Source organism: Streptomyces sp. NPDC031418 (assembly GCF_055581605.1).
The window spans coordinates 1-55,083 of the sequence record NZ_JBVIJC010000036.1 but is presented as its reverse complement, the minus strand read 5'-3'; the positions used below and the strand labels follow the sequence as shown (position 1 = coordinate 55,083).

Below are 55,083 nucleotides of genomic sequence, written 5' to 3'. Positions count from 1 at the left end.
CCGACGGCTCCCACTGGGCGGGCCGGCAGACGGTGTCCTTCCGCAACGCCTCCAGCCGGCCCCTGCGTGAGGTGTACATACGCCTGTGGGGCAATGGCGAGGACGGCTGCGGGACATCCGGAAGGCCGTCCCCCGTCCGCGTCTCCCACGTGCGCGGCGGCACTCCGGGCCGCCCCGGCGTGAAGTGCACGGCGCTGCGCATCGCTCTGCCGAGGCCGCTCGCCCGCGGTGAGCGGACGGCCGTCTCCTTCGACGTGGCTCTCACGGTGCCCGCACGCAACAACCGCTTCGGCCGCGAAGGCGCGTTCCGCTTCCTGGGCAACGCGCTGCCGGTCCTCGCCGTGCACGACGCAAGGGGGTGGCACCTCGATCCGTATGTGTCGTACGGCGAGAGCTTCTACACCCTGGCGAGCGACTTCCGGGTGCGCCTCGACCACCCGTCCGCCCTCAAGGTCCCGGCGACCGGCAGCACATGGACCCGCCGCGGCGGTACCGGGCGTACGGTCACCTACAGCGTCGCCAAGCGGGTGCGGGACTTCGCATGGGCGGCGGGCCCGTTCCGCACCGCGACCCAGACCTCGCCCGACGGCGTGCGCGTGAAGTCGTACTGGTCGCCGAACACGCCCGCCGCCGGTGTCCGCCTCAACCGCAAGGACGCCGTCGCCGCCATCGACCGGTTCGGCAGGGAGTTCGGCCGCTATCCGTACGGCGAGATAGACCTCGTGATGACCCCCGGGTTCGCCGGCGGCATGGAATACCCCGGCCTGGTCATCCTCGGCACCAAGGAGGAGGGCGGCGCCACCGTCCATGAGATCGCCCACCAGTGGTGGTACGGCGTCGTGGGCAACGACGAGTACAACTCACCCTGGCTGGACGAGAGTTTCGCTCAGTACGCCAACGCGCGCTACTACCGCTGGGACGGGTTCGAGTGCTCGCCGGACGACTCCTGGCCGAGCGCCACCGCCGCGCTCACCAACTCGATGGCCTACTGGTCTACACACCGTAGCGAGTACTTCCAGGTCGTGTACGGGATCGGCCCCTGCGTCCTGGCCGAGCTGGAGCACGTCCTCGGGGCCGGCACCATGGCGCGCCTCATCAAGAAGTACGCCCACGACCACTGGTACGGCGTCTCCACCACCGCCGACTTCAAGAAGGCCGCACAGTCGATGACGCACAGGGACCTCGGCCCCTTCTGGCGCAAGCACCGCATCCGCTGAAGTCGCACTCCACTCGCGGGTGACGGCCGTACCCCGTCGGCGCCACGACGACGGAGACCGACGGGATACGCGGGCAGGACGGCGTCATTCCAGCGGTGCATCCCGGTTGATGGGGCTTCAGGAACTGAGGCACGACTGGAGGGTGGCCAGCGGGGGCTGACGCGCAGGCAGGCACAACTTCCGGTGATCACGAAGCGTCGGCAACGCCACGTTCGGCAACAGCTACACGAACGTGGGGAGCCGCGCAGGCGCGCGGTGCGACGGCAGTGTCCGCCGGAACAGTCGGGGAAAAGCTGGCGCAGCTCCCGCTGGACCTGCCACGTAACAACTGCAGAAACTGCGGCATCGTCTGCGATGACGCCTGACCGAGCCGGACCACGTGCGGGAACAGCTGGCCGCACCGGAAGGGACAGCCGACACCCTGCACCCCTTCAACCTGGCCCTCGCCCTAGCCTGCGAGAGCGCGGTGGAGGACCTGCACCGTCTCGCGGCGACCGCTGAAGGCGATGAGCGCGCGGCGCTCCGCGAGGTGGTGGCGCCTGTGGTGCGGGCCCTGGCGTGCGTGTGCGCCGGGGCGCCCGGGCAGGCGGCGGCGTTACTGGAACCGCTCGCCAACGTTCTGGAGGGGCTGGGAGGGGTGCGGTGGGAACGGGACCGCAGATGTGGAACATGGGATACAGCAGGGGGTGTGCCGGCCAATGGCCCCTGCTCTCCCCCGCCCCCTGACCCAAGCCGCCATCACTCCCCCGGCACCTCGCATCCGTGCCCGACGGTACGCGCCGGCGGGTGCCGTCCGACCCTGCGTGTGTGCGGGGACTCATCGGCTGGCCTGGGTGACGCCGCTCGCCAGCTGCCCCAGGAGGTCGGGAGCCACCCCCGCGGGCGCGGGGACGACTGCCTGCCGCTCCGCGAGGTGCGACAGCCGCTCGAGCTACCCCCGCGGGCGCAGGGACGACACGACCACACCCGCCACCACGCGGCCCCCCGCGTTCTCGCCTTCGCCAAGCTCGACGAGGCCGCGCCCACGCCCGGCTCAACGACGCCCGCGCCGCCGGCGCCGCGCTCGCCGCTTCCGAACGGCTCCTGGAACGCGCTGACACCGCCCTCGGCGGCGAACCCTCGTGGATCAGCTCCTACACGCCGGCCCGCACGGCCGCCGACGCCATCGAGATCCACCGGGACCTGAACCTGCCCGATGCCGCGCTGCGCTGGAACCGGCGCACCGCCCCGATGCCCGCCCATCAGCGGATCGTTGGTCCGATATGCCGCTAACTGACGTGCAGTGGGCGCGTGTCGAGCCTTTGCTTCCCGACCGGACGCCGAAGCCAGGTGGCCGATGGCGGGACCACCATGAGGTGATCGACGCGATCGCCTTCAAGTTCCAGACCGGAACGCAGTGGGTCCACCTGCCGGAAAAGTACGGCAACTGGCGGGGCGTCTATAACCGGTTGCGAATGTGGGCCGCCGACGACACCTCGGAGCGCGTGTTCATCGCGCTAATGGCTCAAGCCGACGCCGAGGAGGACCTGGCCTGGGCTGTGTCGGTGGACTCCACGATCGTGCGAGCTCATCAGCACGCGGCCGGGGCCCGCAAAAAGGGCCCTGGCCGGCGAACCGGCCGACCATGCCATCGTCCGGTCCCGCGGCGGGTTAACCGCAAAGATCCACATCGCATCCGACGGGCGCTGTCGACCCCTCGCGTTCACTCTCACCGCCGACCAGGCCAGCGACGCCACCGCCTTCACTGAAATCATGGCCCGTCTGCGCGTTCCCCGCCGCCGAGGACGGCCCCGCACCAGGCCCGACAAGGCGTACTCCTCCCGCGCGATCCGAGACCATCTGCGCAAACGTGGCATCCGCGCGGTGATCCCTGTTCCGGCAGACCAACAACGTCACCGACTGCGTCGAGGAAGTCAGGGCGGCAGGCCACCGGTCTTCGACCGCCAGACCTACAAGCAGCGCAACACCGTCGAGCGGTGCATCAACCGCCTCAAACAGTGGCGTGGCATCGCGACCCGCTATGAGAAGACCGCGACCATCTACCTTGCCGGCTCCACATTGCCGGCATCTTTCTCTGGTCCGCACGCTGACCATCGTCTACTCGACTTGAACCGCCAGCCGTTCAGCAACGACGAGCAGATGGCCGCTCATGCCATGAATGGACGGATCGCTGGCAGTCCTATAGGCGACGTTGAGCAGTCGCTGGTAGGCGTCGGGGTCTCGTTGTGCAAGAGCAGCGACTTGCGGCTGCGCCCAAGCCAGGATGCCCTGGGAAGCGAGCAGGCGCAGCACACGGAACCCATGGTCCTCGAAGAGCGCCGCGACGTCGTCAGGGCGGGTGAGGTATCCACCGGTGAAGCGTCCGGGCCGCGGGTCGTCGTAACGGCCTTCGTCCAGGATGAGGTCGACCGTACCTGTGGTGAAGGCGGCGGACCCTTGCTCAAGTACGGTGGACACCAATCGCATGTAGCGAGGCATCACGGTTGCAATCAGCAGCCCACCTGGCCGCAGGACTCGATGAGCTTCCCGTACGGCCTGATGGCGGTCGGTGCTGGAGGTCAGGTGGTAGAGGGGCCCCAGACATAGTTGGGCGTCAAAAGAAGCGTCCGGGAAGGCGCTCAGATCACGTGCGTCAGCTTCCGTGATGGCCTCCACGTTCGCGGCGTACTGCCGGGGTGCCAGCGTGACGCGATCTCGGGCAACGTCCAACAACGCGGGCGACAGATCGGTGAGCGTCACCCGGTAGCCGCGGTGCGCGAGCCACAGGGTCCATGGGCCCGGACCCCCACCATTGTCCAGAATCCGCGAGGGTGCAGGAGGCAAGTACTCCTCAAGCGCCCGCCCGTGCAACGCCCACTCAACGGCGCCGTCCGCGGGCCTGCTCAGCCGCTCGGCCTCGCGTTCTGCTGACTGCTCGTAGTAGTCCCGCACAGCGGCTACCGGATCGGGCTCAGTCGCTCTCGTCACAGACCTCATGATCGAGCCCCGGCAAGGCGGACGTCCCAGTTGCCGGAAAGGCTTCATGGCACGGACACATTAGCCTCTTGATCCAAACGAAGCGGCCTAGTAGTACTTCGTTAGGTTCTGGCTCTGGTTCTGCTTGTGGTTAGTGGTCGGCCGCAGGTGGTGCATGTGCCGGTCCAGCACCTCAGCAGGTCCTGGAGTGTGTCGAGGACCTGGTAGAGGGTGAGACCGGCATGTGTGCTTTTGGGTCGAGCCGCCGCAGGGTGAGGAAGGCCTGGGCGGCGGTGACGAGGGTGACGTGGTGGTGCCAGCCGCGCCAGGTGCGGCCTTCGAAGTGGTCCAGGCCCAGGCCGTGCTTGAGTTCGCGGTAGTCGTGCTCGATCCGCCAGCGCATCTTCGCCCATCGCACCAGGTCGGCGATCGGGGTGGTGGCGGGCAGGTTGGTCATCCAGTAGCCGGTCGGTTCGGCCGCTTCTGCGGGCTGCTCGATGAGCAGGGTCCGCAGGGGCAGCACACCGTTCCAGCGGCTGCGTCCGCCAGCCGCTTCCTGGGCGGTGCGGGTGGCCTCCTTGCCCGAGGGCCGCACCTGGAGCACGGAGAAGCACGAGGTCATCGCGCCTTTGCTGCCCTGCCGCCAGGTGACCTTCTCGAACACGGTGGTGTCGTCAACGAGGCCGAGCAGCGAACGGGGCCTGTCTCGGTAGCGGGGCAGCGTCGGTGGTCCGAGTCCGCCATAGGCGGGGTGATACGGCTCGGCACCGGCAGGTCGTGCGATCTCTTTGGGGTCGACCGCCATGACGTAGGACCAGCCGCGTTCCTCCAGCGCGAGGCGGAAGGAGACGCTACGGCCATAGCCGGCGTCCGCCACGATCACCGGCACCACCAGCCCCTGCTCGGCCAGCCGGTCCAGCAGCCCCAGCGCCAGACGCATCTTGGACACGTGCCCGATCTCCTCGGGCACCCCGGCCCGACGCCGCCGCAGCTGGTCGTCCGCCCATTCCTCGGGCAGGAACAGCTCCCACTCCAGCGGGCACGAGGCTGTGTCGGTGGCCGCGTGCACGCTGACCGCAACCTGGCAGTTCGCCCGCTTGCCCAACACCCCGCAGTACTGCCGGGCCACCCCCACCGACGCCGTGCCGCACTTGGGAAACGACACATCGTCGACCACCCACACCTCAGGACGGATCGCCTCGCACAACCGCTCAGCGATCCGCCGCCGCACCGGCAGCGGATCCCACGGCGACTGATTCACGAACTGCTGCAAGGCCTGCATGTTCCCGTCCGGCAGCCGCTCGGCCATCGGCTGGATCGACTTCCGGCGCCCGTCCAGCATCAGACCCCGCAGATAGCACTCACCCCACCGGCGCTGATCCCGCCGCGGCACCGAAGCGAACACATCGGCAACGAACTCCGCTAACTCACCCCGGAGCCGTTCCACTTCCCTCAACCTCATGCAGGAAAGCTGCCCACCACCAGGCGAGAACACCCGACGTAACGAAGCACTACTAGCGCGTGTTTTGAAAGTCGGCTCCGTTCCTCGTCCCGTGCCGTGATGATCTCGATGTGGGGCGAGGGGATCTTTCTGATGAACAGTGGGCGCTGCTGGAGCCGTTGCTGCCGGTCGCGGTGTCGGGCCGGCCGTCGCTGGGGCGGCGGAAGCTGATAGACGGGATCCGGTGGCGGGTGCGGACTGGTGCTCCGTGGCGGGATCTGCCGTCGGAATACGGGCCGTGGCAGACGGTCTACGGACTCTTCCGCCGCTGGCAACGTGACGGCACCTGGCCTGTGCTGCTGACCGGACTGCAGGCCCGGGCGGATGCGGCAGGGTTGATCACGTGGGAGGTCAACGTCGACTCCACGATCTGCCGGGCCCATCAGCATGCCGCAGGCGCCCGCCGCGACGGGCAGGCCCAGAAAGAACCGCCGGGCGGCACCCGCACGGAGCCCGACGACCACGGTCTGGGCCGTTCCCGAGGAGGCTTCACCACCAAGATCCATCTGGCCTGCGAACAAGGCCAACGGCCGCTGTCTTTGCTGGTCACCGCAGGTCAGCGTGGTGATAGTCCTCAGTTCGCCGCCATCCTGGAAGGCATCCGAGTTCCCCGCACCGGACCCGGCCGTCCCCGTGTCCGCCCACTGCGAGTGCGAGGCGACAAGGCGTACTCCTCCCGCGCCAACCGGGCCTACCTGCGCAAGCGGAGAATCCGCTGCACGATCCCAGAGCCCGCCGACCAGGCAGCCAACCGCAAACGGCGCGGGAAGGCCGGCGGGCGGCCTCCGGCGTTCGACCGCGAGGACTACAAGGCCCGGCACGCGGTCGAATGCGGGATCAACCGGCTCAAGCGCAACCGGGCGGTCGCCACCCGGTTCGACAAACTCGCCGTCCGCTTCGAAGCCACCGTTCTGATCGCCGCGATCGCCGAAAGCACAGGCAGCCTTTGGCGCAGTGTCCGCACAGCATGCATGCGTCCGCGACGCGCGCCAGTTGCTCGACATCGACACCGATCCGCATGCCGTGCGCGACGGCGACGGCCACCCTCCCGCCGGCGTGCGCGACGGAGACATCCAGTTCGGCAGAGTCGAGCGGCCGCGGCCGGGCGCGGTGGCCGAAACAGTCCGGGCACCGGCGTTCGACACGGACGTCGCCGGGTGCGGTGCCCGCGTGCCGTCCCAGCGCGACGCGCAGCACGGCGGCGGCGGTGACGAATTCGGCAGCTAGCACATCGCTTCGATACTGTGTAAGGCGATTTTTTTCTTCGGATGAAAGAATTCGGAAGAATCCGCTCAGATCTCCCAATACCGACGCCCACCAGACGACGACATGCCCGCCGGTAAGAGGGTAGGTGGGTGACGAAATCACCGTTCGACCATAGGAATCCGGCCATCGAAACGCCATGTGGCGCGGATCACTTGTGGCGCGATAATCTCACTGTAAGATTAGGACCACAGGCGATGTGGGCTGGCCAGCCACACCGACAGACCTTTGGGACCTTTTTACCTCACGCCTTGACTGACCATCAATGACGCATTACGCCCTCCGACTCCGGCGAGGATGTGACGGGGAGATAGTGCCTTGAGTGTATCTGTGTCCGACATGCCGCAATACGCGGTTGTCGTGAATGAGGAAGAACAGTTCTCCATCTGGAGGTCGGGACGGGAAGTCCCGTCCGGCTGGCGGCAGACCGGCTTCTTCGGGAGCAAGCAGGAGTGTCTGGCACCTATCACCGAAGTGTGGGTCGACATGCGTCCGGCCTCCCTTCGCGAGGACGTCTGATGATCGCGGTCGGAGACTTGCGGACGCCCCGGCGGGCGTCGCGCACGGTATTTCGTCGCATGATCTAGGGGGAAGTAGTGTTAGGCGGTCCCGCTGTTTCAGGGATGACTATCGAAGAACGCCGTGAGCTGGAGCGGAAACTCCTGCTCGCAGCCGCGCGAAAGCGGTCGGCGACATCAGTTCGGCCTGTGCCCGAAGCGAAGGGGCCAGTGCCCGTCTCCCTCGCCCAACGCCGGCTGTGGTTCTTCTACAAGCTCCGCCTGCACAGCTCGCTCTACCACAGCTCGGCCTGTTTCGAGCTGCTGGGCCCCTGCGACGTCGAGGCCTTGGCCAGAGCGGTCAACGGACTGCTGGTCCGCCATGGCATCTTGCGGACACGCCTGGTGGAGGGTGCGGACGGGGTGCCGCTGCAACACGTGGACACCCTCGGCGCCGACAGCCGCCTCTCCCTTGTGCCGCGCCCTGATGGGTTGACCGACCAGGCCTGGGAGTCCGAGGCCCGTCGACAGCTGACCGCATTCGTCAATCGGCCCTTCGCGCTCGAACGGGAATGGCCGGTCCGGTTATCCTGGTGGGCACTGGGCGAGCGGCGCAGCGTCATCGCCGTCAGCCTCCACCACATCGCCTCAGACGGGCAGTCGATCGACGTTCTTCTGCGTGACCTCCAGCGTATGTACGCGCGCGCGACAGAAACGTTGGATACACCAATCTTTCCGCTTCCCGTGCAATACGCACATTTCTCTCGCTGGCAAGAGGAGCGGCTGGGGAGCGAGGACTGGAAAAGTCAGATCGCCTATTGGAAGGACCGGATCTCAGGGCTTCCTCATGCGCTGGATATTCCCACGGACAGACCTCGCAGTGCGTGTCAGTCCTTTCGCGGTAACGCGGTGGAGATCACCCTGCCCGAGGACATTAGCCAACGCGTCCGGCGTTTCAGCGCACAGCAGAAGAGCACGGTCTTCACCACACTGATGGCCGCTTTCCACGTCCTCCTGCACCGGTATAGCGGCGAGGATTCCCTGGCGGTCGGCACACCGGTGTCCGGACGTCGCCGCCCCGAGTACCAGGATCTCGTCGACTTCTTCGTCAACACGCTCGCGATCCGCGCCGATTTCGGCCCGGAGACGACCTTTGTCGAACTAGTCCGGCAGGTCAGGGACGAACTGCTCGAAGGGCTCGACCGGCAGGACGGGCCGTTCGACCTCGTGGTGAATCACCTCGGCCTCGGGCGTCAGCTCTCGCACAATCCCGTCTTCCAGCACACGTTCCAGTACAACGCCGGGGGCCCCGCGGAACTCTCGCTGCAGGGCCTGGAATGCCGGCGGGTGTGGCCCGAGCCCCAGGCCAGCGACTTCGACCTATCGATGTACATCAACGAAACGGCCGACGGCTTGACCGGCTGGCTGTCGTACAGCACCGGCCTCTTCACCGAGCACACCGCCCAGCGGGTGGTGAGGCACTTCGTCACCCTCGTGGACGAGCTGCTCAGGCACCCGGGACTCCCCGTACGCAACGCGCGGTTCCTCGCCGCGGACGAGGTCCGGGAGCTTCTCGGCGAACTGGCCGGCGGGCCGCGGGCCGAGGTGCCACGCCGGTCCCTGCACGACTGCGTCGCCGAACAGGCACGCCGCCGTCCCCACGCACCCGCCGTCATGTACGGGGACGAGACACTCGGCTACGCCGATCTGTGGGAACGTGCCGGCCGCCTGGCTGCGGAACTACGCAGCCGCGGAGTGGGACCCGGTGACGTGGTGGCCCTGTTGCTGCCACCCTCGCCCGCCGTGAGCGTGGCCGTGGTCGGGGTCCTGCGGGCCGGCGCCGCATACCTCGGCGTCGATCCCCGCTTCACTGGCGCCTGGGTGGACCACGCCCTGGCCGACTCCGGGGCCCGCATCGTGGTTACCACACAGGAACTGCGCTCGCGTGGCGGCGGCCTGCCGACGCTGCTCCTGGACCCGCGCCGAGGCGTTTCCCTGAGCGAGCCCGCCGGGGCGCCCGATCCGGTCCACGCGGTGGAGGCGACCCCCCGGCGGCACGACCTGGCCTACGTCGTCTACACCGGCGGTTCCACCGGACGCCCCAAGGGCGTCATGATCGAGCACGGATGCCTGGAGTCCTTCATCCAGCACGGCATCGCGCCCCTGGCGATGACAGCCGACGACCGGGTGCTCCAGTTCAGCTCACCCAGCTTCGATGCCTCCGTCGAGGAACTCGTGGCGGCCTTCTCGACAGGTGCCACGCTGATCGTCCAGGACGAGAGGTTCGACCTGTCGCCCGTCCGCTTCACCGAGTCGTGCCGGCAGCGCCGCGTCACGGTGCTCGACCTGCCCACCGCGTACTGGCACGAACTCGTCGACGCCGGGACGAGCGCCGCCCTCGCCGTCTGCCCGGACCTGCGTCTGGTCTGCATCGGCGGCGAGGCCGCGGCCCCCGACCGGGTGCGTCGCTGGCAGACCGAGGCGGGCTCACGGGTCCGCCTGTTCAACGGGTACGGCCCCTCCGAGTGCACCATCACCGCCACCTGGACGGACCTGACGGAGACGCAGCTCGGCGACACCGTGCCGGTCGGCCGCCCGGTGGCCCGTGGGGTGGGCGCCACACCGCCGCCTCCGCTGCGCGTGCAGCCGGTGCGGTACGAACGGGACCTCCCCCGCGTCAAACACGTCGGCCTCTTCGGCGCGCTCCACGCCCGGCGCCGGGCCCAGCTCGCCGGAGCCGACGACGCGCTCTTCCACGATGCCGTCGGGCTCGTCTCCGAGGGTCCGACCTGGAACGTGGGCTTTATCCTCGACGGTCAGCTCGTCTGGCCCGACGCGGAAGTCCTGCCCGGCGTCACCATGGCCCTCCTGCGCCAGAGCGGCCACGACCACGTCACCGCCCCAGTCACCGTGGAGCAGGCCCTCACGGCGGAGGCTGCCTTCGCCGCCAACACCGCCGTGGGCGTCCGCGCCATCGCGGGCATCGCGGGCATCGCGGGCATCGGTCTGGCCACCGACCATCCGCTGCTCAAGGAACTCCAGCGGAAGTTACCTGTCCGCGGAAGGCGACGTTCTGTGAAGCGCGGTTTCGACCCGGCGCGTCACGGCCGTTGCTCCGGTCCTGCGTCGCTCCACAGTCCGTCCAGGCGGTCTCTCACCCACATCGCCGCCGCATCATCCGGGTTGCTCGCCATGCGCGATCTGCGCGGTCAGAGTCGGAACCTGCTCACCGGAACGAGGACGGAGCGACAACGGGCACCTCGACAACTGCATGGGCTCTCGGAACATCCCGATCATGCCCGCCGATCACGCCAGCGCACTGGGAAACTTCAGGATCCCCGACAGAGTCAAGCTGAGAATTGGAAGGCGGCATGACTGTACACGTGCCAGTGCTTCAGGTGTGCGTGCACTCGAGTCGCTGTGCCGTTGCCGCGGTGATCTCCTCGGCCGTGAAGGCGCGCATCAGCCCTGACAGCACCACGCCCGGCCGGCGCCTGAGTGTCGCCGCCGCGCGGGGCTGAAGCCGCCGCAGGACAGGGGCGCCGAGACACGTACGACCTCAGAGCCTGTGTCACATCCCGGGCGAACTCCGACGCTTTCCGACTACTCAGATTCATTCCGACTTCGTGGAGAGAGGGACTATGACCAACCGACGGCTCGACGTCTGCCTGATCGGTGCCGGGCCCCGGGGACTTTCGGTCCTGGAACGGCTGTGTGCGAACGCGGTGTCGGCCCCCGGCGACGTGGCGATCACCGTACATGTGATCGACCCGTTTCCGCCGGGGGCGGGCCAGGTGTGGCGCACCGACCAGCCCGTGCACCTGTTGATGAACACGGTGGCCTCGCAGGTCACGATGTTCACCGACGAGAGCGTGACGATCGACGGGCCCTTGGTGCCAGGGCCCAGCCTGTACGAGTGGGCGCGCTTCCTCACCCTGATCGGGCCGCTGGACGATCGTCCCTACGACGAGGCGGTGCTCGCCGAGGCCAGAGCGCTAGGCCCGGACTCCTATCCGTCGCGTTCCTTCTACGGCCGCTATCTGGAGTGGGTCTTCCAGCGGGTCGTCAGGACCGCGCCGGGCGCGCTGACCGTCGTCGAGCACCGGGCCCGCGCGGTGGCGCTCGACGACGAGCCCGGCGGTACGCAGTGCGTCCTGCTCGACGACGACACGCTGCTCGCCGGTCTGCACGCCGTGGTCCTCGCGCAGGGCCACCTTCCGGTGCGGCCGTCGGCACGCCAGCAGGAACGGGCACGGTTCGCACGGGCCCACGGCCTGGGCTACGTCCTGCCCGCCAACCCCGCGGACGTGGACCTGTCGGCGGTGCGGCCCGGGGAGACGGTGGGACTGCTCGGACTCGGCCTCAACTTCTTCGACTACATGGCACTGCTGACGCTCGGCCGCGGCGGGCGGTTCGAGGAGCACGAGGGGCGGCTGCGCTATCTGGCGTCCGGGCGCGAACCGCGGCTGGTCGCGGGCTCGCGGCGCGGACTGCCGTTCCACTCGCGGGGCGAGAACCAGAAGGGGGCGCACGGCCGGCACGAGCCCGCCGTGCTGACCGCCGAGGTGATCCGCGACCTTCGGCGGCGCGCCCGACGGCACGGCGGGATCGACTTCCGCGCCGCCGTGTGGCCGCTCGTGGCCAAGGAAGTGGAGACCGTGTATTACACGGCGCTGCTGACGGCCGAGGGCCGGCCGTCGGACGCCCGGCAACTGCGCGCCCGCTACCTCGCGGCCCCGCCCGGGAGCGCTCAGGAGAGGCTCCTGCCGGGCGAGTTCGGCATCGGCGCGGACCGGCGCTGGGACTGGGACCGCATCGCCCGGCCGTACGCGGGCCGGGACTTCGCCTCGCCCGAGGACTTCCAGGGCTGGCTCCTGGACCACCTGCGCGCGGACCTGCGCGCCGCGCGGGAGGGCAACGTGGCGGGCCCGCTGAAGTCGGCACTCGACGTGTTGCGCGACCTGCGCAACGAGGTGCGTCTCGTGGTCGATCACGGCGGCCTCACCGGCGACTCCTACCGGCGCGATCTCGACGCCTGGTACACCCCGCTCAACGCGTTCTTATCGATCGGGCCGCCCGCGCGGCGGATCGAGGAGGCCATCGCCCTCATCGAGGCCGGGGTGTTGCGGGTGCTCGGTCCCTGCGTCCGGGCCGATGCAGACGGGGCGCAGGGCGTGTTCATCCTCGAATCGGGAGCGGTGCCCGGCTCGCTGACCCGGGTCACCACGCTGATCGAGGCGCGACTCCCGCAGACGGATGTGCGGGTGACCGCGGATCCGTTGCTGCGGCACCTGTTGAGCAGCGGACGCTGCCGCAGCTACGAGATCCCGGGCCCCGGCGAGGAGTCGTACGAGACCGGAGGCCTCGCCGTCACCCAGACGCCCTGCCGGCTGATCGACTCCGCAGGAGACGTGCACCCGGGCCTCTTCGCCTTCGGCGTGCCCACCGAGTCCGTGCACTGGGCGACGGCGGCCGGTATCCGCCCGGGGGTCGACTCGGTGACCCTGCAGGACTCGGACGCCATCGCCCGGGCCGTGCTCGCCCTCGCCGACCCAAGTACGCGGCACCACCGCCCGATGATCGGAGAACTGACGCGATGAACGTCATCGATGCCGGGCTGCTCAGCCCGGTACGGTCCGGCACCCCCGCCGAGGCCGCGACGTCCGACGAGGCCTGGCTGCAGGCGATGCTCGACGCCGAGGCGGCGCTGGTGCGCGCCCAGGCCGCCCTCGGCAACGTACCGGAACAGGCCGCGCGGGCCATCACGCAATGGGCCCGCGCCGACCACTTCGACCTGCCCGAACTGGCCCGGCGCAGCAGGGGCGCGGCCAACCCAGTGGTGGCCCTGGTCCAGCAGTTCACCGAGCTGCTCACCGCCAAGGCGCCCGAAGCCGCCGACTACGTACATCGAGGCTCCACCAGCCAGGACATCTTCGACACCGCGCTGATGCTGGTGTCGGCCCGCACCCTGGACCTCGTACTGGCCGACCTGGACGGCATCGTCCACTCCCTGCACAGGCTTGCCGCCGAGCACACCGGCACTCTCATGCCGGGCCGTACGCTGGCGATGCACGCGGTACCGACGACGTTCGGGCTCAAAGCGGCCGGCTGGCTGGTCTCGGTGCGCACCGCCGCGGCCCGCCTGCACCGGCTGCGCTCCCAAGATCTCGTCGTCCAGCTCGGCGGCGCCGCTGGCACCTTGGCCGGATACGTCGCCTACGAGCAGCTCCACCGCCAGGAGCGGGGGGAGCCGCCGACGGAGGGCTATGCGCGACAGCTGACCGAGCGGTTCGCCGCGGAGACGGGACTCGTGGCCCCCGAACTGCCCTGGCACAGCCACCGTATGCCCGTCGCCGCCCTGGCCGGCGAACTCGCCCTGGTGGCGGGCGTGCTCGGGAAGATGGCGGTGGATGTGCTCTCCCTGGCCCGGACCGAGGTCGCCGAGGTCGCCGAGCCGGGCGCGGAGGGCCGTGGAGTGTCCTCGGCCATGCCGCAGAAGCGGAATCCGGCCCTGGCCACCCTGATCCGCTCCGCCGCTCTGCAAGTACCCGCTCAGGCCAGCATTCTGACCCAGTGCCTGCTCAGTGAGGACGAGCGCTCGGCCGGAGCCTGGCACGCCGAATGGCAGCCGCTGCGCGAGTGCCTGCGGCTCACGGGCGGCGCCGCCCACACCGCCCGCGAACTGGTGGCAGGCCTCGAGGTGTTCCCCGAGCGCATGCGGTCCAACGTCGACCTGACTGGAGGGCTCATCGTCTCCGAGCGCCTGGCCGCGGCGCTGGCACCGGCCCTCGGCAAGGCAGCCGCCAAGGCCGCCGTCGGCCGGGCCGCCGCGGAGGCGGCCGACAGCGGCGGATCGCTCGTGTCGGCCCTCGCTGCGCAAGACGCGACGCACGGGCCGCTGGACCTCGCGCGCCTCGCGGACCTGCTCGACCCCGCCGCCTACACAGGCGCGGCCGACGAGCTGGTGCGCGGCGCCCTGCGCGAGGCGGACGCATGAGCCGCAGTGAGAGCCGCCGTACAGTGAACTCTTCTCGGTAACGTCTCGTGACGCTTTGTGATCTTCGTTCAGGCGGTGCGGCCGTGTTCGAGCTAGTGCCGCATCAAGCAACGTTCGCCCGTTCCCTGCAGATGGAAATCGAGCTGCTGAGGCTGGGATTGACGCATAGCCTGCACGCTGTGGAAACGCAGTGCTCGGCAGCTTCGGCTGATTGGCGAGACGGTGGAGATCGCGCAGGCTCTCGGTGTGGAGGTATGGCTCCGCGGCGGTTGGGCCATGGACTTCTTCATCGGAGAGGTCACGCGTGACCATGTGGACCTCGACTGGTTCGTCTGGGCGAAGGACGCCTCCGCTCTGACCGACAGCCTGCTGCGCTCCGGCTATGAGCCTTTGTCCGGGCCGCCTGCCGATCAACAGCTCGATTTCCGCAAGGAAGGTGTGGAGAGCAGCTTCGCGCTCTTGGGTAAGAACCGGTGCGGGCAGGTTGTGGTCGCCGGAGGCCCTTGGGCTGGGGAAGCGTGGCCGGAGGGCATGCTCGATGCTCCTGTTGGCCGCATCGGGGCACTGCGGTGCCGGACTATCAGTCCTCGCGCTCAGATCGAGATCAAGCAGATGATGCCGGCCTGGGTTCCGGGCCGGCCGCGCCGCGCAAAGGACGCCGAAGACATCGCCCGGCTGGAGGCGGCCCTTCGAGAGCAGGGCGCCCGCCCGGCGTGAGGGCTTGAAGACGTGCACAGCCGCTACCGTCTGGGCGTGGCAGAACGGGTGCGCTTACGCGAGATCGATGACGATGAAGGCCAGCGGTTGCTGAGGATCGTTCGCCGCGGCTCCGGCTCGGTGGTGACCTGGCGACGGGCCCAGATGGTGCTGCTGTCGGCCAGGGCATGTCTGTGGTGAAGATCGCCGAGGTCACGTTCCCCAGTGCGGACCGGGTCCGGGATGTGATCCACAACTTCAACGCTGCCCGGTTCGAGGCGCTCTACCCGAAGTACAAGGGTAGACGACCGAGAACCTTCACTCTGCCCGAGCGGCGCGAGATCAAGAAGATCGCCAAATCGAAGCCGGCCGAGCACGGCCTGCCGTTCTCGACCTGGAGCTTGGCCAAGCTGGCCGACTTCCTGGTCGCCGAGGGGGTGGTCGACGCCATCAGCCACGAGGGCCCTCGGGTCCTACTCCGCGAGGAGGGCGTGTCGTTTCAACGCATAAAGACCTGGAAGACCTCCCGCGATCCCGACTACGCCGCCAAGAAGGCCCGTGTCGAGCACCTCTACGCGATCGCGGACGGCGAGGTCATACCTGAGGATGGTGAGCCCGAAGTCGTCTTCCGCATGGACGAGTTCGGCCCGCTCAACCTGCAGCCCCACCCGGGGCGGCAGTGGGCCGAGCGCGGTGGCCGGCACAAGGACCCCGATCGGGAGCCCAGGCCCCGCCGGCGGGCGACCTACACGCGCCCGCACGGGGTCCGGCACCTGCTCGCCGCCTACGACTTGACCAAGGACAAGCTCTACGGCCACATCAAACCGAAGAAGAACCGCACCAGGTTTCTGGAGCTCTGCCGCTACCTGCGCAGCCTCTACCCGCTGAAGATCCGGATCGCGATCGTGCTCGACAACTTCTCCCCGCATCTGACCACAAAGAAGGACACCCGAGTCGGCGACTGGGCGGCGGCCAACAATGTTGAGTTCGCCTACACCCCGACCAACAGCTCGTGGCTGAACCGCATCGAGGCCCAGTTCACCGCCCTACGCTACTTCGCTCTCGACGGCGCCGACCACGCCAGCCATAAGGAGCAGGGCAGCATGATCCGCCGCTACATCATCTGGCGGAACAAGCACGCCGCCGATGAACGCCTTCGCGAAGTGGTGAACAGGGCGAACGTTGCTTGATGCGGCACTACACGGCGTGATCGGCCTGATGGGCATGCTGTTCGCACCAGTCCGGCAGGCTCTCGGCCATGGCATCAACGTTCAGGCCATCGCGCGGCGGCGCGGCATCGGCAGCATCGACCGGTACATGGTCTTCGGCGTCCCCGACGACGACCTTCCCGAGCACACCTTCGACACCGCCCTGCAGCAACTGGCCGACGACACAGCGGGCACCGAAGCGGACGAACTGCTCCTACGCCTGCGCGACGACACTCAGCGCATCACCCGCCGCATCGGCTACAAACGCGCCGCCGGCGCTCCCCTACCGGCGGCCGCACTCCTCAAAGCCGCAGCCCTGCACTACGGCCGCCTCACCGCCGCTCCTCAGGGGCCCTCGGCCTGTTCACTGCGGACCGCGCCATGGACTTCCTCGCGAAAGACCTCCTGGCCGACCTTGCCGAGCCCGACCGGCCCTCGATCCTCAAGATCATGGCCGAGACCCCTGACGGAACCGTCCTGGCTGCTCGCACCCTCCAACGCGTCCCCAGCCGTGACGACTCCGACACCCCGGACCGCTCACAGGCAGCAGCCACCCTCGACTGGATAGGTGAGGCCCGCTCACTGATCAGCCACGAGATCGCACGGCACCTCACCCCTGCCGCGAGCCGGCCCGTACACGAACTGACCGAGCTGGAGATCACCATCATCTGGGCGTGGCGCCATACCGAGTCCGAGGTCTGCCGGATTTGGATCAACCAACGTTTCGACCAGGGGTGGAACCCTCTTGATCTCCTCGCCACGCTCCTACCGCCCGACCGGGCCCCCGCTCCCGGTCATCGACGAGGCCACCCTGCAAAGCCTCGACGCACTCATCGGCCTCGAAGCGCTGTACAGCCGACTCGGGCCGCTCCTCGACGCCGCGGCAACAGCCCCTGCTGACCCCCGTGAAGAACACCAGCAAGGCATCCTCCAAGCGCTTCGCGTCCGCCGCGGCAACACCCCGGGCAGCAGCTGACCACCCGACCCACGCCTCCAGACAAGACGGAGCAGCAAGCCGTGACAGACAATCCGTTCGCCCTCGCACCCGAGCAATGGCAACGCCTCGCCTCCGCCCGCCAGGCCTACACCGACATCGTCAGTCCGTACTACGACGAGACGCTGCAACACGTGGCTCAACGCGCGGGCGTCAGCGGGCACATCGGCAAAGCCGACATCGGAGCACTACTGATGGGGAAGCGCCTCAGAAGCTGTTGTCGTACCGATCTTGTCGGACGCCGGTTCGAGTGTGACGAAGACCGGTAGATGGTCTCGCAACGTTCAGTAGCCGGTGGTCAGCAGCTTGCGTAGAAGGGGTATTGGCCCCGATGGCGGACGACAGGTGGCCCCGAAGGGCATCGGCTGGTCCTGCTATGGGGGCCGGCCACAGCCCGACTGCCGACAAGGCCATGCGGCCACGGTTACCGGTCAGAACGCTCAAGGCCGGCGCACCCACTGATCTGCTCTGTGGCTGGCGTTCGGACGAAGCGGCCCGGAACAGGGTTGAGTCCTGACTACGGTCTGGCTGTGCCGGTGGAGTTTGCGGAGGGACAGGTGACGGCCCAGGCCGCCTCGATCATCTGAAAGATCTCGCCCACCGCGGCCTGCGGATCGGTCGCCTCACGGGCCAGTGAATAGGCGTCGATCACGAACCTCGCGATCGCCCGGCAGGCCGTTGGGGTCACTGACAGGTCGGGATCGGCGGCGATGGCCGTTGCCAGCGACTCCGCGTGGCGCAGCCTCATCGACTCTTCGTACTTCCGCAGGGCGGGTGATGCGTCGATCATGCGCCAGATCGGGGCGGCGCTGTCCGCTGTGCAGTGTCGCACCAGGGACTGGATCTCGCGGCGCAGCGCGGGGATGAGCGGCTCGTGCTGCGCCCGGCCGGTGACCGCCCGCGTGAGGCGCTGCTCGAAGTCTTCGTCCTGTTCGAAGACCAGGGCCTCTTTCGAGGCGAAGTGGGAGAAGAGCGTGGTGACGGCCACGTCGGCCTCGGCGGCCACGTCACGGATGCCCACTGCGTCGTACCCGTGCTCCAGGAAGAGCCGCAGGGCGGCGTCGGCGATCTTCTGGCGGGTCGCGGCCTTCTTGCGCTCACGGCGTCCGGTCGGCACGGTCATGACCTCACACTATCAGGTGCAAATCCATAACAGGTTCAAAACCATAACAGTTAGCGCTACGGTGGCAGCATGAAGAAGGTGAGCTTCGCCGAGTTCGGCGGTCCGGACGTACTGCAACTCATAGATGCCGAGGATCCCCATGCGGGCCCCGGCCAGATCCGCATCGCCGTACGGGCGGCAGGTGTGAACCCCGTCGACTGGAGGCTCCGTGAAGGCCAGGTCCTGGGGGCCCATCCGATCGAGTTGCCCGCCGGAGTCGGGCAGGACGCCGCCGGGGTGGTGGACGAGGTCGGTGAAGGCGTCGAAGGGGTCGAGGTCGGCGACCGCGTGTTCGGCGAAGGCGCAAGCACGTATGCCGAGTTCGCCGTGCTGTCGGCCTGGGCCCGTATGCCCGAGGGCCTGACGTTCGAAGAGGCGGCCGGCTACCCCTCCGTGGTGGAGACCGCGCTGCGCATCATCCGCGAGGTCGGTGTGCGCTCCGGGCAGACGCTGCTGGTCAGCGGCGCGTCCGGGGGAGTCGGATCAGCGGTGCTGCAGATCGCCCGCGACCGCGGCATCACGACGATCGGGACCGCTGGGGCAGCCAACCAGGACTATCTGCGCAGCCTGGGCGCCCTCGCCACGACATACGGCGAGGGCTGGGTCGAGCGGGTGCGGCAGCTCGGCCATGTCGACACAGCCCTCGACCTGGCCGGCTCGGGCGTGATCCGCGAGCTCGTCGAACTCACCGGGGACCCGCAGAAGGTGGTCTCCATCGCCGATCTCGGTGCGCCGGAGCTCGGTGTCCGATTCTCCGGCGTCGCCGGGAACATGCCAGAAGCGCTCGCCGAAGCCGTCGACCTCATCTCGCGGGGAAAGCTCCACATCCCGGTCGAGAAGTCGTACACGCTTGCCGAGGCCGCGGCGGCGCACATCGACAGCCAGGCCGGTCACACACGCGGGCGACGGGTCCTGGTTATCTGAAAACCAGCTGCGCGTCGTCCTCAAGCAGAAATTGAGGACGACGCCGGCCTGGAGCCCGCTACTTGATCGCAGAGACAGCGGGCCCAAGTCGCAGCGGGGCCAACAACCGATCGGAAGGGTCAACTACCGGTCAACGTCACATCGAGTGTGGTGACTCGGTCGCGTGATCTTCGGCTCCGGCATGCATGAAGGCGGGGCCTCCTGCCCAGCTCGGGATTGTCGAAGTCCGAACGAGCTGGCCGGGAAGCCCCGTGTCGCAGTCTTGCGATGCCCTGCTTGTGGCGCCCAACTCGCTTGCCCGGTCGTGTGAATGCCTCGCCTCACCGGTTCGGGAATGCGGGTACCCATCCGGACCGCGAGCCGCGGTATCCCTCGGACATGTCGGATGCGGAGTGGGCGGTCGTGCGGGAGGCGATGCCGGTCCCGGCGTGGATGAACGGCAAAGGCGGCCAGCCGGAGGGCTACTGCCACCGCCAGATGTTGGACGCCGTGCGCTATGGCCGCGGGCGGCATCACGTGGCGGGCGATGCCGGGCGAGTTCCCCCTGCGGGACCGTGTCTACGCGTTCGCGCGACGCTGGGGTGCGCAGGGGCTGCTGGCCGAGCTGCACGACCGGCAGCGCGGCCTGGTGCGTGAGGACGCCGGCCGCGATCCGGAGCCGACCGCCGCCATCGTCGACTCGCAGTCGGTGCGGGCCGCCGCCACGGCCCCCGCGTCCTCGCGCGGTTACGACGCGGGCAAGAAAGTGCAAGCACATAGCAACACTCAACGAGCCTGATCACCACGCAGCGGAAGCCCCCGTTCCCTCCATCACCGAGCCGTAGCAACCCGGCCTGAACCGCTACCACCACCAGGCACCAAACTGATCAGCCCAGACCAACCCCATCACCCACTGATCAGAAAGACCGCTCCTGGACAGGGACGCACTACGGGAGCCGGGCATGGACTGGGCGTAGTGCTGGCTGAGTCTCCGAGGTCCTTCCGCCCGCCCGCGCCCCCACGCCGTCCAGAAGGACTGGCCTGGGCGCGGGCGTTCTATTGCGAGCCGCTCACGCGTGCCCGGAAGCCGGCTCCCGCAAGGGTCGGGCGAGCCCGGTCCCGTCGCAGTGGAAGCACCGGCCGCCTCCCGGCGTGCTGCGGGCACCGATGGTGCCGACGGCGTGGCGGAAGAGTCGGGTGAGGCCGGCGACGTGCGCCGCGTGTATCGGGAGCTCCTGCCGTCTGCCGAGCGTGACCTCCAGTGCGACGCCGGGGCCGGTGAAGTGGGCGTGCACGCCTCCGGTGATCGAGCGGAGCGTCTCGTTGAGTTCGTGCATCGTCTCCGCGCCGGACAACTGCACCCGGGCCGCGAGGACGGTGTCGGTGGCCGCGGCGAAGGACAGCAGTCCAACCGGGCGGGCGAGCGGACCGACGCGGCCCACGGGGTCGGGATCGGTGTGCTGGAGCCGGGACAGGGCGTGCCACAGGTCGCCCGGCAGATTCGGGGGTGCGATTTCTTCTCGGCTGCGTCTCATACGGCCTGTCTAGGGCCTGCGGTGTGCTGTCGACGTCGGATGGGCCCGCCGTCCCGCCCGGCGGGGCGGTGACTTCGGGACCGGTCCCCCTGTGCGGCCTGGCGGCTGCCGACCGCACAGCGGGCTTGCGCGGTCAGTTCCGCCGACGGAACCAGCCGCGGCCCCGGCCCGGCTCGGCGCACGATCAGCCGTGCCGTGACCCGCCCTGCTTTCCTCCGGCCGGCGAAGGCCGTATGGGCGGATATCTCGGCGACTTCGGCATCCGAGATGAGCTCGCCGGTCTCGGGGTCGGGCACCGCACTGGGGTAGGTGGTCTGCCGCCACACGGTGTCGGGGATGGCAGCGACGGCCCGTTTGATGGACAGGTTCATGCCGCAGGAGACGGAGAAGCGGGCATCAGCCCGGCGACAGGCGGCGATCACACCGGCGTTGTAGAACTGCGAGTCCGCGCGCAGGATGCGCATGCCGGTGCATCCGGCCTCGCGGGCGGTGGCCAGGGCCTCGCTGACAAGCTTCGGGGGCCCACGGGAGTCGTCTGCCTTGCCGCGCCGCATCCGCACGGTGGCGATCACCGGACGCGAGAGGGGCGTGCAGATCGTGGCGAGCAGGGGATGCAGGGTGCGGACGCCCGCGAACCGGCCGTACTCGCCTCCCTGCTTGGTACGGCCTTAGACGCGTTTGTGGGTGGAGTCGACATCGATGAACGCTTTCTCGCCCGAGCCGGGCAGCAGCGGGGTGTGCGCGGCCAGTGCAGCCAGGAACTTCTGCTGCGCGGCGTGGAGTTGGAGGACGTTTCCATGGGTGAACGCACGCAGGAACGTGCCGAGCGCGGAGGGGGCACGGATCCCACCGAACAGGGCCGGCATCGCACCGTGCCGCAGGACGTCCAGGTCGTCGATGCTGTCCGCGCCTGCGGCCATGCCGGCCACGATGCTGGTGACCTTGGCGTCCGCTGTGGCACCGCCGCTGTTCTTCGCCCCGCTCAGCTTCACCTTCTGGGCCGTCAGGCGGGCGAGCCCGCACCGCTCGGCCAGGCGCATCACCGGGACCAGCCCGGCATGCGCGATCAGGTTCGTGTCATCGAACGCAGCGGAGACCGTTGCCGACGTGTGGGAGAGTTGCATCTCGCGGGTGTTCTCGTGCTCTGTGGATGTGGAACCGTAGGAAGTCCCGTCGTCCCAGTTCAGAGGGCATCCGCGTCTTGACGTCCAAGCCCTGGGACGCGCTGCTGACCGGCGGATCAGTCCAGGAAGAGGCTCATGTACAGGGCCGTCTCCCCATCGGACTTGGTACCGCTGTAAAGAGAAGTGTCGAGGCCGCAGAAGGTGAAACCCATCCGCTGGTAGACGCGGATGGCCGGAGCGTTGATGTTCGTCACTTCCAGCCAGACATGCCCGGCACCGCGTTCCCGGGCCCAGTCGATGGCGTGGCTCATCAGCGTGCGTCCGATTCCCCGGCCCTGGTACGGCCCCGCCACCTCGATATCGGCAATGATCAGGCGACGGTTCCAGGGCTCGTACTCCGTGTCGACATAGCCGCACACGCGATCACGATCCAGCGCTACAAACCGGCGATTGCCCTCCGACACCTCATCGCGCTCGGGCTCGTCGTCGGGGAAGACCTTGTGAACCGGCGGGTCCAGCTTGACGGGCCGAAAGGTGAACCCGCTCCCGGAGCCGACCACTTCGAAGACGGTGTCCGAGACGAACTCGCCCTTGATGACGGCGGACTTGTCCCTCTCGCTCTCTGCCACGCGATAGGTGAATCCGTCCACAGCCCCAAGGTCCCCTGATGTAGTGTCAGACAGCATCACGTCCACAGGCTACCGGTCCCGTGCATGACGCAGCAGGGCGACAGCGGGACGCCACAGGGCTCCGGGACAGTTCCGCCTCAGCGGTCAGATTCACTTCACCGAACCGGGAAGTGAGCGCCGGAGTGGCACGAGATGCTTTCACCCACGAGATGCCTCGCCGATCGTGCGTGAAGAAATCTTCGACAAGCCTGTCATCACAGGTCACGAGGCATCTCATACGCTTCCGCAGCACATCTCCCAGCTCTCTCACCGGGTGGTCTACGACAGGAACGTGGAGGTGGCCCGGCATGAGCCGCTGATCGCCAAAGGCAGCTGTCGGCTGGAGCTGGACCACTACCTGGAGGCCCTGATCCGCAAGCCGGGCGCCTTTCCTGGCGCGACCGCGCTCGACCAAGCCCGCTCCGCTGGGAAGTTCACCCCGGTCCACGACGCCTGGTGGGCAGTGGCGGTCCGGGCTCACGGCGACCCCGAGGGCACCCGGGCTCTGATCGAGGTGTTGCTGCTGGGCCGCCCCCTCCCGCACGAGCACATCGTCGCCGGCCTGGCCACCGCCCTTCGGGCCGGGGTCCTGACCGCGGACGCGGTGGCGCTGGAGGCCCGCAAAGCCGCTCAGGCCGAGGACGAACCCGCTGCCGCCGAGGTCGCGGCGCCGCGGCCGACCGCTGGGCCGGGAGAGGCGAGCGTGACCTTCCTACACGAGTGGAAGCTGAACCATCTTCCGCCGGACACCAGGCCGCTGCCCTCGGTGACCCCCTACGACCCGTTGCTCCGACACCGCCGCGCCGGCGGCGGTGAGCTGCGAGAGGGAGAAGAGCCATGACCCTGCCCCGCCAGCGGAACCAGGCCCCGGCCGAACTGTCCGCGCTGCCACGGTGAGGGCGGCTGGTGGACCGGCGGCGCCTTCCCCGAGATGGAGGGTTCGGTTACTGGTTGAACCGGCGCGAGCTGCGCGTCCGACTCCTGCCCGTCCCGGCTTGGCCGGACGAACGCCGTGCTGAACGACCCCGCCCCGGCCACACCGGCCGGGGCCGGGACCGCCGGGTGGCCGCGCATTGGCGAATGGCCAGCCACCCGCATGCCACCGGCCGTGCTGCAACGGCTGCTCGGTATCAGCCCGGCGGCCGAACGATGGTCTGCTGGCGCGGTCAGAATGGCCTACGCAGCCGAAGTGGCCCGTCGATCGTGAGCTGCACGTCTCGGCCGCTATCAGGCTATGCGAAGCCACGTGTCGCCAGCGCGAAGCCATAGAAGACCGTCCCGACCCTGACCGCAGCGCATGACCACCCCTCCGGGCACTCGAATCTTGCGCCGCTCGGTCACGCTCCAGGTATCACTGTCCAACTCGGCGCGCATCACTTCGGTTGACCTCTGGTTATGAACGCGCTTGGTCAGGACCGCTCGATGGCCGCGCACGGCGAACCCGTCCGGGGCACGTACGGGGCTGGGCCAACTGGTCACCTCACCGGTCGACGGGGTGATCCGCGTCAAGAACGTGCCTCCCCGCCGACTGCCGGAATACCAGACCAGCCAAACCTGCTCCCCCTCGGTGGCAGCGGTGCATCCCTCCAAAGGCACGTCAGGAAGGCGACCTCCCGGAGCCCAGGTTGCCCGACCGTCGGCACTCCAGCCGGCAAGACCAGCTGCAGACTCCGGATGCCCTCCATAGATGCCTTCGTCTCCGTAAGCCGTCCAGATCGATCCCTTGCGATCGGTCACCAGAGCAGGGATGTCGTCGCCGAGGCAGAAGGTGGCTTCTGGGTCACCACTTTCCAGAGAGAACACCACGGCGTTCGGGCTCCATGCTCCCGACTCCTCCTTGCCCGCTCGACCGCTTGCAATGAGAAGCCGGGCCTCGGGGAGAAGAGCGATGTGGCTCGGCCTGACCGGGACGTCTTTGATCGGTCGACGTTGAAGCGACCCGTCAGCCTGGCGAATCACGAGCACCGCATCGAATGGGACCTGCGGGCCCCATCCCACCCACCCCTTCACGTAGCGGCTTCGGCGTAGGCACTGCCGATGGACGAGAAGAACAGCCAGCTCCCCCGCCGGGCCAACGGTCCACCACAGAGGGCGTCGTCCCGCCCAGAGGTCCGTTACGGACGGCTTCCAGACCCTCTGCACGTCGATCGTCGACCCCCTGCCCGCGGGCAAGCAGTGCGACGAATACCCGTTCGCCTCCACCTGGCAGGGCGCCTCCACCGGCGGCGGCAACAATGCTGAGCCGCCCGCGGTTATCTCTCCCCCGACTCCGGGGCGGGTTCGACCCCGGTGGGGCACGACGAGCCCGGTTCGTCTCGAACCAGGGCTGGTCAACTCCGGCAACGACGTCACCCTGGCCGGGCCAGACGGTCCAATCCAGCAGCCGGACGGTGAAGTTGCTGTACGCATAGGCGTTAAGTTGCTGGGGATCCGTCGGGTCGAGGATCGGGTCCACTGACAGGAATCGGCCGGTGGATGCGTCGTAGTCGCGGGCCCCAAGGTGCACGAATCCGGTCGTGTCGTCCTTGGTTCCTCCGACGAAGCTCATCTCGCCCGGCCAGTTCTTCGGCGTAGTCCCTCTCCCCGCGCCGAAGGGTGTCGAGCGGCGCTGCTGGATGGTCAGGTCCGCTGCGCTGACGGCGAGTTGGGAGGTGCCGTTGGTGTCGGCGATGAGGAAGGACAGTTTGTTGTCGTCGGTGCGGACGGCTTGGTTTCCGCTGCCGAGGTCGTAGTAGCGGGTGGCCTTGGGTGTGGTGCTGCCCTTTGGCAGAGTGATCTCGGTGTTGCCGAGGTAGAGGGTGGTGTCTGTGTCGGTGTGGGTGATCAGGCGGTTGCCGTCGGCGTCGTAGAGGTAGGTCGTGGTCTTGGTGCCCCCGTTGCCGTCGGGCTGGGTGACCTTGGTCAGATGCCCCTCGGGGTCCCAGACGAGGGTCTGTTTGTCACCGTCGATGGTGCGTGTGTCTGTGTTGCCGGCGTCGTCTCGGACGCTGCATTGATGCGGAAGACGGCCTTGCAGCTGTAAACACCGGTCCGGGTCGTCGACTCAGTGCAGGCAGGATCGTCGTCGGTACCCAGGCAACCGGTGATCGTGCCGGCACTGGAACTGTCAGTGCCTTGCCAGAGGACTGGCCGGGGATCCGGGCATCGGCAAGAGTGCTCTGGTGTGGACGGTCGCGGCCGAGGCGCGAGCCGCTGGGATCCACGGTCAGCGATCGCCTTCGGGATACAGCGCAGGACGCGCTCCTGGTGTGACTGAGCACCGTAGATGGCGCCGCAGGACAACTTCGATGCTCACAACGGGAGGCCGCTCACCCCACGACCGCCACCTGCGCGGGGCGCTGGCGAAAGCCGCACCGCCGAGCTCGCCGCGCACAACGCCCGAACGGGGGCACTCACTCCCCACCACAAGACCAGGTGGACACCAGCCACGAAATCTGGCCGGTCAGCAGCTTCGTCGTGCCATGAAACCGAGGGATCGTGAACCTCATATCGGAAGCTGGCAGGGGCTCTCCCCATCTCACCAGCTCGCTTCACGGAGGACACATGCCACAGGACGTCGAATTCCACCTGCCCTTCCCGAGCTCGGTCAGCCCAGATCTGGAAAGCGCGCGGCAGCGCAATCTGGCATGGGTGCAACGCATGGGGCTGGTCGGCGAGGGCCGCTCGTTGGAGTGGTACGCCTCGTGGGACATGCCCCACCTCGCCGCCTGCGGCTTCCCCTATGCGCACGGTCCAGCTCTGGACGTGTGCGCGGACGCGATGGCGTTCTTCTTCGTCTTTGACGACCAGTTCGACGGCCCCCTCGGCCTTGACCCTGCCCGTGCGGCGGCCGTGTGTCGGCAACTGATCGACATCGTCCACGGCACCGCCCCCGGCCCGGAGGCGGACGCGTGCTCGGTGGCGTTCGCCGATCTCTGGAGACGCGCCACGCACGGAACCGACCCGGGCTGGGTGGCCCGTACCGCGCACGAGTGGGAGTACTACTTCGCCACCCAGGCCCACGAGGCGGTCGGCCGGCTGCGCGGGACTCCCGCCGAAATGGAGACGTACTTGGAGGTCCGGCGGGGCATAGCCGGCACCGACCTGCCGCTGTCCCTGGGCGAGCGGGCCGCCGGCATCATCCTCCCGGCAGCCGCCTTCCACAGCCCGCAGCTGCGCATCATGCGCCGGGCCGCGATCGACGTCACGTTCATGTGCAACGACGTGTACTCGCTGGAGAAGGAGGAGGCCCGCGGCGACATGGACAACCTCGTCCTGGTCATCGAGCACACCCGGCAGTGCAGCCGCGAGGAGGCCATCGCGGCAGCACGCCGGGAAGTCGACAGGCGCGTCCAGCGGTTCCAGGAACTGGCCCTCGAAGTCCCGGGCATGTGCGGGGACCTCAACCTGCCCGGACCGGAGCGAGCCGCCGTGGCCGCCTATGTCGATATCATGGGGACCTGGATGAGCGGCTATCACACCTGGCAGACCAAGACCCTCCGCTACACCGGCGCCCCTCGCACGGTCCCCGCCACAGGCCCCGGCTACTTCGACGAAGTCCTCGGTGCGTAGCCCCAGATGGCCGTAGGGCGGCGAGGGTCAGCGAGTAGTTTTCGATGACCGTCGGCCGACCGCCATGGGTTGCCCGTGACCGCAGCGACCTGCTTCCTCGGCATCGTCAGCCCGAATCGAATGACGTCAATCGCCAAAGCCGTCCTCGCTCTGGAGCGGCAACACCGAAACATCTCGGCAACGCCCATGCAGATCGTCGGCCGGTACGTCCGCGGCAGCCGTTGAGCGCGGAAGCTCACTCCCGGTCTGTGCTTGCAAACCGTCGCAGGCACAGACCGGCGTTCGTGTCGATCCCTGCCGGGAGGGACGGTGGTTTGGGCCGAGCTGTTCCGAGGGTGCCGGCCACGTCTCTCGGTCCCGCAAGGGCTACGGAACACCAAACATCGATTTAACGCCTCATTTGCTTATAGAACAGAAATTCATCTCTTTGTCTGCTTCTTCTGCCGCCCATGATGGCAGTGACGACAGCAGCAACGAAGGGGGTCCCATGGCTGATTGGGTGAAGGTCGCGGGCGGCCTCGCAGCGATCTCGGCAGGGTCCAGGACGACGATGTGGGGGGTGAACGCAGCGAGCGCCGTCTACCGGTACACCAACTTTGACGGCAATCCCTGGATCAACATCCCCGGGGGCCTGAGCGACATCGGTGCCGCGGCGGACGGCACAGTGTGGGGGGTCAACAGCAGCAACCAGATCTACCGGTACCACGGGGACCAGGACGGCGTGAACCCGTGGAAGGGCATCCCCGGCAGCCTGGTCCGCATCGACGCGGGCTCCCGCACCAGCGTGTGGGGGGTCGACTCCGCCGGTGCCATCTACCGGTACACCAACTTCGACGCCAACCCCTGGGTGAAGGTCCCCGGCGCCCTGACTGACATCGGCGCCGGCGCGGACGGCACCGTCTGGGGCGTCAACAGCGGCAACCAGGTCTACCGGTACACCGGGGACCAGGACGCCTCGAACCCCTGGGTGGGCGTCCCCGGCAGCCTCAAGCGCATCGCCGTGGGCTCCCGGACGAACGTATGGGGCGTCGACCCCGCCGGCAGCATCTACCGGTACACCAACAACGACGCCAGCGGCACCAACCCGTGGATCAAGATCCCCGGCACCGCCACCGACATCGCCGCCGGCGCCGACGGCAACGCATGGCACGTCAACAGCGCCGGCGACATCTACCGCTACACCGGCGACCAGCCCAGCTGATCCCCACCCCGTCGGGCCGTGCGGGCTCCCTGCCGAAATGGCAGGGGGCCCGCACCGACATCCGGGCCATCCCCCGCCGACCGGCGTCCGCAACACCCCAGCCAGCGATCGCACCACAGCCGTTGCGCCAGTTAGTGTTCAAGCACCAGTGGCTGAGCTGCACAAACTCGAGGTGCACACCACTACTACAGCCCTCCCCCCAGAGAAGTCGGGGAAGGCGTACGCCGTCGCCACGGCCCCAACAGTAGTTCAACCCGGAGGCCGCGCCACCCGTACGACGCGGCGCACTATGCGCCTGGCTCAGGGCTGGTCGGACGGGGCGTCCTGCAAGTACCAGCCGTGGATGGCCGTGCACTCCTTCGTCCACTCCATCCAGGTTGCCCCGGCAGCGTGCACACTGCGGCAGCCGGTCGGAGAACTCCAGCTCGGCGCCGACGAGCCCGGCCTGCCCGGCCCGTTCGGCACCTGGAGCGATCAGGACGGCGAGGAAGCCGAACACGACCCGCCGTGGATGCTTCCACCGAACCACACTGCTGATTCGCCGAGATCCTTTTCTGGCGGGACAGGCCAGGTGACCTGGAGCAGGCGCAGGCATCGGCCACCCGCGCCCTGACCGTCTGCGGCGACACGCCGACCGCGTGGGCGGTCACCGTGCACTGCTTCCACGCCGAGCTCGAGCTGCGCACCGGCGACCCCGCGCGGGCCCGGTGGCTTCTGCTGGATGCCGCCGGCGGCGCCGAGTTGCCCCATCTCACCGCCTGGCGCAAGCCCCGCTGGTGCGACACCCTGGCTCAGGCGTCACTCGCCGCGTGCGACCCCGAGGCGGTCGCACACTGGGCAGAGCTCGCCGAGCGATCCGTCGAACAGCTCCCCTCCCCCGGCCGGAAGGGCTTCGCCCTGCGCGCCCGTATGCGCGCCCACGCCGCACACGGCCAGATCGAAGCCGCCCTGCACAAGGCGGTGGAAGGCGACGCCGTGGCGGGTGCGGTCGGCCAGAGCGTACTCCTAGCCGAATGTCTCGGCCAGGAACTCGGTGAGGGCCGCTGCCTCGGGCCGGACACCCAACCGCTTGGCCATGGCGCGCGCGGCGTTCCTGGCGATGACTTTGCTGGCGACGACCATCAGCACGCTGCCAGCGCGGGTCAGGGCAGCGGCGCCGGCGGCGAACACCTCGTAGTCGTCCTCCGCCCGCAGCGCGGTCAGGTACTGCTTGTTGAGCATCACGAAGGTGGCGATGCCCACCCTGTTGGCCTCCGCGAGGCTGTGGCTCTTTGAAGCGGTGGCCGATCTTCGCGTCCAGGTCGCGGTAGCGGGCGGGCAGCGGCAAGCCGAGGGCCCAGCACAGGCGGGCGGCGCGCACGAGGACGTCGAAGGGGGCCAGGACGCAGAACACACAGGACAGGCTTTTCCGGACTAACAGGGACCCGCCCCGTGCACGATGCACTGGCCGCGGCGGCGAACCGTGCCCCTCTGTGGGCATCTCCGTCGGCCAGGGCCGTTGCCATTGGCGGCGGCTAGCCTGCGGGCATGATCGAGACGACCGGCGACGACCGCCGCTTCCCGCCCGCCCTGGTCGCCGTCGCCCAGGTGGAGTTTGACTACGACGACGGCGAGGGCGTGGACTTCGAGCCCTACGACGCCTTCGACTCCGCCGAGGAGACCACCGACTGGATCCGCAACCGGACCGGCAACCATGAACTGGACGGCGGCGCCTACCGGGTCTTCGGACAGGACGGCACCGGCGGCCTCGTCGCCCTGTGGCGTGTGCGCCTGGGCCGGCCCCTCGCCGAACAGCCCGTGGTGTTCCTGGGCTCGGAGGGCGAGCGTGGCGTCGTGGCCGGAAACCTGTCCGACTTCCTGTGGCTGCTGGCCGACGGCCTCGGCCCAATGGAGGTCGTCGAGTACGAGCAGCGCGGAGCGCGACCGAACCCGGCACTGACCGAGCTCGCCGAGCGCCACGCCACCACGGCGCGCCGACCCGCCCGGGACATCATCACCGAGGCACAGGCCGAGTTCCCGTCCTTTTCGGAGGACCTGGACAAGCTCTGCCGCTGACGCAGTCCGCTCTCGCGCTCAGCGCCACTCGACGGCAAACACCTGGCCGTCCGGAGCGTCCGGGCACGTGAACGGACCCCCGAAAGATCACTCGGTGGATTCGGGCTCAGTTGCCGGTGAAGGTGATCGACGTCAGAATCGCCCCGTTAATCTGGTTATTGCACCTGTTCCGATAGAAGTTGTACGTGAATCCGTTAACGTCCGTCACCCAGCCCGTGTAGCTATCCGAGCACACCTGATAGACACCCACGATGTACATCCCGCCCACGTAGCCGGTGGCCTTGTTGCCGTCCCAGACGTAGCAGTCCTGGCCGGCGTTGATATTGACGACGCTCGACAGGTTGCACGTGGAGTTCACGACCGTGGCATTCGCCGGGGTTGCGTCGACGAAGCCGGTGGCGGCGATGCCGGCCGCCATCACTCCTGTTACCAGCTTGCGGACGAGTTGCATATGGACTCCCAAGCTCTGATACCCGCCCCCAGCGGGTAGACCTCGAAGAGCCAACCATCTCCCTGTGCATGCCAACAAGACCGCAGCAAGGACACCCACGGCCCACCCATTTCCGAATTAGGTGATTAAATGACACGAAGTCTCTTTGGCGGTGCCTTCGCGGATGTGGCGGAGGACGTGGACAGCCGACGCGTTCCCGGAGCTGTCGGAACCGTGGGACGGCCCCCCGACCGGGGCCTCCCAGATCCTCGATCTCCAGGACACCACCGGCGCCCCCTGGTCCAGCTCGTCACCGACAGCACCCCGACAAGGACCAGCAGGGAGAGAGAGGGCAAGCCACCGGGCTGTGGAACCCGGCGCACCCCGCAGTGTCACGCGACGGACCAGCTGGTCGTCCGCCCCTTTGTCCAGGAGTTGCTCGGCGCGCAGCCGCTGGTCGTCCGCAGCCGTACCGTAAGCGCCGGTACTGCCGCCGGCATCCTCCGTCATTCGCCGGTCACGGCTACGCTCCCGTAGGCAGTTCGCTGCTGTCGACATAGACGACCAGCGTCTGTTCCGGCTGTTCGGCCAGGTGAAAGGCGGTGTACGCATAATCGGTCGCTCCCCGTTGCGGGTGTCGTAGCCGTTTGCGACCGCTGTGCCGGGCCTGCACCTCGTACTGCGGCCACCAGTCCCGCACCTCCGGGCTGCCCTCGTTCAGGTCCTCGATCAGTCGGGTGTACCGCGGGTCGCCGCAATGGCGTGCCGCTAGCGTCCGAAGTCGGCCGAGCAGGCCGCGTGCTTCGGGTTCCCAGTCGACCAGAACGTCCCGGGCCACCGGTTCGAGGAACACCCAGCGGGCGAAGTTGGCGGGCCGGTCCGCCTCGGTGATGAGCCTCGGGAACAACTCGTGGGCTGCCTGGTTGTGACTGAGGACGTCATAGTTGCCACCGATGATGTATGCCGGGTTCGGCTGGAGCAGCAGGGGGACGGCACCCGCCTCGGCGGTTAGCGGCTCGCGTTCCTCGGCTTCGGCCGCAGGCGCGTGACCGGCAAGCTGGAGAAGATGATCGCGCTCGTGCCGGTCGAGCCGCAGCGCCGCGGCCAGGGCGTTGAGTACCTGTTCGGAGACGCGGATCTTTCGCCCCTGCTCCAGGTAGGTGTACCAGGTGGCGCTGATTCCGGCCAGCAGTGCCAGTTCCTCTCGGCGAAGTCCCGGAGTCCGACGGCGGCCGGTCTGGGGCAGGCCCACCTCATCAGGAGTCAGGCGCTCTCTCCGGCTGCGCAGGAATTCACTCAGCTGCCGGCGTGGGTCCCGGTGCGCGGGCATGATGGCACCTTCAGTTCCAGAATAAGTACGGTCTGGATACCAGGCTAAGGCCATCGGAGACTGGTGTGCGAGCACGGGCCGCAGCATGACCGACGGCCTCACACGGTCACACCGGCACCCGGCTGTCTGGTGCGCAACGGCTTGGCGGACGCTCCTCCAGGAACCGCTGCCGCCCGGCCCCGGTGCCGAAGACGGAGAGGACAACTCATGTCCGCAATCAAGGGCAAAGTGGTGGCGATCACGGGAGCCAGCAGTGGCATCGGCGAGGCGACCGCGTTGCTGCTCGCCGAACGCGGCGCGCGACTCGTCCTCGGCGCACGCCGGTCCGAACGCCTGGCGGAACTGGTGGCCCGGATCGAGAAGGCAGGTGGCACGGCCGTACAGATCCGCACCGACGTGACCCGGCGGGACGACCTGCATGCCCTGGTCGCGCTGGCCAGTGAGTGCTTCGGCCGACTCGACGTACTCGTCAGCAACGCCGGAGTCGGCACCATATCGCCTCTCGACGATCTGCGCGTCGAGGAGTGGGACCACATGGTCGACGTCAACGTGAAGGGCGTGCTGCACGGGATCGGCGCCGCGCTGCCGGTCTTCCGGGCGCAGGGAACCGGCCACTTCATCACCACCGCCTCCACGGCCGCGTTTCGCATCGTGCCGACCATGGCCGTCTACGCCGGCACCAAGTTCGCCGTCCGGGCCATCTGCGAAGGACTGCGCCAGGAAGCCGGCGACTCCTTGCGGGTGACCACCGTCTCACCTGGTGCGACTGCGACCGACTTCGCCGAGGCGTCAACCAACAGCCAGGTCAGAGCAGAGATCACGAAGATGCGGGACGACATCGCGATCCCGCCCGACGCGATCGCCCGTGCCATCGCTTTCGCGATCGAACAGCCTGCCGCGGTCGACGTGAACGACATCGTCGTCCGGCCCACCGCCCAGAGCTGACCTTCCCTGGCAACAAAGGCCCGCTGGCCGGTGGGGCCCGAGTGGAAACGACGGTGCGGGGCGGCGTCGATGTGGACGGCAATGGCCCGGCCGTCCGCGCTGATGCCGATCAGCGCGGCGGAGGCGGGCAGCACCTGAAGCTGCTCGCGCAGGCCGGGGAGGTCAGTGGACCTCCAGCCCGACTCCAGCAACGGCTACACGATCACCTACGGCACGCCGGAGAGCAGCGAGACCGAGGTCCTCGCGCCGTCGACGGATTCGACCGACCTGCCGACGTTCCACGCCGACGGCGCAGGCACCGCAACTCTCACTGCTGCTGCCAGGTGCGAGTCCACCGATGCGGCGAACCCTTGTCCGGACTCGGTCCCGGCCTGGAGCGTCACCGTCACGGTGGCGCAGTAGCTCGCATCCGATGCAATTGGCGCCGGTAGGAACAATGGAGCAGCGGTTGGCGCTAAGCCCTGATCTTGGTTGCGCCGCTGTCTTCCGGAAGCCGGGTGGTCACCGGGCGGGTTCCGGCTGGTCCGCCGTACGCGGGGCGGGGAGTTCGCCGGCCTTCAGGGCGGTGAAGGCGGCGTGGGCGGCCTCGATCGCTTCGGGGTATGCCTCGCGCTTGGCGTGCTCGGCGAGCGCCCGGTAGATGCTCGCCAACGAGGGGCTCTGCCCCTTGCGCTTACCAGTGGGGATGATCAGGTCGGGCTGGATCTGCTCGACCGACTCTCCGTTCGCCCTGCGCCGCAGCACGGTGTGGAGCAGAGTGGGCGTACGGCTGCCCGGACTGTCATCTGCCCATCCAGGGCGGGCGCGCTGGCCTGGCCGCACACCGCAGCACCGTCCACCACGGCCGTGACGACCCCCGGCGCCGCATCACCATTCAGCTCGGCCTCTGAGCCGCCCCGCCTCACAGCGTGACGGACGCTCCGTGCCGCCCCGGCGCTTCCGCACCACGGAGGCCGGGGCGGTCGCGGTGGCCCCTCAAGCACTGGCACGGAGAGGAGATGGGCGTCATGCCGCGCACCGAGTTCTATGAGGTCGATGTCCCGATACACGACACCACCGACCCGGCCCGCAAGGGTGTTGTGACTGAGCGTGCCGGTTGGCCGCTGTGTACTTCAGTTGGCCATGTCGGCGCTCAGAGGCAGTAGTGCACGAGATCAGCCCGCGCTGCTGCAAACCACTCAGCCGGGGGAAGCGCGATCCAGACATCCAGTTGTCCAGACAGAGCGGTGTTGATGAGGAATCTGTGATGCGTCGGGACCTGTTTCGGACACGCTGGCGTCAACGACGTGTACGGATGGTCTTGGCCCGTTATGTCGCGGCACGAATGATCTGAGGGACATCAGGCGGACGCTTTCTGGGCTCGCTGGGAAGTTCTTGGCGCGCGCCGGGGGAGGCAGACGCCGTGGCGATTGCTGTGAGCCGTCCCCGGGGCGGCTTGAGCGACAACCCACAGGAGTGAATGTGTCGAAGTGTCGTAAGGCCCTTGTGGCGGCTGCGGTTGTGTTGGCTGCGGGACTGGCAGGCAGTGCTCCGGCTCAGGCGAGCAGCGCGCGTGCCGCCAGCCTTTCTTTCAGGCTCATCGATGCGGGGACCGGCGACTGGGCGAAGAACTTCCCTCCCGGGGAGCAGCGGCCGCCGTTCGCGACGGGCGTCGTCCTCGACCAGGACTTCGCATCCGTCTACGAGAAGTGGAACGTCACGCGGTACGAGGACGGGTATGCCATTCAGGACGTCGGGACTGGCTTCTATGCCACGGACCGGGGCGGGGAGGTGCTCGGCACCTCGGAATTCGACCCCGGCACCTCGGTCTGGTCGGTCGAGCCGGCAGGCGGCGGGCTCTACACCATCAAAAAGCGGGGTCAGGACTCGGTGTGGACCGAGGTCGACAATCACGTCGAGCTGAAGCCCGCCGACGGCTCGTCCACTCAGCGCTGGGCGTTCGAACGCGTCGACGGCTGACGCCTGCCGCACGGGGCGGGTCTGGGGCCCGCCCCGGTCACGTCATGAAGACTGAACGCGGCAGCGCGAGGGAAGCGGGCGACCACTCTTGGTCCTCGATGTCCGGAGTCCGAGAATGTCAGGTCGGCCCGCGGCCTGGGCGCTCTCTGCTTCTTCGACGTCCTGCCGGGCGGCCCGGTCGTCGTCGCCCTGGTGGACGCCAGCGGCTGGCTACAGCCGGCCTCCCGCACCATCGGCGCGGAGATCACCGTGTACGGCGGCTGGACGGCCGGACCGAAGGGGTGACCCAGCACCGGCACCATCGGGAAGGCAGTCTGCCCTTCACAACAGGCCAGGCACCGGGCCCCGCTCACGCAATGCGAGCGGGGCACGGCCATGTCTCACGGCCCAGCCAACTACGACACGAGGAGAGGCCAAGCGAAGCACTCATTGGCCAAGTACCTCGCTCAGTCACACGTGCTGTGACTGAGCGCTTTAGTTGGCCAGTGAGCGCAACGCCCGGCCGGTGGTGTTCGGCAGCCACGCGTCGCCGAGCACCACGCACCCCGCGCCTCCGTGTCCGATCACGGGACGTACCATGGCGCCGCTGAGCCGCGAAAGGGGGGCCTGACCTGTGGCAGGTGGTGCAGTGATCATCCCGTTCCTGGCGTTCGTTCTGGCCATCCCGCTGGCGATGCTGTCCTATGCGGTCGGCAAGAAGACGTCCCAGAAGATGGGCTGGCTGTTCGCCTCGGTCGTGGTTGGCCTGCCCGCTGTGCTGCTGATCGCCATGTTCATGCCTCGAGGTGGCGCCTCCGACCCGTCGCGTCCCATCATCTACGGGAATCCATACGAGCCCGGCTCGATTGCGGACGCCCAATACAAGCGCGGCTACGACTTCGCCGCCGCTCTCGCCAAGCAAGGGGAGAACCCGGGATCCGGCATGGCGGACGACGTCTATCTCTGGTGCCAGGACCGGCTGACGCCGGCAGCAGGCTTCAAGGGCAAGGTCACCACGGCGATGATGCAGGGCTGCATCTGGGGATCCCAGCAGCGCTCCGCGCCTCCGTCGAGTGCGCCGTAAGGTCAACTAACGCGCTCAGTCACACTGGTGTGACTGAGCGCGTTACTTGGCCACTCTGCTTACTGCAGTTGGCCACACCGTCCGACGTCGGTATTGCTGGGCGCGGCTTGGCCCCGGTCCGCCCGTTGTCAGTCCGGGCAGTGTCCGATCAAATCCAGCACCTCGTCCGTGGTCCGTACGTCACCGAACGACCGGTAGATCGTGGACAGCGCGGCATTGTGGTCCCGATCGCGCCGAGCCGCGTTTGCGTCGGCCACCATCAGCACGCGCAGGCCCGTCGTGGCCGCGTCCCTGGCGGAGGACTCGCAGCAGACGTTCGTGAGTGCGCCCGTGATGAGGACGGTATCGGTGGCGCACTCGGCCAGCAGACCCGGCAGCGGTGAGCGGTCAGGGAAGAAGGCACTGTAGGCGGTCTTCTCCACCACCAAATCATCCGGCCGAACATCGAGGGCGTGCCACAGACGCGAGCGGAGCGGCCCTTCCCCGCCTGTCGCCGCGAACGCCTTGCTGACGGTCGGTCCGTAAAACTCGCTGCTCACCCTCCCGAGGGGTGGCTCGTTCGCCGGCAGCACCCATGCGACCAGTCCGCCAGCAGTGCGCAGCGCCCCGGCGATGCGGCCGACGTTGGGCACGATGCCGCGGACATACGGATTGGCCTCGGCGAAAAAGGGCACCATGTCGATCACGATCAGTGCGGTGCGTTCCGGATCGAGGCTCTCGTAGGCGTGTCTCCTGCCACGCCTGGACTCCTGCCGCGCGTACTCCCGGGGGTCGATCCACCAGTCGTGGATCTTGGAATCGGTCGGCATACGCCCCCCTCAGTCGGCTTGCCTGCGGCTGCTGGGAGTCTGCCCTCGGACACCGACAACCAGGCTGTCCCCGCCCGCCGGCCCCACGTCGTGCTCAGAGCGGCCAGCTGAAGAGCACAGTGGCCGAGTAACGCGCTCAGTCACAGGTGTGCACGTCTTCACTGGCGTCGCGGACTCCCCCGCCGCGGCCCTGCGCCGCGCGCACGAGGTGTACGACGCCGCGCTCGCCGCGCACCCGGCCGGACTCGAGATCCCCGGCAAGCAGCCGGACAGCTGGGGAGCGCGCGGGCTTCGGCCCGGCTGGCAGATGGAGTGGCCCGCCGCGAAGGCCGGCCTCTGGAGCAACCCCGTCAGCTGGACGACCCGCAGCGACTTCGCGCTGTAGCTCCGCCCCGGGGCAGCCGCACTTGCTTGGCGGCTTCGTCGGCTGCCCCGGGCCCATCCATCCCGCACGAGACGAGACGGAGAACCCAAGTATGTCGTCCCTCCTGCGCGTTCAGGGCCGGATCGGCCAGCGCACCCTCTTACTGACGACCGCCGCCGTGCCGTTGACCGGCTGGGCGGTGCACGCCGTCGCACTGCACAAGCGGCTCGCCGCCACGCGGAAGGACCCGCTGACCGGCCTGCTGCGCCGCGACGCCTACACCGCCCGCGCCCACCGGCTCCTGGCCCGCCACGGCGACGACACGGCCGTAGTCATCGTCGACCAGGACCACTTCAAGGCAGTGAACGACGACTTCGGGCACCCGGCCGGGGACGCCGTCCTGGCCGCGACCGCCGCCCGGCTCAACGCGTGGGCGGGCCCGCGCGCCACCGTCGGCCGCCTCGGCGGCGACGAGTTCGCCGTCGTCCTGGAGCTGCCCGCCACACGCCTGGAGCAGCGCCTCGCGCAGCTGGTCCGCATGCTGCACACCCCCGTCGTCCTCGAGGACGGCCGCACCGTCGACGTGGCCGCCTCGGTCGGCGCCGCGACCCCGGCCACGGTCGGCTCCCGCGACCTGACCGTGCTGCAGCGGGCCGCCGACGCCGCCCTGTACGACGGCAAGCACTCGGGCCGCGCGGCCATCGCCTCGCCCGCGCACACCACGGTGCCGTCCGTCAACGGCCGCCGTGCCGGGCGCCCGGGAACGGCCGTATGGGGGCGAGCCGCATGAGCACGCCCCTCCCGCAGGGCGACTGGATCCGCGGCATCAGCGTCCAGCAGCCGCACGCCACCTGCATCCTGACCGGCGCCAAGGGCATCGAGAACCGACCCAGGCCATGGAGCTGGCGCGGCTGGATCCTCCTGCACGCAAGCCAGCGGATCGACCGGCTTGCCCTGCGCGTCCCGCTGATCGCCCGCACGATCCGCTGCCGGGAGCTGACCACCGGAGCCGTGATCGGTATCGCGCGCCTGGTCGACTGCCACCAGGACCCCGAGGGCTCCGAGCCCTGCACGCCGTGGGCGCACCCGGGCGCCTGGCACCTGGTCCTGAAGGACGTCCAGGAGCTGCCGCTACCGGTCCCCGCCGCCGGGCAGCTCGGGCCCTGGAAGCCGACCGAGGACCTGCTGGATCGCGTGTTCCAGCAGCTGCCCGCCTTCCGGCCGTGACCCGCCCGGGACGCACGAAGGAGGAGAAGCCGCCGTTCGAGCCGGGCCTGATCCCGGCTCCCGGCGAGTTTCTCGTCTGGCGCGACGGCCAGCACTTCGACCGCTGGCAGGACCTCCCCTGCACGCTGTGCGGCCCGCCCACGCCCATGCGCTCCCACTCCGGCGAGCCCGTGCACAAGGCATGCGCGGAGGGCTGGATCACCGCCAACCCCGTGGAGGCCCGCCGAGGGCGGTTCGCCTCCGACCTCGCGCCGAAGCCCAAGTCCAAGGGCCAAGGCGACCACGCCTGACCTCCACCTGGAGGACCTCCATGAGCAGCACCGACCGCGACGTCGACCACGCCTTCGCCTACCCCGAGCCGCCGGCCTCCCCGCTCTGGCACCGCCACGGCGCGAAGGCACGCCCGCTCACGCCCGCCCAGCAGCGGCGCAACCGCGAGCTGCTGGACATCGCACAGCGCACCACCCGACCCCGCTCCCCTCGCCCCACCAAGCCCCTGGCGGAGGCCACCTGATGGACACCAAGCATTGCGCCGTCGACGGCTGGGTCGACGCGATACCCGCCCCCGGCCCGTGCACCGGGACCGCCACCTTCGACCTGATCGTCCGGCCCGCCGACATCGACGCGCTCCCCGACGACGCCCCCGACACGGTCGTCACCTGCACCAGCGGCGACCCCCGGATCACCCACGAGCTGCTGAACCGCATCCAGCCCGGCGACCTGCTGCGCGTCACCGGCACCCTGGTCCAGCCGCCGGCGCCCGGCGAGCCCGCCCGGCTCACCGTCGACGCCCTGGAGGTCCTGGACACCGGGCTCATCCCGGTCCTACGGGACATGGTGATGGACCGCTACGGCGACTACTGCGTCATCTTCGACGCCGACCGCGAGAAGGTGCCCCTCTTCACCGCGCTCGGGCAGTGGGTCGGCGAGGCGGACACCCCCGACGCCATCGCCACCCTCATCGACATCCACGAGCGCGTGAACGGCGGTGACGCCTGATGGCCACCACCAGCCCGCAGGCCCGCACGGTCCTGGAGCGGTTCCCCGCCGGAAGCCCCCGCGGCTCCTGGCCGGCCGAAGAGTACGCCGCCAACCAGCGCGCCCAAGGCCCCAACGCTCAGGTCGTGATGGACCTGCGCACTGACCAGTTCCTCGTGGTCACCGACACCACCACCGAGTAGCACCACTCCGGAGCGCCGCGCCCCGCCCTTCCCGGCCGGGCGCGGCGCTCCGCACGTTCCCGCCCTTCACGCCCGAGCAGGAGGCACCCTTGCACCCGATCCGCCTGATCTCGTTCGGCTACCTGCACCTGCCCACCGGCCCGGACAGCTCTCCCGTCCCGCCCGCCGCCGACCGGATCGAAGACGTCCGCGACCGGCTCCGCGACCCGGCCGCCGCCCGCGCCATCCTCGACCTCGACGGCCTCAACCCCCGCGTCCAGGACGTCGTCCTCGCAACGCCCGGCGCCCTCGAGCTGCTCGCCAACCTCGCCGACTACGCCGACCTGCCCGCCGCCCCCGGCCGCATCGCCATCGGATGTGCAGGCGGCAGGCACAGGGCATCCGGACTCACCGAACTCCTGGCCCGCGAACTGCGTGCCCGCGGTCGCCAGGTCGACGTCGAACACCTCCACGTCCATCTCCCGCGCGTCCTCAAGGCGGCCGACACCAGCACCGGAGCGAGCGCATGACGACCCCCGGCCTGTACGACCCCGTGACCAGCGAGGGCGACGACGGCACCATGCACCCCGCCGAACGGCTCTGGACGCCCGGCGAGGACGCGGTGGAGAACGGCTTCATCGTCCATCGCGGCATGCACGTCACCGGCATCGACGACCCCATCGACGACCACCTATACCCAGTCGGCTTCGTCTTCCTTGGCAAGTCAGCGTGTTGATGTGGTGTCCGGCAGCCGTACCGCGTGCATTTCTCGGGCGCGGCTATTCGGCTTCCGGTTGTGGGCGCCATGTGCCGTCGAGCGGGATTCCGGCGGTCGCCGCAATCCGGTCGCACCCGGGGCGGAGCGGCGAAGGACAACAGGTCCTCACCACGGCGCACCGTGACCAGACCCGCAGCGCACTCTTGCACCAGGTACTCGGCATGCTGCGGCGTGCCGCCGCCGTCCAGCCAGGCACGCGCCGAGCCGAGGGTGGGGTGCCCGGCGAACGGCAGCTCACCTCCCGGGGTGAAGGTCCGCAGCCGGTAGTCCGCCTCCGCGACGGTGGGCGGCAGCACGAACGTGGTCTCGGACAGATTCGTCCACCGCGCCAGCCGCTGCATCTCCTCCCCGCTCAGGTCCGTCCCGTTCAGAACGACCGCGACCGGATTGCCGGAGTAGGGGCTCGTGGCGAACACATCGACCTGCACGAACGAACGGGTACGCGGCATGGTCTCGACACCTCTCGGCAGCGGATATGGCAGGCTCTGCACATCCCGCCCACCGGCGGAGCAGGACCATCCCAACGGGCGCCCGCACCACCACGACAGGGCCAGTCCCAACAAAGTGGATTGACTGGCCCTGCCGTCATGAGGGGGCATGTTCACCGCTCGGTGGTGGAGGTGACCAGGAGTCCGCCGAGGAAGGTGTGCGTGGGCTTCAGGTCGCGCAGGGCGTCACTCGGGCAGTGGGCGGGGTCCCGGTCCCAGACGGTGAGGTCGGCGAGGCGGCCGGGGGTCAGGGTGCCGCGCAGGTGCTCCTCGCCGGTCAGCCGGGCGGCGCCCGCGGTGTGCAGGGTGAGAGCCTCGTCGTAGGAGATGGCGTGCTCGGGGCCCTTGACGCCGATGACGGTCTGCCGGGTGGTCATGCCCCACACCGAGCGCATGGCACCGAACTGGCCGACGGGAAAGTCGGATCCGGCACTGACCTGAGCTCCCAGGTCGATCCAGCCGCGGGCGGGGAACAGGCGCGCGACACGTTCCGGGCCCCAGAAGCCCTCCTCCACCTCGGCCGTGTCGTGCAGCAGTGGCTGCTGGATGGTGACCGGGATGCCCAACTCGACGGCACGGGCCTGCTGTTCGGGACCGGCCAGGCCGCCGTGCTCCATCACCAGCGTGCCGGCGGGCAGTCCGGGGTTGCGCTGAAGGACGCGCTCGTAGACATCCAGGAGGGTGCGGACCGCGCGGTCGCCGTAGGCATGCGTGCCGACCCGCCAGCCGCGCCGCACCACCGCCTCTACCGCCTCGACCAGCGCGTCCGGTTCCCAGATCAGCATCCCGGAGAAGGCGTGGTCGCAGGCGTACGGCTCCTCGGTGGCCCCGGCCTCCAGGCCGCCGTCGAGGCCGAACTTCACCCCCCACACCGACAGCCACGGGTCGGAGGTGTGACGCCACTCCTCCATGACGTCGAGCAGATCCTCCACCTGCGCGGCGCTGGTCAGACCGAGCGCCGAGATCAGCGCCCGCACCCGGGTGCCCAGCGCCCCCGCCACACGGGCGGCCAGGAGCACCGCGTAGTCCTCAGGGGTGACCGCGCAGTCGCGCACGGTCCCGATGCCCGTGGCGGCGTAGTCGCGGCTGGCCAGGCGCAGTCCGTCGATGCGCTCGGCCCGGTCCGGGGCCGGGACCAGGTGCTCCACCAGGTGCAGGGCGTTGTCGATCAGCCGGCCGTCCAGCTTGCCGTCGGCGCCGCGCCCGATGGTGCCACCCGGCGGTACGGGGGTGTCCTCGGTGATGCCCGCCAGCCGGAGCGCGTAGGTGTTGACGACGTCGTTGTGGCCGCCGCGCTTGACCAGGACCGGGTGCCGGTCGGTGGCCGTGTCGAGTTCGGCCGCGGTGGGCATGCGGCGCTCGGCCAGGTTGAGTTCCTGCCAGTTGGTGGTGGTGCGGATCCACTCGCCCTCGGGCGTGACGGCGGCCCGCTGCCGGATCAGGTCGAGGAACTCGGGGACGTTCCGGGCCCGGTGGACGGGGACGTCATGGGCACCGAGCGCGGCGAAGATCAGGTGGGTGTGGGTGTCGTCGAAGGCGGGCAGCACGGTGGCATCCGGCAGGTCGTGCACCCGCGTGTCCGCGCTCACCAGGTGGTCGAGGCCGTGGGGGTCGGCGGACACGGCGGCGATACGGTCGCCGCGCACGGCCACTGCCCGCTGCGGGGCCTGTCCGGGCACCAGGGTGTGCACCGCGCCGGCGCGGATCAGCAGGTCGGCTCCGTGATCAGTCATCGTCTTATCCCTCATCTCGCGGGTGCCGATCCGAACGTGTCGTTCGGTGACGAGACTGTTGTAGAAGGGATGCGGGGATTCACCGCCAACCTGAAGGCGAGTGCGCAGAAAGTGCGCCAGAGACTCGGCCTATCATGCGGATCATGCGACAGGTACTCGATGAAACCGATCGGCGGATCGCGGCCGCGCTGGTCGCCTCGCCGCGTGCCTCCTGGCGCGAGGTGGCCCGCTGTCTGGGGCTGTCCGAGCGCACCGTCGTACGCCGGGTCGCGCTGCTCTACGCCGACGGCACCCTGCGCGCCACCGCCGTACGCAACCCGGCACGCTTCCCGCACCTCATCCCCGTCGCCCTGCGCATCCGCTGCCGCCCCAACAAGATCCGCCAGGTCGCCCAGGCACTGGCCCGCCGCCCCGACACCGTCTGGGTGGACATCCTCGGCGGCGGCGACGAGATCTCCACGATCTTCTTCCCCGAAGGCGCGGAGGCCCGCAACAACCTGCTGCTGCGCGACCTGCCCGCCACCGACGCCGTCGGCTCCTGGACCGCCCATACCCTGCTGCGCGTCTTCCCGACAGCGTTCCGCTGGACCGCCGGTCTCCTCTCCCCAGCGGAACTGGCCGAACTCGCCCCTGCGTTACTCAAGACGCCGGCAGCGTCGTACACGCAAGTCGACGTCGACACCGCGCTGATCGCCGCTCTGACCGAGGACGGCCGGGCCACCTACACGGATCTGGCCCGCCGCGCCGGCACCACGGCGCTGACCGCCCGCCGACGGCTTGAGGCCCTCGTGGAGGGCCAGGTCTTGCGCCTGGCCACTGAGCTCGATCTCGCGCTGCTCGGCGCGCAGACCGAGGCGCTGCTGTGGATCGCCGTACAGCCAGGTGCGTTGCAGGAGACCGCGCGGACCCTGAGCACCCACCCGCACGTCCGCTTCTGCGCCGCCACCACCGGTCCCGCCAACCTGGTCGTCGCTGTCGCCGCCGCGAACCTCGACGCCCTGTACACCTTCCTCACCGACACCGTCGGCCCCCTCGACGGGGTCACCGCCATCGACACCACCCCGCTGCTGGCGACCGTCAAACGCACGGGCCTGATCCGCCACTGACGGCAGCGGCGGCATCCCCATCCCGTCGTCGCGGCAGCGACTTCTTGCTCCTCCTCGTGACGGCGGCTGTTGCGTACGACGACGGGTGGTTTCCTGACTTCAGATGGAAGCAGGCATCCCGGGGCCTGGCGACTCGCAGGCAGTTGCGCGCCACGGGGTTAGGGTCTGTTGCGAAAGTGGATCTTGTTCCTTGATGATCATGCCCTGTGGGACGTGGGGATCTGACGAACGGCCAGTGGGCCCGGCTGGAGTCGTTGCTGCCGACGGGCATCAAGCCGGGTCGACCGCAGGTGTGGACGCGGCGGCAGCTGATAGACGGCATACGGTGGCGGACCCGGACCGGTGGCCCCGTGGCGGGACGTGCCCGAACGTTATGGGCCGTGGGAGCGGGTCTATGACCTGTTCCGGCGCTGGCAGCGAGACGGTACCTGGGCGAGGATCCTCACCCAGCACCAGGCCGAGGCGGACGCGAAGGGCCTGATCACCTGGGACGTCAACGTCGACTCCACCGTCTGCCGGGCCCACCAGCACGCCGCCGGAGCGGCGAAAAGGGGGACCTCCAGAAGGAGCCACCCGGCGGGATCTTCGTCGAGCCGGCCGACCACGGCCTCGGACGCTCCCGCGGCGGACTGACCAGCAAAATCCACCTCGCCGTCGAGCAGGGGCAAAAGCCCTTGTCCGTCGTGATCACGGCCGGGCAGCGGGGCGACTCCCCGCAGTTCGAGCCGGTGCTGGAAGCCATCCGGGTCCCGAGGCTGGGGCCAGGCAGGCCGCGCAAGCGCCCGGACCGGGTCCGGGCCGACAAGGCGTACGACTTCCGCGCTAACCGCTCCTACCTGCGCAGACGCGGAATCAAGGCCACCATCCCGGTTCCGGCAGACCGGGTCAGCAACCGCCTCAAGCGCGGATCGTGCGGTGGGCGGCCGCCGAAGTTTGACAAGGACGACTACAAGCAGCGGCACGCTGTTGAGTGCGGGATCAACCGCCTCAAGCGCCACCGGGCCATCGCCACCCGGTACGACAAAACCGCCGTCCGCTATGAGGCAACTGTTCTGGTCGCAGCGATCAACGAGTGGCTGTGACGGTGCTCTAACAGAGCATCGGAAGCCATGCCATCGCCTCACGCCAATCCTGGCGATCATGCGCCCAGTCCATCATCACTTTGGCAATCGGCTCTGGGCCGATGATCTCATGTGGCCGTGGGACGTGAGCCTGGAAGTGCTTGTCTGCGCTGCCTTCGCGGTACTCCACCTGGTAGCTCATGTCGTCATTCAGGTAGACCTGCATATCGTGCTGATCCACAGGCTCCAGGTCGAGCCTGCTGAGGATCACGAACCGGTGACGCAGGTTCATATCAGCCAACAGGTCGTGCAGGGCGTCCTCGGTCGGATCGTCCACAACGCGCCCGTCATCCTCGATTGCCCGCAGCACTGGTCTCACCATGCCCGCGACTGTACTGGCCTACCAGGATTTAGTCGCCCGCCAACGCACTTTCACAACACTCCCTAGGCGCCCCATCGTCATCGGCTGCCTGAACGACGAAGCGGCGGTGGTTCCTGTGGTGGTGAAGGCGGCGCCCCGGCCGAGAGCCGTACGCGCTGCTGTGTCACGCTCGGCGCGGGTCAGGCGTCCATGTCGAAGATGTACCAGCCCTGCCAGCCGCCGTCCTGCGACCCGCCGTTGCAGGGGTAGCCGCGCAGCAGGTCGGAGCCGCCGTTACCGGCGTCGGAGTCGTCCAGGCAGCGGCCGGTGTTCGCGTTCTGGAGCACCTGCTGGTAGTAGGACGGGCTGGTGCCCGTATTGCGGTTGACGATCCGCCACTTCTGCCAGCCGCCGTCGTAACTACCCCCATTGCAGGAGTAGCCGCGAAGCAGCTCCGTCCCGTTCGGCCCGGCGTTTGAGTCGTCCAGGCACAGGCCAGTATTCATGTTCTTGAGCTGGGCGTAGCCGTTGGGGTCCACGGAGATCACGCGCCACTTCTGCCAGCCCCCGCTGTAGCTGTTCTGGTAGCAGGGGAAGCCGCGAAGGAGGTTGCCGTCTTTGCTATTCGGGTCGATCGAGTCGTCCACGCATCGGTTGGTGTTGTCGTTCGGGCCGATCCAGTAGTCGTGTTCGACCTGCCAGTGGTCGGTGTTGACCCCGACCGCCGCGGCCGCCGTGCCGGTCTCTACAGCGACGCCGCCGAGAGCGAGCCCGGCAGCCGCAGCGCCCTGGATTACCCGCATGGTGACTTTCCGCATGGCGTGCACCCCACTCACGCATGGAAGGGTCAGCCCTGTCGCTTCCCCCTGAGCGCCGCTCGGCCTGGTCCTCCGCGAAGCGGCAGGGCCAAACTATCGAACACACGAGCCGTGCGGATACGATTCTGTCTTTCCTCGCCGTGGCCAAGTTCATCCAGCTGTGGCGCGCGGTCGACTTGTCACTGGTCGCCCTGGCGCTGCTCGCTCTGGCTGTCGCCACTCTCGCCATGGGATGCCGGCCGCGATGAGCCGCACCCGTCTGGATGGCGTACTACGACGACGCCCACGACGCCTACCAGCGGGCAATCCGCGCCGGTCACCCCCAGCTCTCCCCCGCCGCCACCTTCTTCCTGGCGGTCATGCTCAGCGAGGCCGGCCTCCCGAAGCACGTACCGCCACCTCATGACCACCGGACACCCGGTCCAGGGTGGCATGGCAGCCATCAACCTTGGCATCAGCCTGGGTAAAGCCGGTGACATCGACGGCGCCCTCGATGCCTTCAAATGGGCCGCCAACGGAGCCTGGGAGGAATCGGCGGCCCACGCCAGGGACATGCTGGCAAACGCCGACTTCTCCGACACGCCGAATCCCTCGATCCGGACGCCGCACGCTGATCAGACAGGACAGACGCACTGCGGAAGCTGGGCATGCAGTGGGCGTAAGGCCCAGCAGCGGGCGGGTCACCGTGTCCGGCGCCCCACGCAGCTTTGCAGGCGGCGACTCCGCCGGCGTGAGCCGTTTTGCGCGGCCCATCGTGGCCTTGCGCTGCGTTGGCCAGGTAGTCAAAGCCGCCTCGGCGGCGTTCGGCGGAGCCGTTAAGACGAGCGTTCAGGTGGCATGTGGCATGTGGCATGGCAAGCGTGTCCGTTGATTGTGGAGATCGTTGCTCTCGATATGAAACGGACATACGCCACCTGCTGCTTTGCCGTCCTGACTGTCGGGCTCACCGCCGCCCCCGCCGCGGCCGGCGGCCTCCTGCCGATCGTCTCCCCGGCGTTCGGCACCCTCTGCGCCAGCGGAACAACCACTCACGGCACCGGAGCCGCCGACAGCAACCTCGCAGGGCTCCCCATCAGCAACCCCACCAACCAATGCGGCGGAGCCGACCTGACCCCCTCGCAACTCACAGCGCCGCTCTACAAAGTCAAGGTGCTTGCATGATTTGCTTGGCGTTGTGCGGCAGGTCATGGTGTCCAGGGCCCACAGCCACGTGGCTTCGGCCGCTGTGTCCGAGACGCGGTGACTTCACTCCCGCGTGAGGCGTGGGGCACGGGTACGTCCGGTGAACACGGGGTCGTACACGGGGCCGCAGCAGCGAGGGCCTGCCGATCGCGTAGGTGGAAAGCGCGCCCGACAACTGGTGAACCGCAGGGTCAGCGAGACCCTTCCCAGGCGTTACACGTACTGGGGTGCGACGCCCCGGGGGTCCTGATCTGTGACATGGCACTGGAGTGTGTTTAGAGCCTTGGATCTTGGGTGTGGTCGCCATGATGCTTGCCCTGCCGAGGACGGAATCAGGGATTCGCTCCCGGTCAGTGCGGCGGCGAGGCCGCCCGCCCCTCCGGCCCCGTTCGGAGGTGACTGCAGAGAGCTACTTGTCACTTCGCCGTAGCTTCGGGAGAACGGGTCCTGGTAAATGACGATTGCTGGCCTCGCCGAGGGACAGCGCGAGCGCCTGACGGCCCTCGGCGTCACCCCCTGCCCCCGGGGCAGAAGACCCCCGCCAGGGCCCCAGGGGCGGCTCAGGCGGCTTCGAACGCGGCCGGCGCCGCCCTCGGCCTCCAATGGGCGGCGCCGGCCGTGGATGGGGACGGCATAACGAAGGACAGCGGTTGGTCACCGCTGTACAAGCCTTCAGCGGTGACCAACCGCGCGGATCACCGTTTCCACGACATGACCCCTCGTAGGACAGTCACAGCGCTCGCCCTCACAGCAGCGGGCCTCGGAGCCGGGATCGCGGCTGCCACACCCGCAGCAGCCGGCGGGATCATCGTCATCGACTCCCCGGCATTCAACAACTCGTGTGCCAACCACGGCACGCATCATCCACAGGCCCAAGGGCTGACATCGAACGGAAGTGGTCCAGCACAGGGACTGCTCGCCCAGGTGCCGACCGCAAGCCCGCTCAATCAGTGCGGCGGCGCAGATGCTTTCTTCATCGGCATGATGGCCCATGAGACGGCCCGGCTAACAGCCTTTCAGTGACGGTTTCATGTGTGAGCCGGCTCCTGTCGACCGTTCCTGAATCTTGACCCCCTGGGAATCCGGGAAATTGACCCCCACTGGGTTGATCAATCGCGGCTCGCGCGGTTCTCCTTGGCGAGGAGTTCGCGCCGTTGGCGGGTGCGGTAGGAGTCGCCGGTGAGGGTGAGGAGCTCGGCGTGGTGGACCAGGCATCGATCATCGCGGCGGCGACGTCGAGCTCCCGGAGGCCGCGGCGGGCACACAGCCCGGCCATTCGCCGGCTGCACCGGTTGGCCGGACCTGTGCCCCACCGAGTGCGGCCACCCGTCCCGCCGCAGGACCGCCGATCCGACGGGCCGGCCACGGCTTCAAGGCTGAACTGCCGCGGTCGGCTCCGGGAAGGTGACGCCGGTCAGCTCTTCGGAGGCGGTCCACAGGCGGCGGGCGGTGGCCGGGTCGCTGGCCGCTGCCGAGCGGCCGGCCAGGGCGGGGGTGCCGCGCATCTCGAACATGCCGTCGGGGCCGACGAAGCTGCCGCCGGGCAGGTCCTGGACGGCCGCGTAGAGGGGGTTAAGTGCGCCCGCCTGGCCGTCCTGGGCGATGAACTTGTTGCCGAGGCGGAAGAGGAGGCGCCGCAGGGTGCTGGCGTCGTTGCCCTGGAGGTTGGTGGCGGCCCAGCCGGGGTGGGCGGCCAGCGCGCGGACGGGCGAGCCGGTTGCGGTGAGCCGTCGCTGGAGTTCCAGGGTGAACAGCAGCATCGCCAGTTTGGACTGGCTGTAGGCGGTCATCGGGTTGTACTCGCCGGTCAGGTCGAGGTTGTCGAAGTGGATGCGGGGACTGCCCGGGGCCTTGTGTGCAGTGGACGAAAGGGACACCACGCGGTCCGTGATGTGTGGCAGCAGCAGGTTGGTCAGGGCGAAGTGCCCCAGGTAGTTGGTGCCGAACTGCGTCTCGAAGCCGTCCTTGGTGCGGCCCTCGGGGACGTTCATGACGCCGGCGTTGTTGATGAGCAGGTCCAGGTCACCGTGCCAGTCGGCGGCGAACTCGCGCACGGAGGAGAGGTCGGCCAGGTCGAGCCGGCGGACCTCGACGCTGCCGTTCACGGCCTGGGCCGCGACCTCGCCGCGCTTGGTGTCCCGTACGGCGAGGACGACGTGCGCGCCCGCGCCGGCCAGGGCCGTGGCGGTGGCGAGACCGAGGCCGCTGTTGGCGCCGGTCACGACGGCGGTGCGGCCGGTCTGGTCGGGGATGTCGGTGATGTTCCAGGGCTGGGTGTGCGTGGTGTTTGCCATGACCCCAATGTATGCACTGCTCACAATGTATGCAACATTAACAATGTGGGCGTCGCTCACACACGGCTAGGCTGAGGGCATGACGAACCGCCCCTACCACCACGGAGACCTCCCCGCCGCGCTCCTCGCACGGGCCGAGCAGACGTTGCGCGAGAAGGGATCGGGCGCACTGTCCCTGCGGGAGCTGGCCCGCGAAATCGGGGTGAGCCCCGCCGCACCGAGCCGCCACTTCAAGTCCAAGCAGGCACTGCTGGACGCCCTGGCACTGACCGGGTTCGAGCGACTCGCCGAGGCCATCGCAGCCTCGCAGGAAGGCGCTGGTGAGGCGTTCGCCGACCGGCTGGATGCTGCGGCCCGCGCCTACGTGGGCTTCGCCGTGGCCAACGCCGCACTGCTCGACCTGATGTTCTCGGTCAAGCACAGCCCGGAGGCGTCGGAGGCGGTGGGCGCGACCGCCCACCGGTGGTCCGAGCACCTGCTGGAGCTGATCGGCGACGGGCAACGCCGCGGCGAAGTGCGCGAGGGGCAGCTGGAGCGTGTTGCGCTACCGGTCTTCGCGGCGCTGCACGGCTACGCCGGCCTGACGGTGAGCGGCGTACTGCCTCCGGAGTTGGCCGAGCACGGCCTGGACGACCTGATCGCGTCCATCCTGCGCGGCTGTGAGCCGCGATAGAGCCGCGCAGGATGATCAGAGGGGTCAGTTTTCAGGAACTGGCTGAGGGCCATGTTTCAGAGACTGGCGACAGGGCCTGTGGCCAGCCCACCACGGAAGTCTGCGGCCGCCGCTTGCCACTGGCGGCTTCAGCCACAGGTCGCCTGATGGTTGGTACGACGTCGCTCGCCAGGGTGGTTGTCCCGTCTCGCCGCGGGGTGTTGCCGGGCTCGGTGAAGGCGATGTGGTTGGCTCCCGTCTGGACGAGGCCGGGCCACGCTGGCCCACCAGGCTGGCCGACTCGAAGCCGAGTTGAAGAAGATCCGCCGTTACAAGCTGATCACCATTGACGAGGTGGGCTACATCACGTTCGATCAGGACGCGGCGAACCTGTTCCTCCAGCTCATCGCGTCCCGCTACGAGCAGGGCTCCGTCATGGTGACCTCGAACCTGCCCTTCGGGCGCTGGGGAGAGACCTTCTCCGACGACCTCGTGGCCGCCGCGATGATCGGCCGCCTGGTTCACCACGCCGAGGTCCTCACCCTCACCGGCGACTCCTACCGCACCTGCCGGCGAGGCGAACTCCTCGCCAAGGAGAACCGCGCGCGCCGCGACTGATCAACCCACTGGGGGTCAATGTTCCGGGCTCCCCGGGGGTCAAAATTCAGGAACCGTTGACACGGCCCGCTGGTAGCCGTTCCCCGTACTGTCCGCGAGAAAAGGAATGCCCTCGCGAGCGCGAGTACCAGCTCGGGAGGCCGAGGTCAGTGGCTTCGCAGGAAGACTGGGGGGCAGTCCGATGGGCCGTGGGGAAAGCATGTGGTCGATGACCCTCGGATCAGCCGCGAGCACCGCGACTGCATCGCAAGGTTTTCCCGGGCCGGTCCCTCGGAAAGTGATGGTTCGGAGCCGGACTCCCTCGGCCAGGACCTTCGACCACGAGCGGGCCTTCACCTTGTTCACGTACCCGACCGGGCCAGGCCCCTGCTCGGGGTAGACCACGCGTTGCGCCACGTCCACGGCATGGTCGCTGTTCAGAAGCTTGCGCCGAACCTGCTTGTGTGGGTGACGCGTCCGTGATGGCGGTGTCGGGCGGTGTCGGGCTCGCGGCGGAGCGCGACGAGAGCCGCGTCGTCGTCAAGGCGTCCACGGGTGTGGGTAAGCAGGTCGCGCCGGATGTGGTGCAACAGCGATTCCGGGCCGGTCTCCGTCCACTGGGCGGCCCGTGTCTCGAAGGGGTAGAAGTCTCCGTCGGCGTCGCGAGCTTCGATGACGCCATCGGTATAGAGCAGGAGTGTGTCACCGGGCTCGAAGGCGAGTACATCGATCTTGTAGTCCTCTGTCCCCAGCTCGCCGATCCCCAGCGGTGGCGCGGGGTGCAGGCTGGGCACGGTGAGGGAACTGTTAGGGCTGAGCACCAGGGGCGGGGGGTGCCCGCAGCTGACGATGCGGGTGATGGGGTCGTCGTCGGGGAGTTCCAGCAGCAAGGCGGTGGCGAAGCGTTCGCCGGCCTCCTCGGCTGGCTCGAAGTCGGCCAGGTAGCGGGTGACGCTCCGTCCCAGGGCAGCGGCCAGATCGGGCAGGGAGGTGTGCTGGTGTGCGGCTTCGCGGAAGGCTCCGAGCAGGAGGGCGGCCTCGCCGATGGCGGACAGCCCCTTGCCGCGCACGTCGCCGATCATGATGCGCACACCACCGATGACGCGGGTGGCCGCGTAGAGGTCACCGCCGATCTGCGCCTCGTCCTCGGCGGCCAGGTACAGACAGGCGATCCGCAGGGGACCGATCCGCTCCGGCAGCGGCCACAACAGGACGTGCTGCGCGGCCTCTGCGACCGACCGCACCTGGGCCAGCTGCCGTCGGGACCGCTCACGCACCACGCAAAAAAACACGATCACCGCTGACAGCACTGCCAGAGCGAGTATCTGTACCAGCACGTTACGCGAGGTCAGCACGCCGAAGTGCCAGCCGATGTACGACTGCGCCGCCACGGTCAGGAACCCGATCAGCCCGGTCAGCCATGGGCCGGCGAACGAGGCCGTGATCGCAGGAGCGATGACCAGCAGCGGACCCAGATGGATGTCCGCCGGGACCAACTGGTCCACCACTGTGATCACCACGATGAGCACGATCGGGATCACCAGCAGCGCATGACTCGACTGCCACACCTGCCGCACACCGGCCACTCCATGCCCGGACTCCACACCTTCCAGGCTGCCACCACCCAAGGCAGCTGACGAACGAGGACTGGGACAGGAGCAGCGGCGGCAACGACATTCCTGTGATGCAACTGCATGTTGTTCCGCTCAAGTCTTTGGTGTCACGAACTCCCTGGCACCGGCCCTATCCACCAGTGGGCGCGCGTCGACGCAGCGCGGGCGGAGCGGGCCGAAGTCAGGAGCGGCGCCCGCAGCGGAGCCGGGAAGCGCGCCCGGCGGAGCGGAGCGCAGCCGGGGCTTATGCAGCAGGGAAATTCCTATCGCCCTGCGGGCCGCCCGCGAAGGCCGGGTCCTGCCGAAAGAGACGACCTACCGCGTCATTACCTTCGCCAAAGACGACAAGGTCGCGCACCTGGGCACGTCCCTGCTCGACACCGAGCAGTACCCGGCGGAGGAGCTGATTCCCCTCTACCGACACCGCTGGGAGATCGAGCTGGCCTTCGACGAGATCAAGAACCATCTCGGCCTCCGGGGGGCCATCCCGAAGCCGTGCGGCAAGAACTGTGGGCCCTGCTCGCGGTCCATCAGGCCGTCCGCCGGGTTGCTCACGAGGCCGCAGCGAGTGACCCGGTCCTAGGAGCTGTCCGGCCGGTCACGTGGAGGTGGAGGAAAACGGCGGGCCCGGGGGTTGTTGGCCCTGATAGAACATGGGTCGATGGGTATTCAGGAACGTGACCGCAAGGTCTGTCGGCCTCTGCGACGGGCTGGCCTCGAGGTGATCCCCAACGCTGTGCCATCGGGCACGATGCCGTTCGTCCGCGGATACGGTGCGGAGGACGTGGCCGGAGGCTTCTCGCACCGATACGACACCTCGCGGCTGGTTGAGCGCCTCAATGCGGACTGGTACGACCTTGCGGTCTCCTCGGGCCTTTTTGACCACCGGCGCGAGTTCCTCGTGCAGCTTCCGCAGGGCACCCGTTCGCACCTGGCCGCCCTGCAGCAAATGCACAGCGGCAGCCATGCACCGGCACTCTGGACCCGCGTCCGGCTGCTGGATCGCTGGGACATCATGGGCCGAGGCGCGGCATCGGCGTTCCTGGGCGTGCACTCGGGCCACCCGGGCTTCGGCATGATGGCTCTGGACGGCAGCGTGTACGTCTGCGCCTCGACGGGCGAGACCGGCATCAACGTCCTCGTGGTGCATCACCCGGACCGCTCGGAGAACGTCCTGCGACACCTGGAGTGGATCACGCGTTACGACAGCCCCTATGCAAACCGCGAGGAAAAGCAGCGTGCCGCCGTCTGGCTCGCCAGCCGTGCAAGGGGCCTTCCGAGTCGCTGATGACGAGATCCCGGACGGGCTGACTGCCGCCGCGATCTCCTGCCCCTCGGCCTTGGCCGTGACCAGCTCACGGACCTTCTCCTGGTAGGTGTCGTGATAGCGGGACCGTTCCCAGTCGGAGCTGAGCGCATCGACCAGCTGCAGCGCCATGTCCAGTTGCTTGCCGCGCCCCGCCCGGCCCGAAAAGGCGTCCTCGCCCACGCAGCCGCTCTGGCCGACCTCAACGTTCTGGCGTACGCCCTCGTCAAAGCGGCGCGAGGAGAGGAAGCCGCAGCCGCTCTGCACGCCACCAAGGGGTTTGCGACCCGATGGCCCGGACACCTCGACGGCGACCCACTGGAACGCTTCACCCGCGCCTACCTGACGTTCACCTGAGCTCCGCCCCCGACGCCACAACCCAGAATTGCGCAGGGCCCGCCCAAGCTCGGGCGGCGGAGCGGGGTACAATCCCGGCGGCGGATCAATCGTGTCTCCGCCCCGGACGAGCGCGCAGCCGTACCCGGCCGAGCAAAGACGGCGCGCATCACAGCATGTCCCTGCTTCGCGCTGCCGTCCCTCGTAGATGGTCGGCCTCCTCACGATTCCCATGACTGCCGCGCCGCGTCCTATTGCTGGAACGGCGCTGTCCTGCCCGCACCTTTAGCCCGATCGCCGCCATCTGCGGCCATCCGCCTGTCCCCTCACGCCTGCGGCGACATCCGTTCACGGCGTGTGCGGGCGCCCGTCCCCGCAATCGCACATTCACACCTTCTGTAACCGATGGAGAATGCCCATGTCCGGAGAGACCGACCTGCGCGCCCTGCTGACTGGCATGCGGCCCGAACTGCACAGTGGCGCATACGTGTTCAGCACCGTCGCCGACCATGTCGTGCCCGAGGGAGTCGTACCGGTGGTGACGGCCCTCGAGGACGAGGGGCTGACGATCGTCGCCCGCAAGGAGGAGGCGGACCGCAGCGGTCTGCCCTACGACTACGTCGCCGGGTGGATCACCCTGCGCATCCACTCCTCCCTCGCCGCGGTGGGGCTCACGGCAGCCGTCGCGCGGGCGCTGGCCGACGCGGGGATCAGCTGCAACGTGGTCGCGGCCTTCCACCACGACCACCTGTTCGTCCCGCACGAGAGCGCCGAGCGGGCCGTCGAGGTCCTCGAGCGGCTCACCCGGCCCGCCTAGGATCCCTCCAGCCGCCGTGGGGGGGGGAGGGGGGGGGGGGGGGGGGGGGAGAGGGGGGAGGGGGGGGGGAGGGGGGGGGGGGGGGGGGGGGAGGGGAGGGGGGGGGGGGGGGGTTGGGGGGGGTGGT

56 protein-coding genes, 7 pseudogenes and 1 riboswitch (1 of these 64 only partly in view) are annotated in these 55,083 nt (G+C 68.8%); of the genes and pseudogenes, 43 read left to right on the top strand and 20 right to left on the bottom strand.

Annotated elements, in window-relative coordinates:
* Both ACZ5CZ_RS36710 and ACZ5CZ_RS36705 read left to right on the top strand, forming a co-directional pair.
* Positions 1-1,217, top strand: the 3' portion of a protein-coding gene (locus ACZ5CZ_RS36710) for a M1 family metallopeptidase (RefSeq protein WP_468949089.1). Its footprint begins 196 nt before the window's first position; the window shows 1,217 of its 1,413 coding nt (coding positions 197-1,413); its start codon lies beyond the left edge, outside the window; it ends in the stop codon at positions 1,215-1,217.
* Positions 1,218-2,479: 1,262 nt separating this feature from the next.
* Positions 2,480-3,287: pseudogene (locus ACZ5CZ_RS36705) on the top strand (IS5 family transposase); the annotation flags it as partial.
* 27 nt (positions 3,288-3,314) lie between these two features.
* Here ACZ5CZ_RS36705 and ACZ5CZ_RS36700 read toward each other — a convergent pair.
* Positions 3,315-4,148 carry a class I SAM-dependent methyltransferase gene (locus ACZ5CZ_RS36700; protein ID WP_468949087.1) on the bottom strand — a complete coding sequence of 278 codons (834 nt, stop codon included), beginning with the start codon at positions 4,146-4,148 and terminating at the stop codon, positions 3,315-3,317.
* A gap of 217 nt (positions 4,149-4,365) precedes the next feature.
* Positions 4,366-5,634, bottom strand: a complete 1,269-nt coding sequence (locus tag ACZ5CZ_RS36695) for an IS701 family transposase (RefSeq protein ID WP_468949086.1) — start codon at positions 5,632-5,634, stop codon at positions 4,366-4,368.
* Positions 5,635-5,744: 110 nt separating this feature from the next.
* Between ACZ5CZ_RS36695 and ACZ5CZ_RS36690 the strand changes: the two are divergent.
* The 10 genes and pseudogenes from ACZ5CZ_RS36690 to ACZ5CZ_RS36645 form a co-directional block, all read left to right on the top strand.
* Positions 5,745-6,599, top strand: a pseudogene (locus ACZ5CZ_RS36690) (IS5 family transposase); the annotation flags it as partial.
* Between the two features lie 28 nt (positions 6,600-6,627).
* Positions 6,628-6,900, top strand: coding sequence for a hypothetical protein (locus tag ACZ5CZ_RS36685; RefSeq protein ID WP_468949123.1), 273 nt, complete (start codon positions 6,628-6,630; stop codon positions 6,898-6,900).
* A 375-nt stretch (positions 6,901-7,275) separates the two neighbouring features.
* Positions 7,276-7,455 carry an MbtH family protein gene (locus tag ACZ5CZ_RS36680; protein ID WP_385848478.1) on the top strand — a complete coding sequence of 60 codons (180 nt, stop codon included), beginning with the start codon at positions 7,276-7,278 and terminating at the stop codon, positions 7,453-7,455.
* Positions 7,456-7,559: 104 nt separating this feature from the next.
* Positions 7,560-10,808 carry a condensation domain-containing protein gene (locus ACZ5CZ_RS36675; RefSeq protein ID WP_468949085.1) on the top strand — a complete coding sequence of 1,083 codons (3,249 nt, stop codon included), beginning with the start codon at positions 7,560-7,562 and terminating at the stop codon, positions 10,806-10,808.
* 266 nt (positions 10,809-11,074) lie between these two features.
* Complete coding sequence (locus ACZ5CZ_RS36670; RefSeq protein ID WP_468949084.1) at positions 11,075-13,033, top strand: FAD/NAD(P)-binding protein; 1,959 nt, start codon at positions 11,075-11,077, stop codon at positions 13,031-13,033.
* A complete protein-coding gene (locus ACZ5CZ_RS36665; RefSeq protein WP_468949083.1) occupies positions 13,030-14,430 on the top strand; it encodes a nitrosuccinate lyase in 1,401 nt (466 codons plus the stop codon). Before ACZ5CZ_RS36670 ends, ACZ5CZ_RS36665 begins: the two co-directional genes overlap by 4 nt.
* 222 nt (positions 14,431-14,652) lie before the next feature.
* On the top strand, positions 14,653-15,147 hold the full coding sequence (locus ACZ5CZ_RS36660) for a nucleotidyltransferase domain-containing protein (protein ID WP_468949082.1): 495 nt from the start codon (positions 14,653-14,655) through the stop codon (positions 15,145-15,147).
* A 36-nt stretch (positions 15,148-15,183) separates the two neighbouring features.
* Positions 15,184-16,316 (top strand): annotated as a pseudogene (locus ACZ5CZ_RS36655) (IS630 family transposase).
* A 16-nt stretch (positions 16,317-16,332) separates the two neighbouring features.
* Positions 16,333-16,902, top strand: coding sequence for a hypothetical protein (locus ACZ5CZ_RS36650; RefSeq protein WP_468949081.1), 570 nt, complete (start codon positions 16,333-16,335; stop codon positions 16,900-16,902).
* Positions 16,903-17,351: 449 nt separating this feature from the next.
* Entirely contained in the window at positions 17,352-17,597 is a 246-nt protein-coding gene (locus tag ACZ5CZ_RS36645; protein ID WP_468949080.1) for a hypothetical protein, read from the top strand.
* Positions 17,598-17,845: 248 nt separating this feature from the next.
* Here the strand turns inward: ACZ5CZ_RS36645 and ACZ5CZ_RS36640 are convergent, their stop codons facing one another.
* Entirely contained in the window at positions 17,846-18,451 is a 606-nt protein-coding gene (locus tag ACZ5CZ_RS36640; protein ID WP_385847716.1) for a TetR/AcrR family transcriptional regulator, read from the bottom strand.
* A 69-nt stretch (positions 18,452-18,520) separates the two neighbouring features.
* Here ACZ5CZ_RS36640 and ACZ5CZ_RS36635 point away from each other — a divergent pair, with 69 nt between their 5' ends.
* Together ACZ5CZ_RS36635 and ACZ5CZ_RS36630 are read left to right on the top strand one after the other, a co-directional pair.
* The gene (locus tag ACZ5CZ_RS36635) at positions 18,521-19,414 is read left to right on the top strand and encodes an NADP-dependent oxidoreductase (RefSeq protein ID WP_468949079.1); all 894 of its coding nucleotides are present in this window, start codon (positions 18,521-18,523) and stop codon (positions 19,412-19,414) included.
* 526 nt (positions 19,415-19,940) lie between these two features.
* Positions 19,941-20,192 (top strand): hypothetical protein, encoded by a 252-nt coding sequence (locus ACZ5CZ_RS36630; RefSeq protein ID WP_468949078.1) that lies wholly within the window; start codon positions 19,941-19,943, stop codon positions 20,190-20,192.
* A gap of 271 nt (positions 20,193-20,463) precedes the next feature.
* Here the strand turns inward: ACZ5CZ_RS36630 and ACZ5CZ_RS36625 are convergent, their stop codons facing one another.
* From ACZ5CZ_RS36625 to ACZ5CZ_RS36610, 4 genes are all read right to left on the bottom strand, one after another.
* Positions 20,464-20,928, bottom strand: coding sequence for a hypothetical protein (locus ACZ5CZ_RS36625; RefSeq protein WP_468949077.1), 465 nt, complete (start codon positions 20,926-20,928; stop codon positions 20,464-20,466).
* Positions 20,925-21,500 (bottom strand): hypothetical protein, encoded by a 576-nt coding sequence (locus ACZ5CZ_RS36620; RefSeq protein ID WP_468949076.1) that lies wholly within the window; start codon positions 21,498-21,500, stop codon positions 20,925-20,927. Before ACZ5CZ_RS36620 ends, ACZ5CZ_RS36625 begins: the two co-directional genes overlap by 4 nt.
* A 96-nt stretch (positions 21,501-21,596) precedes the next feature.
* Positions 21,597-22,052, bottom strand: coding sequence for a hypothetical protein (locus ACZ5CZ_RS36615; protein WP_468949075.1), 456 nt, complete (start codon positions 22,050-22,052; stop codon positions 21,597-21,599).
* Between the two features lie 116 nt (positions 22,053-22,168).
* A complete protein-coding gene (locus ACZ5CZ_RS36610; protein WP_468949074.1) occupies positions 22,169-22,702 on the bottom strand; it encodes a GNAT family N-acetyltransferase in 534 nt (177 codons plus the stop codon).
* A gap of 202 nt (positions 22,703-22,904) precedes the next feature.
* Here ACZ5CZ_RS36610 and ACZ5CZ_RS36605 point away from each other — a divergent pair, with 202 nt between their 5' ends.
* Both ACZ5CZ_RS36605 and ACZ5CZ_RS36600 read left to right on the top strand, forming a co-directional pair.
* A complete protein-coding gene (locus ACZ5CZ_RS36605; protein WP_468949073.1) occupies positions 22,905-23,561 on the top strand; it encodes a hypothetical protein in 657 nt (218 codons plus the stop codon).
* 1,305 nt (positions 23,562-24,866) lie between these two features.
* Positions 24,867-25,178, top strand: coding sequence for a hypothetical protein (locus ACZ5CZ_RS36600; RefSeq protein ID WP_468949118.1), 312 nt, complete (start codon positions 24,867-24,869; stop codon positions 25,176-25,178).
* Here the strand turns inward: ACZ5CZ_RS36600 and ACZ5CZ_RS36595 are convergent.
* A pseudogene (locus ACZ5CZ_RS36595) lies at positions 25,176-25,391 on the bottom strand (RHS repeat-associated core domain-containing protein); the annotation flags it as partial. The gene ACZ5CZ_RS36600 and the pseudogene ACZ5CZ_RS36595 overlap by 3 nt on opposite strands.
* Before the next feature lie 872 nt (positions 25,392-26,263).
* Between ACZ5CZ_RS36595 and ACZ5CZ_RS36590 the strand changes: the two are divergent.
* From ACZ5CZ_RS36590 to ACZ5CZ_RS36580, 3 genes are all read left to right on the top strand, one after another.
* Entirely contained in the window at positions 26,264-27,271 is a 1,008-nt protein-coding gene (locus ACZ5CZ_RS36590; protein ID WP_468949072.1) for a terpene synthase family protein, read from the top strand.
* Between the two features lie 75 nt (positions 27,272-27,346).
* A complete protein-coding gene (locus ACZ5CZ_RS36585; protein WP_468949071.1) occupies positions 27,347-27,496 on the top strand; it encodes a hypothetical protein in 150 nt (49 codons plus the stop codon).
* A gap of 262 nt (positions 27,497-27,758) precedes the next feature.
* On the top strand, positions 27,759-28,472 hold the full coding sequence (locus tag ACZ5CZ_RS36580; protein WP_468949070.1) for a tectonin domain-containing protein: 714 nt from the start codon (positions 27,759-27,761) through the stop codon (positions 28,470-28,472).
* 1,005 nt (positions 28,473-29,477) lie between these two features.
* Here ACZ5CZ_RS36580 and ACZ5CZ_RS36575 read toward each other — a convergent pair.
* Positions 29,478-29,714, bottom strand: a complete 237-nt coding sequence (locus ACZ5CZ_RS36575) for a hypothetical protein (RefSeq protein ID WP_468949069.1) — start codon at positions 29,712-29,714, stop codon at positions 29,478-29,480.
* 285 nt (positions 29,715-29,999) lie between these two features.
* On the opposite strand from ACZ5CZ_RS36575, the gene ACZ5CZ_RS36570 reads away from it, so the two are divergent.
* Entirely contained in the window at positions 30,000-30,527 is a 528-nt protein-coding gene (locus ACZ5CZ_RS36570; protein WP_468949068.1) for an SMI1/KNR4 family protein, read from the top strand.
* Between the two features lie 106 nt (positions 30,528-30,633).
* Here ACZ5CZ_RS36570 and ACZ5CZ_RS36565 read toward each other — a convergent pair whose 3' ends face one another.
* On the bottom strand, positions 30,634-30,978 hold the full coding sequence (locus ACZ5CZ_RS36565) for a hypothetical protein (protein WP_468949067.1): 345 nt from the start codon (positions 30,976-30,978) through the stop codon (positions 30,634-30,636).
* Positions 30,979-31,480: 502 nt separating this feature from the next.
* Complete coding sequence (locus tag ACZ5CZ_RS36560) at positions 31,481-32,287, bottom strand: helix-turn-helix transcriptional regulator (RefSeq protein WP_468949066.1); 807 nt, start codon at positions 32,285-32,287, stop codon at positions 31,481-31,483.
* Positions 32,288-32,494: 207 nt separating this feature from the next.
* On the opposite strand from ACZ5CZ_RS36560, the gene ACZ5CZ_RS36555 reads away from it, so the two are divergent.
* Both ACZ5CZ_RS36555 and ACZ5CZ_RS36550 read left to right on the top strand, forming a co-directional pair.
* Positions 32,495-33,232: an SDR family oxidoreductase gene (locus ACZ5CZ_RS36555; protein ID WP_468949064.1), complete on the top strand. Its 738-nt coding sequence runs from the start codon at positions 32,495-32,497 to the stop codon at positions 33,230-33,232.
* 165 nt (positions 33,233-33,397) lie between these two features.
* Positions 33,398-33,634, top strand: coding sequence for a hypothetical protein (locus ACZ5CZ_RS36550; protein ID WP_468949063.1), 237 nt, complete (start codon positions 33,398-33,400; stop codon positions 33,632-33,634).
* 99 nt (positions 33,635-33,733) lie between these two features.
* Here ACZ5CZ_RS36550 and ACZ5CZ_RS36545 read toward each other — a convergent pair whose 3' ends face one another.
* Positions 33,734-33,976 (bottom strand): hypothetical protein, encoded by a 243-nt coding sequence (locus ACZ5CZ_RS36545; protein WP_468949062.1) that lies wholly within the window; start codon positions 33,974-33,976, stop codon positions 33,734-33,736.
* Positions 33,977-34,693: 717 nt separating this feature from the next.
* Between ACZ5CZ_RS36545 and ACZ5CZ_RS36540 the strand changes: the two genes are divergently transcribed.
* A complete protein-coding gene (locus ACZ5CZ_RS36540) occupies positions 34,694-35,191 on the top strand; it encodes an RICIN domain-containing protein (protein ID WP_385848181.1) in 498 nt (165 codons plus the stop codon).
* 628 nt (positions 35,192-35,819) lie between these two features.
* On the top strand, positions 35,820-36,254 hold the full coding sequence (locus ACZ5CZ_RS36535; RefSeq protein ID WP_468949061.1) for a hypothetical protein: 435 nt from the start codon (positions 35,820-35,822) through the stop codon (positions 36,252-36,254).
* Between the two features lie 128 nt (positions 36,255-36,382).
* Here ACZ5CZ_RS36535 and ACZ5CZ_RS36530 read toward each other — a convergent pair whose 3' ends face one another.
* Positions 36,383-37,063 (bottom strand): isochorismatase family protein, encoded by a 681-nt coding sequence (locus ACZ5CZ_RS36530; RefSeq protein WP_385848183.1) that lies wholly within the window; start codon positions 37,061-37,063, stop codon positions 36,383-36,385.
* Positions 37,064-37,208: 145 nt separating this feature from the next.
* Between ACZ5CZ_RS36530 and ACZ5CZ_RS36525 the strand changes: the two are divergent.
* The 9 genes and pseudogenes from ACZ5CZ_RS36525 to ACZ5CZ_RS36485 form a co-directional block, all read left to right on the top strand.
* Positions 37,209-37,448: pseudogene (locus ACZ5CZ_RS36525) on the top strand (hypothetical protein); the annotation flags it as partial.
* A gap of 91 nt (positions 37,449-37,539) precedes the next feature.
* Positions 37,540-38,217 carry a GGDEF domain-containing protein gene (locus ACZ5CZ_RS36520; RefSeq protein WP_468949058.1) on the top strand — a complete coding sequence of 226 codons (678 nt, stop codon included), beginning with the start codon at positions 37,540-37,542 and terminating at the stop codon, positions 38,215-38,217.
* On the top strand, positions 38,214-38,654 hold the full coding sequence (locus ACZ5CZ_RS36515) for an ASCH domain-containing protein (RefSeq protein ID WP_468949056.1): 441 nt from the start codon (positions 38,214-38,216) through the stop codon (positions 38,652-38,654). Before ACZ5CZ_RS36520 ends, ACZ5CZ_RS36515 begins: the two co-directional genes overlap by 4 nt.
* Positions 38,651-38,944 (top strand): hypothetical protein, encoded by a 294-nt coding sequence (locus tag ACZ5CZ_RS36510; protein ID WP_468949055.1) that lies wholly within the window; start codon positions 38,651-38,653, stop codon positions 38,942-38,944. Before ACZ5CZ_RS36515 ends, ACZ5CZ_RS36510 begins: the two co-directional genes overlap by 4 nt.
* A 20-nt stretch (positions 38,945-38,964) precedes the next feature.
* Positions 38,965-39,168, top strand: a complete 204-nt coding sequence (locus ACZ5CZ_RS36505) for a hypothetical protein (RefSeq protein ID WP_468949053.1) — start codon at positions 38,965-38,967, stop codon at positions 39,166-39,168.
* Positions 39,168-39,653, top strand: coding sequence for a hypothetical protein (locus tag ACZ5CZ_RS36500; protein WP_468949051.1), 486 nt, complete (start codon positions 39,168-39,170; stop codon positions 39,651-39,653). The genes ACZ5CZ_RS36505 and ACZ5CZ_RS36500 overlap by 1 nt, the downstream gene beginning before the upstream one ends.
* The gene (locus tag ACZ5CZ_RS36495) at positions 39,653-39,835 is read left to right on the top strand and encodes a hypothetical protein (protein WP_468949049.1); all 183 of its coding nucleotides are present in this window, start codon (positions 39,653-39,655) and stop codon (positions 39,833-39,835) included. Before ACZ5CZ_RS36500 ends, ACZ5CZ_RS36495 begins: the two co-directional genes overlap by 1 nt.
* A gap of 89 nt (positions 39,836-39,924) precedes the next feature.
* A complete protein-coding gene (locus ACZ5CZ_RS36490) occupies positions 39,925-40,344 on the top strand; it encodes a RapZ C-terminal domain-containing protein (protein ID WP_468949047.1) in 420 nt (139 codons plus the stop codon).
* Complete coding sequence (locus ACZ5CZ_RS36485; protein WP_468949121.1) at positions 40,341-40,550, top strand: hypothetical protein; 210 nt, start codon at positions 40,341-40,343, stop codon at positions 40,548-40,550. Before ACZ5CZ_RS36490 ends, ACZ5CZ_RS36485 begins: the two co-directional genes overlap by 4 nt.
* Before the next feature lie 158 nt (positions 40,551-40,708).
* On the opposite strand, the pseudogene ACZ5CZ_RS36480 reads toward ACZ5CZ_RS36485, so the two are convergent.
* Positions 40,709-41,041 (bottom strand): annotated as a pseudogene (locus tag ACZ5CZ_RS36480) (PhzF family phenazine biosynthesis protein); the annotation flags it as partial.
* Positions 41,042-41,193: 152 nt separating this feature from the next.
* Entirely contained in the window at positions 41,194-42,813 is a 1,620-nt protein-coding gene (locus ACZ5CZ_RS36475) for an amidohydrolase (protein ID WP_468949045.1), read from the bottom strand.
* 134 nt (positions 42,814-42,947) lie between these two features.
* On the opposite strand from ACZ5CZ_RS36475, the gene ACZ5CZ_RS36470 reads away from it, so the two are divergent.
* Both ACZ5CZ_RS36470 and ACZ5CZ_RS36465 read left to right on the top strand, forming a co-directional pair.
* Positions 42,948-43,919, top strand: coding sequence for an Lrp/AsnC family transcriptional regulator (locus ACZ5CZ_RS36470; protein WP_468949043.1), 972 nt, complete (start codon positions 42,948-42,950; stop codon positions 43,917-43,919).
* A 206-nt stretch (positions 43,920-44,125) separates the two neighbouring features.
* Positions 44,126-45,001: pseudogene (locus tag ACZ5CZ_RS36465) on the top strand (IS5 family transposase).
* Positions 45,002-45,008: 7 nt separating this feature from the next.
* On the opposite strand, the gene ACZ5CZ_RS36460 reads toward ACZ5CZ_RS36465, so the two are convergent.
* Positions 45,009-45,362: a hypothetical protein gene (locus ACZ5CZ_RS36460; protein WP_468949041.1), complete on the bottom strand. Its 354-nt coding sequence runs from the start codon at positions 45,360-45,362 to the stop codon at positions 45,009-45,011.
* Positions 45,363-45,541: 179 nt separating this feature from the next.
* Complete coding sequence (locus tag ACZ5CZ_RS36455) at positions 45,542-46,144, bottom strand: RICIN domain-containing protein (protein WP_385848199.1); 603 nt, start codon at positions 46,142-46,144, stop codon at positions 45,542-45,544.
* Between the two features lie 852 nt (positions 46,145-46,996).
* Here ACZ5CZ_RS36455 and ACZ5CZ_RS36450 point away from each other — a divergent pair.
* Complete coding sequence (locus ACZ5CZ_RS36450; RefSeq protein ID WP_468949039.1) at positions 46,997-47,320, top strand: hypothetical protein; 324 nt, start codon at positions 46,997-46,999, stop codon at positions 47,318-47,320.
* 699 nt (positions 47,321-48,019) lie between these two features.
* Positions 48,020-48,364 (top strand): hypothetical protein, encoded by a 345-nt coding sequence (locus ACZ5CZ_RS36445; RefSeq protein ID WP_468949037.1) that lies wholly within the window; start codon positions 48,020-48,022, stop codon positions 48,362-48,364.
* Positions 48,365-48,711: 347 nt separating this feature from the next.
* On the opposite strand, the gene ACZ5CZ_RS36440 is transcribed toward ACZ5CZ_RS36445, so the two are convergent.
* Positions 48,712-49,635 (bottom strand): oxidoreductase, encoded by a 924-nt coding sequence (locus tag ACZ5CZ_RS36440; RefSeq protein ID WP_468949035.1) that lies wholly within the window; start codon positions 49,633-49,635, stop codon positions 48,712-48,714.
* Positions 49,636-49,714: 79 nt separating this feature from the next.
* Between ACZ5CZ_RS36440 and ACZ5CZ_RS36435 the strand changes: the two genes are divergently transcribed.
* Together ACZ5CZ_RS36435 and ACZ5CZ_RS36430 are read left to right on the top strand one after the other, a co-directional pair.
* A complete protein-coding gene (locus ACZ5CZ_RS36435; protein ID WP_468949033.1) occupies positions 49,715-50,308 on the top strand; it encodes a TetR/AcrR family transcriptional regulator in 594 nt (197 codons plus the stop codon).
* 258 nt (positions 50,309-50,566) lie between these two features.
* Positions 50,567-50,905 carry an ATP-binding protein gene (locus tag ACZ5CZ_RS36430; RefSeq protein WP_468949116.1) on the top strand — a complete coding sequence of 113 codons (339 nt, stop codon included), beginning with the start codon at positions 50,567-50,569 and terminating at the stop codon, positions 50,903-50,905.
* A gap of 416 nt (positions 50,906-51,321) precedes the next feature.
* Here the strand turns inward: ACZ5CZ_RS36430 and ACZ5CZ_RS36425 are convergent, their stop codons facing one another.
* A complete protein-coding gene (locus ACZ5CZ_RS36425; RefSeq protein ID WP_385848105.1) occupies positions 51,322-52,461 on the bottom strand; it encodes a PP2C family protein-serine/threonine phosphatase in 1,140 nt (379 codons plus the stop codon).
* A gap of 280 nt (positions 52,462-52,741) precedes the next feature.
* Entirely contained in the window at positions 52,742-52,963 is a 222-nt protein-coding gene (locus tag ACZ5CZ_RS36420) for a hypothetical protein (RefSeq protein ID WP_385848104.1), read from the bottom strand.
* On the opposite strand from ACZ5CZ_RS36420, the gene ACZ5CZ_RS36415 reads away from it, so the two are divergent.
* The 4 genes from ACZ5CZ_RS36415 (at position 52,856) to ACZ5CZ_RS36400 (ending at position 54,956) form a co-directional block, all read left to right on the top strand.
* On the top strand, positions 52,856-53,080 hold the full coding sequence (locus ACZ5CZ_RS36415; protein ID WP_385848113.1) for a transposase: 225 nt from the start codon (positions 52,856-52,858) through the stop codon (positions 53,078-53,080). The two genes, ACZ5CZ_RS36420 and ACZ5CZ_RS36415, sit on opposite strands and share 108 nt — an antisense overlap.
* Before the next feature lie 78 nt (positions 53,081-53,158).
* Positions 53,159-53,785, top strand: a complete 627-nt coding sequence (locus tag ACZ5CZ_RS36410) for a hypothetical protein (RefSeq protein ID WP_468949030.1) — start codon at positions 53,159-53,161, stop codon at positions 53,783-53,785.
* A gap of 156 nt (positions 53,786-53,941) precedes the next feature.
* Positions 53,942-54,160 (top strand): hypothetical protein, encoded by a 219-nt coding sequence (locus ACZ5CZ_RS36405; RefSeq protein ID WP_468949029.1) that lies wholly within the window; start codon positions 53,942-53,944, stop codon positions 54,158-54,160.
* Positions 54,161-54,236: 76 nt separating this feature from the next.
* Positions 54,237-54,308: riboswitch (guanidine-III (ykkC-III) riboswitch) on the top strand.
* Between the two features lie 249 nt (positions 54,309-54,557).
* A complete protein-coding gene (locus ACZ5CZ_RS36400) occupies positions 54,558-54,956 on the top strand; it encodes an ACT domain-containing protein (protein WP_468949027.1) in 399 nt (132 codons plus the stop codon).
* Positions 54,957-55,083 lie beyond the last annotated feature (127 nt).

Coding starts and splice junctions, on each gene's coding strand:
- ACZ5CZ_RS36695 (WP_468949086.1), bottom strand. CDS start 5,634: ATGAGGTTGAGGGAAGTGGAACGGCTCCGGGGTGAGTTAGCGGAGTTC.
- ACZ5CZ_RS36680 (WP_385848478.1), top strand. CDS start 7,276: ATGCCGCAATACGCGGTTGTCGTGAATGAGGAAGAACAGTTCTCCATC.
- ACZ5CZ_RS36675 (WP_468949085.1), top strand. CDS start 7,560: ATGACTATCGAAGAACGCCGTGAGCTGGAGCGGAAACTCCTGCTCGCA.
- ACZ5CZ_RS36670 (WP_468949084.1), top strand. CDS start 11,075: ATGACCAACCGACGGCTCGACGTCTGCCTGATCGGTGCCGGGCCCCGG.
- ACZ5CZ_RS36665 (WP_468949083.1), top strand. CDS start 13,030: ATGAACGTCATCGATGCCGGGCTGCTCAGCCCGGTACGGTCCGGCACC.
- ACZ5CZ_RS36640 (WP_385847716.1), bottom strand. CDS start 18,451: ATGACCGTGCCGACCGGACGCCGTGAGCGCAAGAAGGCCGCGACCCGC.
- ACZ5CZ_RS36635 (WP_468949079.1), top strand. CDS start 18,521: ATGAAGAAGGTGAGCTTCGCCGAGTTCGGCGGTCCGGACGTACTGCAA.
- ACZ5CZ_RS36630 (WP_468949078.1), top strand. CDS start 19,941: ATGCCGGGCGAGTTCCCCCTGCGGGACCGTGTCTACGCGTTCGCGCGA.
- ACZ5CZ_RS36625 (WP_468949077.1), bottom strand. CDS start 20,928: ATGAGACGCAGCCGAGAAGAAATCGCACCCCCGAATCTGCCGGGCGAC.
- ACZ5CZ_RS36615 (WP_468949075.1), bottom strand. CDS start 22,052: ATGCAACTCTCCCACACGTCGGCAACGGTCTCCGCTGCGTTCGATGAC.
- ACZ5CZ_RS36590 (WP_468949072.1), top strand. CDS start 26,264: ATGCCACAGGACGTCGAATTCCACCTGCCCTTCCCGAGCTCGGTCAGC.
- ACZ5CZ_RS36580 (WP_468949070.1), top strand. CDS start 27,759: ATGGCTGATTGGGTGAAGGTCGCGGGCGGCCTCGCAGCGATCTCGGCA.
- ACZ5CZ_RS36570 (WP_468949068.1), top strand. CDS start 30,000: ATGATCGAGACGACCGGCGACGACCGCCGCTTCCCGCCCGCCCTGGTC.
- ACZ5CZ_RS36565 (WP_468949067.1), bottom strand. CDS start 30,978: ATGCAACTCGTCCGCAAGCTGGTAACAGGAGTGATGGCGGCCGGCATC.
- ACZ5CZ_RS36560 (WP_468949066.1), bottom strand. CDS start 32,287: ATGCCCGCGCACCGGGACCCACGCCGGCAGCTGAGTGAATTCCTGCGC.
- ACZ5CZ_RS36555 (WP_468949064.1), top strand. CDS start 32,495: ATGTCCGCAATCAAGGGCAAAGTGGTGGCGATCACGGGAGCCAGCAGT.
- ACZ5CZ_RS36530 (WP_385848183.1), bottom strand. CDS start 37,063: ATGCCGACCGATTCCAAGATCCACGACTGGTGGATCGACCCCCGGGAG.
- ACZ5CZ_RS36520 (WP_468949058.1), top strand. CDS start 37,540: ATGTCGTCCCTCCTGCGCGTTCAGGGCCGGATCGGCCAGCGCACCCTC.
- ACZ5CZ_RS36515 (WP_468949056.1), top strand. CDS start 38,214: ATGAGCACGCCCCTCCCGCAGGGCGACTGGATCCGCGGCATCAGCGTC.
- ACZ5CZ_RS36505 (WP_468949053.1), top strand. CDS start 38,965: ATGAGCAGCACCGACCGCGACGTCGACCACGCCTTCGCCTACCCCGAG.
- ACZ5CZ_RS36500 (WP_468949051.1), top strand. CDS start 39,168: ATGGACACCAAGCATTGCGCCGTCGACGGCTGGGTCGACGCGATACCC.
- ACZ5CZ_RS36495 (WP_468949049.1), top strand. CDS start 39,653: ATGGCCACCACCAGCCCGCAGGCCCGCACGGTCCTGGAGCGGTTCCCC.
- ACZ5CZ_RS36485 (WP_468949121.1), top strand. CDS start 40,341: ATGACGACCCCCGGCCTGTACGACCCCGTGACCAGCGAGGGCGACGAC.
- ACZ5CZ_RS36475 (WP_468949045.1), bottom strand. CDS start 42,813: ATGACTGATCACGGAGCCGACCTGCTGATCCGCGCCGGCGCGGTGCAC.
- ACZ5CZ_RS36470 (WP_468949043.1), top strand. CDS start 42,948: ATGCGGATCATGCGACAGGTACTCGATGAAACCGATCGGCGGATCGCG.
- ACZ5CZ_RS36460 (WP_468949041.1), bottom strand. CDS start 45,362: ATGGTGAGACCAGTGCTGCGGGCAATCGAGGATGACGGGCGCGTTGTG.
- ACZ5CZ_RS36455 (WP_385848199.1), bottom strand. CDS start 46,144: ATGCGGGTAATCCAGGGCGCTGCGGCTGCCGGGCTCGCTCTCGGCGGC.
- ACZ5CZ_RS36450 (WP_468949039.1), top strand. CDS start 46,997: ATGTGGCATGTGGCATGGCAAGCGTGTCCGTTGATTGTGGAGATCGTT.
- ACZ5CZ_RS36440 (WP_468949035.1), bottom strand. CDS start 49,635: ATGGCAAACACCACGCACACCCAGCCCTGGAACATCACCGACATCCCC.
- ACZ5CZ_RS36435 (WP_468949033.1), top strand. CDS start 49,715: ATGACGAACCGCCCCTACCACCACGGAGACCTCCCCGCCGCGCTCCTC.
- ACZ5CZ_RS36420 (WP_385848104.1), bottom strand. CDS start 52,963: ATGGTTCTTGATCTCGTCGAAGGCCAGCTCGATCTCCCAGCGGTGTCG.
- ACZ5CZ_RS36410 (WP_468949030.1), top strand. CDS start 53,159: ATGGGTATTCAGGAACGTGACCGCAAGGTCTGTCGGCCTCTGCGACGG.
- ACZ5CZ_RS36400 (WP_468949027.1), top strand. CDS start 54,558: ATGTCCGGAGAGACCGACCTGCGCGCCCTGCTGACTGGCATGCGGCCC.